Here is a 56534-nt window from a genome sequence, read left to right as displayed (position 1 = left end):
CGCCTGCGCTGATCCACAATGACAGCGACCTCATCAAGCGGGCGATCCGCGATATCTACAACAAGGATATCGAGGAAGTCATCGTCGAGGGCGAGCATGGCTATAAGGCCGCCAAGGACTTTATGCGCCTGCTGATGCCCAGCCATGCGCGCAAGGTGAAGGGCTATGCCGACGCGGTGTCGCTGTTCCAGCGCGCAGGCGTCGAGGATCAGCTGGCCGCCATGTACAACCCGGTGGTGCAGCTGAAATCGGGCGGCTATCTGGTCATCAACCCGACCGAAGCCTTGGTGTCGATCGACATCAACTCCGGCCGGTCGACTCGCGAACATGGCATCGAACAGACCGCGGTTGCGACCAATCTGGAAGCCGCGCGCGAGATTGCGCGCCAGTTGCGCCTGCGCGACATGGCGGGCCTTGTCGTCATCGACTTTATCGACATGGAGGTGAACTCCAACATCCGCAAGGTCGAGAAGGCGATGAAAGACGCGCTGAAGGACGATCGCGCGCGCATTCAGGTCGGCCGGATTTCGGGCTTTGGCCTGATGGAAATGAGCCGCCAGCGCCTGCGCACGGGCGTGCTGGAAGCATCGACCCGCCAGTGCCCGCATTGCGAAGGCACAGGTCTGGTCCGCACCGCATCGTCGGCTGGCCTGTCCGCGTTGCGGATGCTGGAAGAGGAAGCAGCGCGTGGGCGCGGCAACGTCATCACGCTGCGCGCCAGCCAGGAAGCGGCCTTCTACGTCCTGAACAACAAGCGCCGCGAACTGGACGAAATCGAGCAGCGCTATGGCGTCAGCATCGTCGTCCTGCCCGATGGCGAGGTTGAAGGCGCGCGCATGTCGGTCGAGCCGAGCGGCCCGCGTCCCGAACGCGTCGTGACCTATGCCCCGATGGATCAGGATGACGACGATCTCGACCTGATCGAGGAAGAAGAGGAAGAAGAAGAGGCGCTGGCCGAGGACGAGGAAGAGGTCGTTGCCGAGCGTGAGCCGCGTGGCGACCGCGCCGAGCAGGGCGACCGGGGCGAGGATCGCGATGGCAATCGCCGCCGCCGCCGTCGCCGTCGTCGTCGTGGTGGCCAGCGCGATGAAAATCGCGTCGAGGGTGAAGCCCGAGAAGAAGCCGAAGCTGGTGCCGATGCCACGGATGCCGAAGAAGGCACCGCCGAGGACAGCGACAGCGAGGCCGAAGCCACTGCAACCACCGCCGAAACCGAGGAAGAGGGCGCTGCCCGTCGTCGTGGCCGTCGTGGTCGTCGTGGCGGTCGTCGTCGTCGCGAAGGTGGTGAAAATGCCGCCGAAGCCGGTGCAGAAACCGTGGATGCTGAATCGGTTACCGATGATGCGCCCGTGGTCGAGGACGCCACTGTTGAGGAGGCTCCCACCGAGGAAGCCCCCAAGACCCGCCGTCGTCCCCGCGCCCGCAAGCCCAAGGCCGATAGCGCGCCGGTGACCGAAGCGCCGGTGACCGAAGCGATCGTCGAGGAAGCGCCGGTTGAGGTCGCAGTCGAAGCCCCTGCCGAGGTCGTGGCCGAGGCCGCACCCGCCAAGCCCCGCCGTGGTCGTCGCACCAAGGCGCAGATCGCGGCTGATGCTGCTGCGGCGGACGCCGTCGTCGAAGCGCCGGTGGCGGAAGAAGCGCCTGCCAAGCCCAAGCGCACCCGTCGCAAGAAGGCTGACGTCGCGGTGGAAGCAGAAGCGGCGCCTGCGGTCGAAGCACCGGTCGTGGTCGAGGAAGCCCCGGCTGCCGAGACAGTGGCAGCGGAAGGCGAATCCGAAGGCGTCAATGAAGATGGCTCGCCGCGTCGCGGCTGGTGGCAGCGCACCTTTGGCCAATAAGGCCGGAGCGTAAGCCCATGAAAAAACGCCGCTGCTTATCCGGTCATATCCGGTGCGCAGCGGCGTTTTTCGTTTGGCGCGCTGCTTCACCGGCGGTTCATGGCGTGCATGGCAGTGGCGGCGCGTGATGGTCCGAATGTTCCGATGGCTTGCCCTGCTGCTGGGTGCGTTCATGCTGATGGCGCGCCCGGCGCTGGCGCAGAGCATCTTGCGCGATGCCGAGACCGAAGCCTTCATGGCCGATATGTCCGCGCCGCTGGTCAAGGCGGCGGGTATGGACCCGCGCAATGTCCAGGTGCTGGTGATCAACGATCCCGAAATCAACGCCTTCGTCGCGGGCGGCCAATATGTGTGGGTGCATAGCGGGCTGATCGCGCAGGCCGACAATGTGAACCAGTTGCAGGGCGTGGTGGCGCATGAACTGGGGCATATTGAGGGTGGCCATATCGTCCGCTTTGGCGAGGGGATTCGCGAGGCGACGGGCGTGACGCTGCTCAGTCTTGTGCTGGGTGCCGCCGCGATCGCGGCGGGCGGCGCGGAAGCGGGCATGGGGATCATGGGGCTGGGCCAGCAGGCGGCCATGACCAAATTCCTGGCCTTTTCGCGTGGGCAGGAAAGCTCCGCCGATCTGGCCGGCGCGCGCTATCTGAGCGCGGCAGGCGTCAGCGGCCGGGGCAGCCTGGAATTTTTCAAGAAGCTGCAAAATCAGGAATATCGCCTCGCGATCCCGCAGGACAATAGTTATGGCCGCACCCATCCGCTGTCGGGCGAACGGATCAATGTGCTGCGCGAAGTCTATACCGTTGACCCCGCGTGGGAAAAGCCGGTCGACCGGGGGCTGGAGCAGCGGTTCGAGCGGATCAAGGCCAAGCTGGTCGGCTTCGTGTCCGAACCGACCCAAACCCTGATCAAATATCCCGAAAGCGACCAGTCGATCCCGGCCCATTATGCCAGAGCCTATGCCTGGCACAAAAGCGCCTATCCGCAGCGCGCCCTCTATGAGGCCGACGCGCTGCTGGCGGCGGCGCCGGACGACCCCTATTTTCTGGAACTGAAAGGCCAGATATTGCTGGAAAGCGGTCGCCCCAAGGACGCGGTCGCGCCGCTGCGCGAGGCGGTGCGGCTGACCAACCAGCCGCTGATTTCGGTACTGCTGGCCCATGCGTTGATCGCGACCGAGGATGAGGCGAATTTTGCCGAGGCCGAGCAGGTGCTGCGGCTGGCGGTGGCGCGCGACCGGGAAAATCCCTTCGCCTGGTATCAACTGGGCGTCGTCTATGAACGGCGCGGCGACACGCCCCGCGCGGCGCTGGCGACGGCGGAACGCTATGCCATGATCGGTGAGCATCCGATGGCGCTGCGCAGTGCGGATGCGGCGATGCAGGGGCTGAAACCGGGCACGGTTGACTATCTGCGGGCGCAGGATATCGCCATGGTATCGCGCGCCGCGATCGAGCAGCAGCGGAAGAAACGATAAGATGACGCAGCAAAACCGGCCGACATTCCGCACGGCCCTTTCCAACAGGATGATCCAGATGACCCTTGGCGCTTTCGCCTTTATCGCGGCGGCCGCCGGGACCGCATTGGCCGTGCAGGCTCCCGCTGGCGTGACTGCCACGGACAAGAGCGCGATCGAGAAAATCGTCCATGACTATATTCTTGAGCATCCTGAAATCATACCGCAGGCGATCGAGAAATTGCAGGCGAAGCGGATGTCTGGGACGATTTCCGACAATCGCGCCGCGCTGGAAAAGCCCTATGCCGGGGCGTGGGAAGGCGCGGTCAATGCCGATGTCACCGTGGTTGAATTTTTCGACTATGCCTGTGGCTATTGCCGCGCGTCGCTGCCTGATCTGGCCAAGCTGGTCGGGTCGGACGCAAAGGTGAAGGTCGTGTATCGCGAACTGCCGATCCTGTCGGAAGAAAGCAGCGACGCGGCCAAAGTATCGCTGCTGGCGGCCGAGCGCGGCCAATATATGGCCTATCACAAGGCGATGTATGGCGCGGGCAAGGTGACGCGCGATACGATCGTCGCGGCGGCGGCAAAGGCTGGGATCGCCAAGGCTGACGCGGAAGCCGCGATCACATCGAGCAAATATGACGCCGAAATCCAGTCCAACATCGCACTGGCCCAGAAATTGCAGGCCAGCGGGACGCCAACCTTCGTGATCGGCGACCAGGTGCTGAACGGCGCGGTTGGCTTCGACGCGCTAAAGGGCGGCGTGGCGGCGGCGCGGGCGAAGTAAATGCGTGATCCTCCTCTTGCAGGGGAGGTGGATGGCCGCAGGCCAGACGGAGGGGTGTCGAGCCATCGAGAAGGCGACACCCCTCCACCACCAGCTACGCTGGCGGTCCCCCTCCCCTTGCAGGGGAGGATTTCAGTTAGGTAATGTCCGGCGTCCTCCGCCATTGACTTCCCCCCCCCATTTGCCTATCGGACGCCCCCTGAACATGCGGCCGCTGCTTTGGCGGCCCTTTTTTGTCACGCCCGATTCTCTAGTTGTTTTTTGAGGAATGAACGATGAAGCGCACTTTTCAGCCGAGCAATCTGGTTCGGAAGCGCCGTCACGGTTATCGCGCCCGCATGGCGACCCCCGGCGGCCGCAACATCATCCGCGCCCGTCGTGCGCGCGGCCGCAAGAGCCTGAGCGCCTGATCGAAGGGCCGCCTTCGGCTGCGCCTGCCATCATGGGCAAGCGGGCCGATTTCCTGGCGGCCAATCGCGGCAAGCGCGCACCGATGCCGGGATTCGTCCTGCTGGTGCGTGAGCGCGACGATGGCGATCCGGCGATGCGCTTTGGCATCACGGTCACGAAAAAGATTGGCGGCGCCGTCATCCGTAACCGGATGAAGCGCCGCTTTCGCGTTCTCGCGCGCGAATTGCTGCCGTTGCATGGCTATGCCGGTGCCGATCATGTGCTGATCGGTCGCGACGGCGGCAAGGAACGCGATTTCGCCCTGCTGCGCACCGAACTGGAAAAGGCGCTGCGCAAGATTGCGCGCGCGCCCTTGTCCGGCGAGGCACCGCCGCGCAACGGGCCGCGTGCCGGCCATGGCCGGGGCAAGGGCAAAGTCGGCGCATGATCGCCCGCCTCCTGATCCTGATCGCGCGCTTTTGGCAGATCGGCCCTTCGCGCATCCTGCCCCCCTCCTGCCGCTATGCCCCCTCCTGCTCCGAATATGCGATCCAGGCGGTGCGCAAATATGGCGCGATCAAGGGTAGCTGGTTGGCGGGTAAGCGGCTAATGCGATGCCACCCATGGGGCGGTTCGGGCTATGACCCGGTCCCCTGACACAGATATAAGACGGCGGAGCCGAACAACGTGGACGACAAGAAGAATATCATTCTGGCGGTGCTGCTGACCGCGGCGATCCTGTTCGGCTGGCCCTATGTATCCACTTATTTCTTCCCGGCGGCCAACCCGCCCGCAACGAAGATAGAGGGTGGCAAGACCACGCCGGTCGCCAACCCCGCAGCGGACCCTGCCGCCGACAGCGTAACCGCGATTCGCGACCGCGCGCTGGTGCTGAAGGAAAGCCCGCGTATCCCGATCCGCACGCCCAAGCTGGACGGGTCGATCAACCTGAAGGGCGCGCGCATCGATGACATCGTGCTGCCCACCTATCGTGAGACGATCGCCAAGGATTCGCCAGCGGTGCGGCTCTACAGCCCCGCTGGCACGCAGGACGCCTATTTCGCCGGTTTCGGCTGGCAGGGCGAAGGGCTGAAAACGCCGAACAAGGACACGGTCTGGACCGCGCAGGGCAGCGAACTGACTCCGACAAGTCCGGTCACGCTGACATGGAATAATGGCGCAGGCCAGACGTTCGAGATTCGCCTGAGCGTCGATGAAAATTACATGATCTCCGCCGCGCAGAAAGTGTCGAACAGCGGCACCGGCGCTGTGGGCGTAAAGCCCTATGGCTATATCAGCCGCAGCAGCATCCCCAAGGACCCCGATACCTGGACCATCCATATCGGCCCGATGGGCGTGTTCAACAACGCGGCCAATTATGACGTGAATTATGCGGATCTGGATGAAGGTCCGTCCACCCGCGATTTCCAGTCCAAGGGCGGCTGGATCGGCTTTACCGACAAATATTGGCTGTCGGCGCTGGTGCCGGGCAAGGATGCCGATGTCGCGGCGCAGTTCCGCAAAGGCGCTGGCACGCAATATCAGGCCGATGTTGCGCTGGCGTCCACCATGTTGGCACCAGGCAAGGCCGTCACGCAGACGCAGCGCCTGTTCGTCGGGGCCAAGGAGGTCAAGACGCTCCAGGCCTATGAGCGTGACGGCGTCAAGCTGTTCGACCGCGCGATCGACTGGGGCTGGTTCTACTGGTTCGAGCAGCCGATCTTCGCCCTGCTGCACTGGTTGTTCGAGACGCTGGGTAATTTCGGTGTAGCGATCATCTGCCTGACCTTCGTGGTGCGCGGCCTGATGTTCCCGGTCGCCCAGCGCCAGTTCGCCAGCATGGCCGCGATGCGCGCTGTGCAGCCCAAGATGAAGGCGCTGCAGGAGAAATATAAGGACGACAAGCCCAAGCTCCAGCAGGAGATGATGGCGTTGTACAAGACGGAGAAGGTCAACCCGCTGGCCGGGTGCCTGCCGATCTTCATCCAAATTCCGATCTTCTTCGCCCTCTACAAGGTGCTGATGCTGACGATCGAAATGCGGCACCAGCCGTTCGTGCTGTGGATCAAGGATCTGTCAGCGCCCGACCCGCTGCATATCCTGAACCTGTTTGGCCTGCTGCCCTTCACGCCCCCATCCTTCCTGGCGATCGGCGTGCTGGCGGTGCTGCTGGGCATTTCGATGTGGTTGCAGTTCAAGCTGAACCCCGCGCAGATGGACCCGATGCAGCAGCAGATCTTTGCGATCATGCCGTGGATGATGATGTTCATCATGGCGCCGTTCGCGGCGGGCCTGCTGGTCTACTGGATCACCAACAACTGCCTGTCGATGGCGCAGCAATGGTGGTTGTACCGCAAACATCCCGTGCTGAACGCGGCGGTCGCGAAGTAGGCAGGGCCAAACCTAAGTCCCCGTTCGTGCTGAGTAGGGACTGAGCGAAGCCGAAGGACCGTATCGAAGCATCGCGCGGCCTTCCGGCCCTTCGATACGCCGCTTCGACTGCGCTCAGCGGCTACTCAGGGCGAACGGAGATATATATGACCGAACAAGACAATACCGACCTGACCGAAGAAGCGCGCAAGGTTTTTTCCGGGCCGATCACCTTCCTCAAATCCGCGCCGACGCTGGAATTTCTGCCCGACATGGCGGTGAATGAGGTCGCCTTTGCGGGCCGGTCCAATGTCGGCAAATCATCGCTGCTCAACGCGCTGACCAACCGCAACAATCTGGCGCGCACGTCGAACACGCCGGGGCGGACGCAGGAATTGAACTTCTTTGAGGTGGGCGAACCGCTGCGCTTCCGCCTGGTCGACATGCCCGGCTATGGCTATGCCAAGGCACCCAAGGATGTAGTGCGGAAGTGGAAGTTCCTGGTGAACGACTATCTGCGCGGGCGCGCGGCATTGAAGCGGGCGCTGGTGCTGATCGACAGCCGCCACGGCATCAAGGAGGTCGATACCGACATGCTCGACATGCTCGACGGCGCAGCGGTGAGCTATCGCATCATCCTGACCAAGGCGGACAAGATCAAGGCGAGCGAACTGGCGGCGGTCACCGAACAGACTGCGCTGGCCATCCGCAAGCGCCCCGCCGCCCACCCGGACATCATCGCCACGTCCGCCGAAAAGGGCATGGGCCTGCCCGAACTGCGCGCCGCCGTGCTGGAAGCGGTGACGATCGGCTGAAATTATGCCCTAAAATCCTCCCCCGGCGGGGGAGGAGCCATATTTTGCCTTGAGGAACCGACCATGGCCGACGACGAATATGTCTATGACGAAGCGACCGGCGAGTGGATCAGCGCCGCCGATGCCGCGCAGGCCGACAGTGAGCCGAACAGTGTCGAAGTGCGTGATTCGGTTGGCAACCTGCTGGCCGATGGCGATCAGGTGACGTTGATCAAGGATCTGACGGTCAAGGGCGCTGGCCAGACGCTGAAGCGGGGCACGCTGATCAAATCGATCCGGCTGACCGGGGACGCACAGGAAATCGACTGCAAATTTGACGGGATCAAGGGGCTGGTGCTGCGCGCCGAATTTGTGCGCAAGCGGTGAGCCGCAGGATCGCGCGATGGGTGCTGGCGCTGGCCTATCTGGTCGCTGGGGTCGCGCATTTGGGATCGCCCGGCGGCTTCATTGCGATCACGCCGGGCTGGGTGCCCTATCCTGCCACGATGATCTTGCTGACCGGCTTGGCCGAGATCGCGGGCGCGGCCGGGCTGATGGTGCCGCGGTTACGCAGGGCGGCGGGCATTGGTCTGGCGCTCTATGCGCTGTGCGTGTGGCCCGCCAATATCAACCATGCTTTCAATGATATAGCGATTGGCGGCGTGCATCTGGGCTGGGCCTATCATGGGCCGCGACTGGCGTTGCAGCCGGTGATCATCTGGTGGGCGCTGTGGGCGGCCCATGTCATCGACTGGCCCTTTGCCCGCCGCGATTAGCCAGCGATTGTCTTTCCGGTTCAACGCCCTACTGTGCGCCCTTTCCTACAGACGAGCGTGAGAGAGCATGATGACCCGGCATCTTCCCTGGATAGCAGTCGCTATCATCGGCGCGGTGGCGCTGGGCGTTGTCGCGGTGTCGCGCGGCGAGGCGGTCAATGCATTGTGGATCGTGGTGGCGGCGGTCAGCTGCTTTCTGGTCGCCTATCGCTATTATGCCCTGTTCATCGCTCGCCATGTGATGCGGCTAGACCCGTCGCGGCCGACCCCGGCGCTGCGCCGTGCCGATGGGCTGGACTATGTCGCGACCGACCGCACCGTGCTGTTCGGTCATCATTTCGCGGCGATCGCAGGCGCGGGGCCGCTGGTCGGCCCGGTGCTGGCGGCGCAGATGGGCTATCTGCCCGGCACATTATGGATCATCGTCGGCGTCGTGCTGGCGGGCGCGGTGCAGGATTTCATGATCCTGTTCATTTCCATGCGCCGCGACGGCAAGTCGCTGGGCGAACTGATCCGCATGGAAATGGGGCAATGGGCCGGGACGATCGCCCTGTTCGGTGCGTTCATGATCATGGTCATCATTCTGGCGGTGCTGGCGCTGATCGTGGTCAAGGCGCTGGCCGAGAGTCCGTGGGGCATGTTCACCGTTGCCGCGACCGTGCCGCTGGCGATGGTCATGGGGGCATACACCCGCTGGATCAGGCCGGGGCGGATTGGCGAAGTGTCACTGCTAGGGCTGGTCGGTTTGCTGGCCGCGATCGTCTATGGACAGGCGGTGGCCGCGTCGCCCTTCTGGGGACCGGTGTTTACCTTCACACCGCTGACGCTGTGCTGGATCTTGATCGGCTATGGCGCGGTGGCGTCGGTGCTGCCGGTATGGCTGTTGCTGGCACCGCGCGATTATCTGTCGACCTTCCTCAAGATCGGGGCGATTGCGGCGCTGGCGGTCGGCATCGTCATCATGGCCCCGCCGCTCAAAATGCCCGCGCTGACGCAGTTTGTGGATGGCGGCGGGCCGGTCTGGGCCGGTGGCCTGTTCCCCTTCCTGTTCATCACCATCGCCTGCGGCGCGGTGTCGGGTTTCCATGCGCTGATTTCCAGCGGCACCACGCCCAAGCTGATCGCCAGCGAAGCCCATGCCCCGGTGATCGGCTATGGCGCGATGCTGATGGAGGCGTTCGTGGCAATCATGGCGCTGGTCGGCGCGTCGATCCTGGACCCCGGCATCTATTTCACGATGAACAGCCCCGCCGCGCTGATCGGCACCGATGCGGCGAGTGCGTCAGCCGCCGTGACTGCCATGGGCTTTCCGATCTCGCCCGACCTCATCACCCAGACGGCGAAGGATGTCGGCGAACATAGCATCATCAGCCGCGCGGGTGGCGCGCCGACGCTGGCGGTGGCGATGGCGGAGATATTCAGCCATGTCGTCGGCGGCCCGGCGATGAAGGCCTTTTGGTATCATTTCGCGATTCTTTTCGAGGCGCTGTTCATCCTGACGGCGGTGGACGCAGGGACACGCGCCGGGCGCTTCATGTTGCAGGACCTGATCGGGCTGGCGGTGCCAAGCTTCAAGCAGAGCAAGGGCCATATGCCGGGTATCGTCGCCACGGCGCTGACGGTCGCGGCCTGGGGGTTCTTCCTGCATCAGGGGGTCACCGATCCGCTGGGCGGGGTGAATACGCTGTGGCCGGTGTTCGGTATTTCCAACCAGATGCTGGCGGCGATCGCGCTGATGCTGGGGACGGCGGTGCTGTTCCGCATGAAGCGCGACCGCTACGCCTGGGTGACGATGATACCGACCGCCTGGCTGCTGGTCTGCACTTTGTCGGCAGGATGGCTCAAGCTGTTCTCCGCCGATGCCAAGGTCGGTTTCCTGGCCCATGCCGCTAAATTCAGCGCAGCGGCAGACGCGGGCGAGGTGCTGGCCCCGGCCAAATCGATGGCGCAAATGGAGCGCATCATCTTCAATGACCGGGTCGATGCGGCGCTGGTCGCGCTGTTCCTGTCGGTCGTGCTGGCGCTGCTGGTCTTTACCATCCGCACCTGCATTGCCGCGCGGCGAATCGCAGCGCCGACAGCGCGCGAAATTCCGGCGCAACTGGTGCCGGCGGAATGAGCGGATTTCTGACCATGCTGCGGCAGACCGCGCGGCTGATGGTCGGGATGCCCGACTATGACGCCTATCTGCGCCATATGCTGACCCATCATCCCGACCAGCCCGCGATGGACCGGACACAGTTTTTTCGCGATCGGCAGGAAGCGCGCTATGGCGGCAAAAATGGCGGCAAATGCTGCTGATCCGCGTAATATTACCACTGTAAAATATCAATCTGGGACAGAAAGTTACAGGCCAAGTGCAAAACAGGATTGATCCGTGCGATCATCCTGCTAGGCGGCAGCGTCCTTTGTGCCCGACAGCTTGAGGGATATGCCCCCTGCCCCATCCCTTGCGGCAGGGGGCAGTTTGTTTCAGCGCCGGGCGTTGAAGCCCGCGACCATCCCCGCGGTGATCGACAGCGCGATTTCCGCCGCGCCGATCGCGCCGATGTCCAGCCCTGCCGGGCCGTCGATTCGGGCCAGATCATCCGCGCCGAAGCCCTGCCCCGCCAACCGCTCCAGCCGCGCGGCGTGGCTCTTGCGTGATCCGAGCGCAGCGACATAGCCGGTCGGCGCGCGCAGTGCCGCCTCCAGCGCCGGATCGTCAATCTTGATGTCGTGACTGAGCGTCACCACCGCAGTCGATTCGCCGGGGAAACGCGCGGCGATGGCTTCGTCAGGCCAGCGATCATCCAGTTCAACGCCGGGGAAGCGTTCCGCCGTCAGGAACCGCCCGCGCGGGTCGATCACCACCGGGGTCACGCCAATGGCCTGTGCCAGCGGGACGAGCGACTGGGCGATCTGGACCGCGCCGACGATGAGCAGGCGGCGTGGCGGATCATAGCGGTTGAGGAAATCGCCCTCGCCCGCCTGTTCGCGGGTGATCCCGCTGGCAAGGTCGGTCGCCAGCGTCAGCGCCCGACCCCGCGCGCTGGCGGCCTCGATCCGGTCGAACAGGTCGGGGGCAAAGCCACCATCCCCCACGGGTTGGACCAGGACGGCAATCTCCCCGCCGCAGGGCAGGCCGACTTCCCACGCATCGCCATCGGCGACACCATAGGTCGCGACATGGGCGGCGCGCCCGGCAATGACTTCGGCAGCGCGGTGCAGCACGTCGCTTTCAACGCAACCGCCCGAAATACTGCCTTCAAAGCGGCCGTCCTGATGCACGATCATATGACTGCCGCGCGGGCGTGGGGCGGACCCCCAGGTCGATACCACCGTCGCCAGCGCCAGCCTTGCACCCCGCCATTCGACTGCCTTGCGGATCACCGCGCCATTATCGTTCAAATCGGGACTCCTTTGGCGCACAGATAGGCACGGCTGACGCGCTACACCAGACGCCTGCCGGTCCAGACGACCCGCCCGACAATATCCACCAGCGCCGGGTCGATATCGGTCCAGTCGGGATAATGGAGATTGTCGCTGACGACGCTGAAGCGCCCGCGCAATGGGCCCATCGCGATCCGCTTGACCATCAAGACTCCGTCGAGCCGCAACACATAGACGCCGTCGCGCAACCGGGTGGCGTCATCGTCATGATCGACCATGATGTCGTCGCCATCGCTGAGCGTCGGGGCCATCGATTCGCCATCGACCCGGATGATCGACACGCGCTGCGGCCTTACCCCCAGGTGGCGGAGCCAATGGGCGTCAAAAGCCATCACGCCGGCGGCGCGCTCATCATCGTCCAGCGTGCCAACGCCCGCCGACGCGCCCAGCGCCAGGCGCGGCACCGCCACCACGGCAGGCATCCCCCGCGTGCGGGCGGGGATGGCCACCGGCGCAGCGCCGCCCCCCAGCATCTGTTCGGCCACGCCGAAATAGCGAGCCAGCACATGCCGGTCCGCCTCATCCAGTTTGCGCGGGGTGCCGCGTTTGATGAACTGCTGGATATAGGCGGGGTTGCGACCGATCAGGCGGGACAGATCGGCATAATTTTCTCCCCGTTCGGCAATCAGCCGATCCAGCGCGATCCGGGCGTTCTGCGATTCATCCATATCCAGTCCATAATGATAGGAATTTTCCTAGACAAGTAGGAAATTGGCTCAGAGATAGGAATATACCTATCGGCTTGCAGCGGGCGAGTCGGGCCAACAGGGGAGAAAGAAGCCGATGCTGTTGCATGCGATCGAACGATTCCTTCGCCAATATGACATGCCGCCAACCACCTTCGGTCGCGCCAGCACGCGCGATCCACGGCTGGTTTTCGACCTGCGCCAAGGGCGCGAGCCGGGGGACCGCGTGAGGAGACGAATAGAACATTTCATGAACACATATCGCAGGAGCATCAGCCAATGACAAGCGTGCATCATGGATTTCGGCCTGAGAATCTGGTCCGAAACAAACCGATAGGAAAAACCCAGCGCGACCCGTTGCCGCGTCTGCTGGGGCAACTGCTCAAGCGCGCTGGCGCACCGACGACGATCGAGCGCGCGGTGAGCCGCCCCTGGGCCAGCGCCCTGTTCGAGGGCCGTCGTCATGTCATCGCGCTGCGCCTGTCGGGCGCGACGGTCGCGACGCGACTCTGCGATTTTGTCGAAGGCATAGAGAGCGCGGAATGGCAGTTGCCTGGCCATTTCGTCGCCGACATCACGATCGACGACACGCGGGAGGAGGAGAATGAAATCCGGCTGGAGTTGTCCGCGCTGACGATCGAGGACTGGTAAGGGGTTAGCGCCCCCGGCCAGCCATGCTGCGCAATGCACCAAGCGCAGCGCGCAGGGCATCGTCGGCGTCCTGCGCCACCATGTCGCGCACCGGCACGGCGGGTGTGACCGGCATGTCGGCGATGACCCGCACGGCGCCTGTTTCCGCCGCCGGGGCGCGGCTGCGCAGGGCGAGGCCACGTTCCAGCCGCTGGGTCAGTTCAGTGATCGACAGACCCTGGGTCGGGATGGGATCAAGGAGCGGGGGCGTGACGGGCGCTGCGTCTTGCGGCGCTTCGTCCGCCACGTCTGGTTCGACCAGCGGCGCGGCGAGCCGCTGGAAGGTCGGCAGGGGCAATTCTTCCTCGGCAATCGGCAAGGGCGCGCTGGGCATGACCAGACCGACGGACGGGACGATGGCGTCCTGCTCCGGTTCGGGATGCATCACCAGCGGCCTGCGGATCGCGTCGGGGCGGGCAAAAATGTCGATACCGTTGAAGTCGCGGCTGGCAAAGATGGGCGCGCGGGCGGGCGCATCGGGGTGCGCATCGGCGCGGCGCAGCGACGGAATGGCGTCATCGACAGGGGCAACACGTCCCCGCGCCAGCGCGGTCAGTTTGGAAAAGGCGAAACCCATTTTTCTTGCTCCCTGGACGCGCAACCTGCGTCCTTCTTGTTCAGCTGGCCGGTCCTGCCGGCGCATCATCCCCATCAGTCCCACCGCCATCAATGCGGCAAAGCCCGCCAGCAGCAGTCGGGCTTTCAACCCCAGCGGCGGTGCGGCGGCGGGCAAACTTTCCGACAGGCCACTTGACGCCACGACCATTTCGATCAGCCCGACCGGAATCCACAGCACCAACAGCGCCGCGGTCATGCCGCCCAGCGCCATGATGGCGATCCCCCTTGTCTGTGCTGCCTTCATGGCCACTTTGCTTCTTCAAACCTCGCTCAGGCCGCCGCGCGCGTGCCGGTAGGACGCGCCAGCAGCCGCTGGTAAACAGGTTCGTAACGCAAAATGTTTGACGACCAGTTACGCTCGCGCTCGACAAAGACGCGGGCGAGCGCACGCCGTTCGTCCCAGATGCTACGATCGGCAAACAGGCCTGCCAGCGCGGCGGCCATGCCTGCCGGATCGTCTGGCGGGAACAACGTGCCCGTAACACCATCCTCGATCAGTTCGCGGTGGCCGCCCACGCTGGACGCGGCGACCAATTGCCCCTGCGCCATGGCTTCGAGCGGCTTTAGGGGCGTGACGAGATCGGTCAGCCGCATCGCCTTGCGCGGATAGGCCAATATGTCGATCTGGGCATAATAATGTTCGACCTGATCGTGCGGGACGCGCCCGACAAAGACGATATGGTCGGCAAAGGGGGAGGCAAGCGCCTGATCGCGCAGCGCCTGTTCGCGCGGGCCGCCACCCACCAGCAGCAACTTGGCTTTGGGCCGGGCGCGGACAAGTCGCGGCATCGCGGCGATCAGATCGTCCAGCCCTTCATAATCATAGAAGCTGCCGATGAAGCCGACGACGTCCGCCCCTTCAAGGCCGAGTTGTGCCGTCAGCGCGGGGTCACGCGGCACGGGTGTGCCGAACTGGTCCATATCAACGCCATTGGGCGACACGATGATCTTGGCCGGGTCGATGCCGCGCGTGGCAAGATCGCTGCGCAGCCCTTCGCAGATGACCGCGACCGCATCGGCATTGCGCACGGCATGGGTTTCGAGCTGGCGGGTCAGCCAGTAACGCGGGCTGCCCTCCGTCCCGGTGCCATTGCCGACCGCCGCATCTTCCCAGAAGGCGCGGATTTCATAGACTAAAGGGATGCCATGACGCTTGGCGACGCGCTGCGCGGCGATGGCGTTCAGCACCGGCGAATGGGCGTGGATGATGTCGGGCCGCCATTGCTGCACCAGCGCCTCGATCGCGTCGGCATGGGCGGCAATGTCGCGCCATTCGCGCAGCACCGGATTGCCGGTGGCGGGCGCGCCGGGGGTACGGTGGAAATGGAGGCCATCGATCACCTCCTCCAGCGGTCCCGAAGCGCTGTGGCGATGCCCGGTTATGCCGCGCACGTCCCAGCCCCTGGCCAGCTGCGCACGCAGGATGGCGCGGGTGCGGAAGGTGTAGCCGCTGTGCAGTGGCAGGCTGTGGTCCAGCACATGAAGAATATGGGTCATAGCCCATGGACTTAACCACAAAAGGTTTAACGGCCCGTCAACTGTGTCGCGTTAGGGAGGGTCGGGTAGCCAGTGGAACCACCAAGACGCAATGATCGACACCCTGTCCCTGCTGATCAGCCATGGCGTGATCCTGCTCGCCGCGTGGCGGCTGTTGCCGCGCGCCGATCTGGATCGTGATCCGCCAGTCGAGGAAAGCGCGCGCGATGCGTGATCTGTTCTTCCTCGCCTTTCTGGGCATATTCTTCCTGATGGGGCTTAGGCGGCCATTCCTGCTGGTCGCGGTCTATGCCTATATCGACATCGTATCGCCCCAGCGTCTGTCCTATTTCCTGCTCAATTCGATCCCGATTTCCGCCATCGCTTTTGCGGCGATGGTGGGCGCGTGGCTGGTCATTGACGACAAGAAGGATTGCCGCTTTTCCGCGCGGCAGGTGCTGCTGCTGATTCTGCTGATCTGGTGCGGCTATACCACCGCGACCGCCGATTTCCCCGCCGAGGCGCTGACCAAATGGAACTGGGTGTGGAAGGCGATCATCGCGGGCATCTTCCTGCCGCTCACGCTCCGCACGCGCCTGCGAATCGAGGCGATGACGGTTTTCATGATCCTGTGCGCCAGCACGATCATCATCAATGGCGGCATGAAAACGGCGCTGTCGGGCGGCGGCTATGGCGTGCTGAACCTGATGGTCGACAATAATAGCGGCCTATATGAAGGGTCTATCATCAGCTGCGTCGCGATTTCGCTGATCCCGCTGATCCTGTGGCTGTCCAGACATGGCACCATCTTTTCGCCGGACGACTGGCGGGTGAAGGCGTTTTGCTACTGCCTGTGCCTGGCCTGCCTGTTGATGCCGATCGGCACTGAAGCGCGCACGGGCCTTGTCTGCATCGTTATTCTGGCCGGGCTGATGCTGGTGCGCTCGCCCCGGCGTTTCGTCTATGGGCCGCTGATGTTGCTGACGGCGCTGGTTTCCATCCCCTTCCTGCCTGCCAGCTTCACCCAGCGGATGCAGACGATCGAAAATCATCAGGGCGACGAGAGCGCCTCCACCCGCGTGGCGGTGTGGATGTGGACGCTCGATTATGTGAAAACCCATCCGGGCGGTGGCGGCTTCGACAATTATCTCCAGAACAGCTTTACCTATTTCGCGCAGAGCGAAGTGGGCGATGGCGACGCCAAGCGGGTCGAGCGGCGGCTGGTGACCGACAAGGGCCGGGCCTATCACAGCGCCTATTTCGAGATGCTGGGTGAGCAGGGCTATTTCGGCTTTCTGCTCTGGGCGCTGATCCATGGCATCTGCTTCATCCGTACCGAAATGATCCGCCGCCTGTATCGCAAACGAGCGGGACCGGATGAGGCGTGGATCGCGCCCTTCGCGCTGGCGCTGCAACAGGGGCATATCATCTATATGATCGGATCACTGTTCGTGGGCATCGCCTATCAGCCCTTCATCTTCATGATGCTGGCGCTCCAGATCGGTTTGGACACTTATCTGAGCCGTAGGCGGAAGGCCGCGGCGCGGCTCGACCTGAACGCCGCGATGAACCGGTCGCGCGGGGCGCTGGCATGAGCGGCGAGCTGCGCGCGCTGGGGCTGGTCCATGGCCTGTTGCTGGGGCTGCTGCTGGCGTCGCCACTGATCGCGCCGGGGCTGCTGCCATGGGGCGTGGAGGCCTTATTCATCATCGGCGCGTTCCAGTTGCGGCTGGCCGACCGGCGTTGGGACATGCGCGATGGCTGGCGCAGCTGGATCAGCCATATCCGCATGGCGCCGTTGCGACTGATCCCCTGGGGCGCGGCGGCGACCGTCGCGCTGATCGCGGGCAATGGCGCGCGGGCGCAGGCGATCCTGATCGCCGCGTCGCTGTGCGAGTTACTGGTCTATCCGGTCTGCACCCATGTGCTGGCGCGACTGTCCCGGCGCGTGGTCGGCGCGGTGCTGGTATTGCTGATCCTGATCGGGTTGAGCGCTGTCGGCGAGACGATCCGCTACATGATCGGTTTCATGACCGGGATGAGCGCCTGCCTGTTCTGGTTGCGCGGTCCCGATGGCGAGGCCCATGCGCTGGGGCTGGCGCTGGCCGGGCTGGTAGCTGCGGCGATAGCACCGGTGCTTTGGCCTGTCGCCCTGCCCGTCGCCTTCCCTGCCGCCATCGTCTGCGCAACGCTCGCGCTGGCGCATGTCTCGATGCTGCGCCGCCGCCCCGTCCCGTGGCGGGCGGGCGGTGGCACACAGGTCAGGCCGTGACGGTTCCGACTTCTGCCACGGCCTTGCTGAAGTGCGGAACGAAGCGATGAAAGGTGGGTTTTTGGCCATGAGAAGGACAATATGGCCAGCCAACCCCTTATCCATGTAGATGACAGCATCCCCGGCATTTCGCGACGCGCGCTCAAGAGCGGCTGGGGCTATTACCAGCCCGATGGCGGACGCATCGCCGACCGGGACGAGATTGGGCGGCTGAACGCCATCGCCCTGCCGCCCGCCTATCGCGATTGCTGGTTCTGCCCGATGCCCCATGGCCATATATTGGCGACGGGGCATGACGAGCGGGGCCGCAAGCAATATCGCTATCACCCGGAATTTCGTGCTGACCGGGAGGCACAGAAATATGAAGGCTGTGCCGGTTTCGGTCGCGCCCTGCCCAAATTGCGCGCGCAACTGGAGGCGGACCTTTCACGGCGCGGGTTGCGCAAGGAACGGACGATCGCGGCTGTCGTGCGGCTGCTGGACGTCGGCCATTTGCGGGTCGGCAACGAACATTATGCCACGACCAACAAGAGTTTCGGCGCGACGACCCTGCGCCGCCGCCATATCGACCTGACCGGCAAGGCGCTGACGCTGCGCTATCGCGCCAAGTCGGGCAAGCAGCATCAGGTGACGCTGACCGACAAAAGGCTGCTGCGCTTCGTGCGGCAGGTGCAGGATTTGCCGGGTCAGCATCTGTTCCAATATCTGGACGAGGATGGCGAGGCGCGGCCGATCACGTCGAGCGACGTCAACGCCTATATCGCGCAGGCCATGGGCGGTCCCTTTACCGCCAAGCATTTCCGCACTTGGGGCGCATCGACCGTCGCGGTTGCCACATTGGCGGCCGGGCCGGTGTCAATGAAGGCCTTGCTGGAGCCGGTGGCGGCTGCGCTGGGCAACACGCCCGCGATCAGCCGCAAAAGCTATATCCACCCTGCCCTGCTCGACCTGTGCAAGGATGGGCAGGACGCATGGCGCGCGGGGCTTCGCCTGCCGCGTCAGACACGCTATCTGTCCCGCGAGGAACGCGGACTCATCGCATTTCTCGACACTTTAGCCTGATACAGACTAACGGGACCAGCATGGCCAATAAAACTGAACCTGCCGCCGCCGCACCGGTGCGCGCCCCCGATTTCGTCGAAATGTGGCGATCGACCAGCGATTGGTTCGCTGTTCACTATGTCCAGATCATCGTCGCCATTGGCGCGGGCGTTCTGATCTACCTCGTCCTGGCGGCGCTGCGCTCGTTCGGGAAAAGGTGGCGTGGCACCCGTGGCGACCCGCTGGGCTATGCCAATGTGCTGGGTCGGGCGGTGGCGCGGACATCGCATTTCTTCATGGTAATGGTCGCGGCCAAGCTGGTCGCGGGTTACGCCGATCCGCCTGCGGTACTGTTCAAGACGATCGCCTTCCTCTTCACCATCGCCGCCGTGTTGCAGGGCGCGATCTGGGCGCGGGAGATCATCTTGGGGCTGATCGAGCGAAAGACGCTGGCGGAGGATGGCCAGGGTGAGACGCTGGCCAACGCCATGGGCCTGATTCGCGTGCTGGTGACCTTTGCCCTGTTCGCGATCGCCACTATCGTTGTGCTGGACAATCTGGGCGTCAACGTCACCGGCTTGGTTGCGGGTCTCGGCATTGGCGGCATCGCCATTGGCCTGGCCGCCCAAGGGATATTTTCCGACCTGTTCGCCGCGCTTTCGATCATCTTCGACAAGCCGTTCCGGCGCGGCGAGACGATCACCTATGACACCACGACCGCGACGGTGGAAAAAATTGGCCTCAAATCAACACGATTACGCGCCGTCACTGGCGAAAAGAAAGTGATGTCCAACGCCAATTTGTTGCAGAAGGAAATTACCAGCTACTTGACGCTGGATCACCGCCGCATCAAATTTGCCGTCGGCGTCATTTATCAAACACCGCCACAGCTTGCCGACCAGATCCCCGCTATATTGCGTGAGACTGTCGAAGCGCATGACGGCGTGTTCATCCGATCCGGCTTTGTCAATTTCGGAGCGTCCAGTCTGGATTTTGAAGTCGAGTTCGACGTGTATCTACCAGACTGGGATTCGATTTATCAGGTGCGGCACAAGGTCGGGCTTGCCGTATTGCGGCGGTTTAACGAGGCCGGGATTGAATTTGCCTATCCGACCCAGACGACCTTCACGGCCGCCCCGGACGGACAGATGATCATGCCCTATGCGGAAATTCAGCCCGTGCGCCGGGTCTGACTCGGCCTATTCACCCATGCCCCACAGGCTGCCGGGCTGAAGCAAGCCGTCCTCCAGCGCCAGCCCGCCGTCGCGATCCCGCGCCAGCAACAGCGCACCGTCAAGGTCGGTCCAGTCCGCCCCCTGCGCCACCAGCGCGGCGGGCGCGATGCCAAGCGACGTGCCGAGCATACAACCGACCATGACGCGGAACCCCCGGTCTCGCGCCGCTTGGCGCAGCGCCAGCGCCTCGGTGAGGCCGCCGGCCTTGTCGAGCTTGATATTCACGGCGTCGAAATCGCCCAGCCGATCAAGGTCCGCGCTGGTGTGGCAGCTTTCGTCGGCGCAGAGCGGCAGCGGTGCACGGACCCCGGCCAGCGCCGCTTCCCGACCATGGATCACCGGCTGTTCGATCATCTCGACGCCAAGGTCGGCCAGCGCCTGCGCCTCTGCGGCTATATCCAGATCATGCCAGCTTTCATTGGCATCGACGATCAGCCGCGCGTTTGGCGCGCCAGCCCGCACGGCAGCGATGCGCGCGCGGTCGCCCTCGCCAGTCAGCTTGCATTTGAGCAGGGCAAAGCCGCGCCCCGCCGCCGTGCGGGCGGCAGCCTCCATGGTGGCGGGATCGCCCAGACTGATGGTAAAGGCGGTGGGTAGCGGGGTGGGTGCGTTGAGGCCAGCGAGCTGCCACACCGGTACGCCTGCCCGCTTCGCCTCCAGATCCCAGAGTGCGCAGTCGAGCGCATTGCGCGCCGCGCCGCGCGGCATCTGCGTCAATAGCGCCTGCCGGTCGAACGTTCCAGCATAGGCGCGGATTGCGGCTGCGCAGCCTTCTGCCGTTTCACCCTCATAATAGATGGCCGTCCCCTCGCCCCGGCCGACATAGGTGCCATCGCCCACAGTGCAGACGACCACATCCACATCCGTCTTGGCCCCGCGAGCGATGATGAACGCGCCTGCGACCGGCCAGCGTTCGACGGTCGCGGACAATAGGTGGATCATTGCTGGCTCCAATGGCGTGAAAAGACTGATTGCCTATGCGCGAAAGTCGCGGACGCCACCAGCCCCGCCCCATTGAGGCGCGGCGGGCAGCCTGCTAAGCGCCGCACATGGAGGAACAACCCACCCCGTCGCCGCGCGCCAGCGCCCGTCCCGCGCTTGGCAGCCTGGCGATGCTGTGGATGTTCGCCAAACGCTATCCGGGGCGGATCGCGGGCGCGCTGGCTGCGCTGATCGTGTCGTCCGCCGCGACGCTGGGCATCCCCAGCGGCTTCCGGCTGGTGATCGACCGGGGCTTTATGGGCGGGGGCGATATCAGCCGCTGGTTCGAATATCTGCTGCTGATCGTCATCATCCTGGCGATCGCCAGTGCGCTGCGCTTTTACTTCGTGTCCTGGCTGGGCGAGCGGGTCGTTGCCGATATTCGCAGCGCGACCCAGGCCAATTTGCTGCGGCAGGCGCCCCGCTTCTTCGAGGAGAACCGCCCGTCCGAGATCGCGTCGCGCATGACTGCCGATACCGCTGTGGTCGAGCAGGTGGTCGGATCGACCGTGTCGATCGCGCTGCGCAATCTGGTGACCGGGGTTGGTGGCCTCATCTATCTCTTTGCGCTGGCCCCCAAGCTGGCGGCGATGCTGCTGCTGGGTATCCCGATCATCCTGCTGGTGCTGGTCAGTCTGGGGCGCAAGGTGCGCAGCCTGTCGCGCGCGAGTCAGGACCGGCTGGCTGACGTCGGCAGCGTGACCAACGAAGTGCTGGCGGCGATGAAGATCGTCCAGGCGTTCGGGCAGGAGGCGCGGGAGGCGGCGCGGTTCGACGCCACGGTCGAAAGCGGGTTCGGCACCGCGCGGCGGCGCATCCGGTTGCGCGCGATCATGACGGCGGTGGTAATATCGCTGGTGTTCGGATCGATCACGGCGGTGATGTGGCAGGGTGCGCTGGACGTCGCGGCGGGGAAGCTGTCGGGGGGCAGCATTGCCGCGTTCGTGCTGACCGGCGGACTGGTCGCAGGCGCCTTCGGATCGCTCTCTGAAAGCTGGGGCGATCTGCTGCGCGGCGCGGGGGCGGCCAGTCGCCTGCATGAGTTGATGACAGCGACGCCGGACATATTGCCACCCGCCAGCCCGACCGTGCTTCCGCGTGCGGCACATGGCGCGCGGCTGACGTTCGAAGATGTGCATTTTCATTATCCCACCCGGCCCGATCAGGCCGCACTCAATGGCGTGTCGATCGACGTTGCGCCGGGCGAGACGGTGGCCGTGGTCGGGCCTTCGGGGGCTGGCAAATCGACGCTGATCCAGTTGGCGTTGCGATTCTACGATCCCGCATCGGGCGTGATCCGGCTGAACGGCGTGCCACTGCCACAGGCTGATCCGGCAGCGATCCGTGCGATGATGGCGATGGTGCCGCAGGATAGCGTGATCTTCGCCGCGTCGGCGCGCGACAATCTGCGCTATGGGCGGTGGGACGCGTCCGACGAGCAGATTTGGGATGCCGCCCGCGCCGCCAATGCGGAGGGCTTCCTGCGCGCGCTACCGCAAGGACTGGACAGTCCGATGGGGGAAGCGGGCACCCGCCTGTCGGGCGGGCAGCGGCAAAGGCTGTCGATCGCACGCGCGCTGCTGCGCGATGCGCCGATCCTGCTACTGGATGAAGCGACATCAGCGCTCGATGCCGAATCGGAGCGGCTGGTGCAGGATGCGCTTGGCCGGTTGATGGAGGGGCGCACGACCATCGTCATCGCCCATAGGCTGGCGACGGTGCGCGCCGCTGACCGGATCATCGTGCTGGACGAAGGTCGGATCGTCGAACAGGGCGATCATGCTTCGCTGGTCGCGCAGGGCGGTCTTTATGCGCGCCTTGCCAGTTTGCAGTTTCAGGATGCGCCGCTCGCCTGACCTTTGGCCGCCGCCGTTCAGACGAACGCCGGGCCGCTGCTCAGCTTGATGATATGATCGAGAATTGCGGGATGGAGCGGGCGTTCGAAGGCACAGCCTGCCTCATGCGCGCGCGACCACAGGACGCGGGCGCGACGCCCCTCGAAGCCCGGCAGCATGACCCATAATTCACTGCCGCTGGTCAGCTTCATGAAGCTCTGGAGACGAAAGCCGGTGACGGAGACGTCCGCGATGCGGCTGTTGAACCAGGTTTCACCGGGACGGCGCACACGGACGCTGATCTGCACATAGGCGCGCTCGGCGAGCCGTGCTTTTCGATCCAAGTCAGTCTGTCGTTCGGCGCTCATGGCTCACTATCGCCCGTCCTTCGCCACCATTATCGGCGATTGGCGTAAGCAAAGGGTTAAGAGTCTGTCTGGAATGCGCGAAAGGCGAGAACAAAAAAAGGGGCCACCCGAAGGTGACCCCTGAAAGATCGGCATTATCACCATCCCGATGCCGCCCTGCCCGCCTGGAAAAACGGGAAGTCCTGACACAAACTGGCAGGCGCGGACAATCAGCGTTTAGAAATTGCCATATTGTTCGTTGCCGACGAAGCCCAGCTTCGTCACGCCCGCACGCTTGATCTCCGCCAGCACCTCATCAACGGTGACATAACGGGTCTGCGCGTTCGGCTGGAACTGAAGTTCCGGCTCGACCGGCAGGCGCAGCGACTGCTGCAGATATTGACGCAGGGTCAGCAGGTCGATCGCCGAACCGTTCCAGGTGATGATCCCGGCCGGGTCGATGGCAACCTTGTTCTTCACCGGATCGATCGGGCTATCCGTCGGCGGTGCGCTCTGCGGCAGGTCGATCTTGACCGCGTGGGTCTGGATCGGAATCGTGATGATGAACATGATGAGGAGAACAAGCATGACGTCGATCAACGGCGTCGTGTTCATTTCCATCATCGGTTCGCCTTCATCGGAACCCATGCTCATGGCCATAGCGAAATCTCCTTAATCAGCCGGTCAGAGGCGCTGCGTCGTCGTGCCGGGTTCCGGCTCGGAGATGAAGCCCACCTTGGGGAAACCGGCGCGCTGCATCGTGTAGATCGTACCACCGATGCACCGGTAGGGGGTGTTGATGTCACCGCGGATATGCACTTCTGGCATGTCTTCGGGCGTCATATTTTCGACGCCGCCTGCCTTCTTGATATCCGATTCCAGCTTCGCCACGGCCCGGTTGAGCAGATCGCTGGAATCGACCTTGGTCATGTTCCAGAAAACAGCGCAGCTGCCATCCGACCCGGTAGTGACCGAGAGAGAGACATTTTCGGGCTTCGTCGTGGTCGGCTCGAACGCCACCTTGGGAAGTTGCAGTTCGACCGTCTGGACGACGACCGGGACCGCGATGAGAAAGATGATGAGCAACACCAGCATGACGTCGACGAGCGGCGTCGTGTTGATGTCGGACAACGGTTTGTCGTCACCGCCGCCGGGGCCAACACTCATTGCCATTGATAATATCCTAACATTGGTGTCGATGGCGCCTCACCATCGCGACGAGGCCCATGGTCGGCGGGGAACGGGATGGTCGCAGCGGCCATCCCGTTCCCGCGCCGGCATCTCAAGACAATCAGGCCTTGGTCGGCGCAGCAACCGGCTTGGCAGCAGGTGCGGCGGGAGCCGGAGCAACGCTGGGCTTAACCGCGCCGTTCGACACCAGATAGGCCAGCAGATCGACCGTGAAGCCGTTAAGCTGTTCGGCGATCGACTTGTTGCGGCGCTGCAGGAAGTTGTAGGCCAGCACCGCGGGAACGGCCACGGCCAGACCCAGGGCGGTCATGATGAGCGCTTCACCGACCGGCCCTGCGACCGCGTCGATCGACGCCTGACCGGCTGCACCGATCTTGATCAGCGCGCGATAGATGCCGATAACCGTACCGAACAGACCGATGAACGGCGAGGTCGAACCCACGGTTGCGAGGAAGGCGAGACCGCCGCCCAGCGACGAGTTGATCGCGGCTTCCGAACGACCGAGCGAACCGTGCAGCCAGTCATGCGCTTCGACCGGATCAGTCAGCTTGGTATGTTCTTCCTGCGCCTTGATGCCGTCATCGACGATCTGCTTGTAGGCGGAGTTCTTTTCCAGCTTGGCCGAGCCTTCCTTGATGTTGGCTGCGCGCCAGAAGGTCGCACGGACCTTCTTACCCTGGTTGATCACCTTCTGCTGTTCGATCAGCTTGGTGAAGAGAATGTAGAAAGTGCCGACCGACATGCCGCACAGGATGAGGAACACGGTCCAGGCGATCGTGCCGCCCTGTTCCAGAGCTTCCATAAGGCCATAGGGGTTTTCCGGCTTCGGCGCCGCAGCTGCGAGATACATCAACATGTTCAAGACTTCCCTCTCAATGAGATCAAGCTAGAGCAAGACGGCGCCGGGCGCGCACCTTGCCCGTTTGGATTATTCCGGCAGACGCCAGGTGATACGGCCATTGTACGTATCGGGCATTTCCGCACCGTCGGAACCCTTGGCCGGCTTGAAACGCGCACGGCGCGGCAGCAGGCGGCAGGTCGCCTCATCGAGGTCAGAGTGACCGGTCGAGGAGGTGATGGTGCAGTCGGTCACCCGACCGTCAGGCCCGATTTGCAGGCGGAAACCCGCCGTACCAGAGCGTTCTTCGCGCTGGGCGCGGCTCGGATAATCCGCATCGCTGAGCCAGCTGCCAGGCGAACTGCGCGGGGTAGCGCGGCTTGCAGCGACAGCGGGCGGCGGCGGTGGCGGTGGCGGTGGAGCGGCGACCGGAACCGGATTGAACACCGGAGGGGGTGTCCGAACAACGGTCATGGTCGGCGCTGGCGCCGGGGTCTGCACGATCGGCGGCGGGGCAACTACCGGCGGCGGCTCGACCGGCTGGTCTGGCGGCGGCGGTGGCGGCTCCTCATCCGGTGGCGGCGGCTCTTCCTTCACGTCGATCACGTTCAGCTGTTCTGCCGCCTTTTTGACATATTTCATGCCAAGACCGGTGACGAAGGCATAGCCAAGAACAGCGTGAATCAGGGCGACGATGATGATCGAGACAGTCCGACTCGATCCTTGCGAGTGGTCAGCATAGGCCATTCGGCAACGACACTCCTTAACTCATCTTACCAGTGGTTTATACAAATCAGCCAAAAACGACCCAAGCCGACCGGGCTACCCCGGCCACCTTCGGCCCCTGTCCGTCCAATTGCTACCGTGCAAACTCCTATCGCGGCACATCGTGGCACGCAAACGCTTTATCGATATGTTCATTTGCGGTTACCATTTCATAGCGGAATGACTTGCCTGTGACATCCTTGCCACGAGCCAAAAACATAGGACGAAGCTGATGATGAAATCCACCACCCTGTTGTGCCGGCTCGCGCTGCCATGCCTCATTTCAGCCGCAAATCTCCCGGTTTTCCCTGCTTTAGCGCAACAATCGCCGGTGACAGCGCAATCGAGAGTTGCGGCGACCGCCCTGTCCTATGCCGACATTGTAGACCTGGCGGACAATGCGCCGCTGGTGGCCCATGTGCGAATCCGCAACATCATCACATTGAAGCCCGAACAGGCCGGAGACGTTCCTGCAGGCTATAAACGGCTGTTTATCGAGGGCGATGTGACGGGTTTGATTCGCGGTGAGGCGGGAATCACCCCCCTTGTCAGCTGGCTCTATGATGCCCCGATCGATGCGCGGGGCAAATTGCCCAAGCTAAAGAAAGCACAGGTCATCCTGTTCGCGCGGCCCGGCAGTCGGCCCGGCCAGATTCAGCTGGTTGCCCGTGACGCGCAGGTTCCGGCTACCCCCGCTCAAATCGACCGGGTCAAAGGCATATTGTCGGCACTGGTCGCGAGCGATGCCCCGCCGCGCATCCTGGGGCTGGGCGATGCCTTCCATGTCGCGGGCACGGTGGCGGGCGAGGGCGAGACGCAAATTTTCCTGCGCACCGAGAATGGCGATCCGGTGTCGCTCTCGATTCTCCGGCGGCCAAGTGAACCTCCCCGCTGGGCAGTGGCACTGGGCGAGATTGTCGACGAAGCCGCGCGCCCACCGGTTCCCGGCAGCCTGCTCTGGTATCGCCTTGCCTGCGCGTTGCCCCCTGCCCTGCCCGCCCGCGCGGTGCGCACCCTGTCCGTGCAGGATGCCGAAGCGGCGCGCGCCGACTACAGGCTAGTGATTGATGCGCTGGGGCCGTGCGGGCGGACGCGGACGCCCACCTGATACAGCTTTTGCTTGGACGGGCGCGCACCTGTCGCTATCAGCGCGGGCTTCATCACCTGCGCCGATTAGAGAGAGAGACGTCCCCATGACCAATCTGCACCGCCATGCCCCGCTGCGCGTCGCGCTCGTCGGCCTCGGCACGGTGGGCGGGGGCGTCATCCGGCTGCTCAACACCAATGGCGACCTGATCGCCCGGCGCGCGGGCTGCCCGATCCAGATCGTCGCCATTTCCGCGCGCGACCGGAACAAGGATCGCGGCGTCGACCTGTCCCCCTATGAATGGGTGGACGATATGAACAGCCTGGCCACGCGCGACGACATCGACGTCGTCGTCGAACTGATCGGCGGGTCGGACGGTCCGGCGCTGACGCTGGCGCGCCACTGCCTGACCGCAGGCAAGCCCTTCGTCACCGCGAACAAGGCGATGCTCGCCCATCATGGGCTGGACCTGGCCCGCCTTGCCGAAAAGGGCGGCATTGCGCTGAAATATGAAGCTGCGGTCGCAGGCGGCATCCCGGTGATCAAGGGGATGCGCGAAGGCGCCGCCGCGAACGAGATTTCGCGCGTCTACGGTATCCTCAACGGCACCTGCAACTACATCCTGACGACGATGGAGAAGGAAGGCCGGGGCTTTGGCGAGGTGCTGAAGGAAGCGCAGGAACTGGGCTATGCCGAAGCCGACCCCAGTTTCGACATTGACGGGGTTGATGCCGCGCACAAGCTGACCATCCTGGCCAGCCTGGCCTTCGGCACCGAACTGGATTTCGCCGCGGTCGCGACCACCGGCATCCGTCACGTCATTGCCGCTGACATTGCCGAAGCCGCCGCGCTGGGCTTCCGCATCCGGCTGGTTGGCATGGCGCAGAATGGCGCAGACGGGCTGTTCCAGCGGGTGCACCCGATGCTGGTGCCGCTCGATCATCCGCTGGCCCATGTCGATGGATCATTGAACGCCGTCGTGGTCGAAGGGAATTTCGTCGGCCGCCTCTTCTTTCAAGGACGCGGCGCAGGCGACGGCCCTACGGCGTCGGCGGTGGTTGCCGACCTGATCGACGTCGCGCGCGACGAATATGGCGACGCCTTTGCCATGCCGGTCGCCGCGCTGACCCCGCAAAATACTGCCGATGCAGGCGCACGGGTGGGCCGCACCTATTTGCGCTTCATGGTGCAGGACCGCCCCGGCGTGCTGGCCGAAATCGCCGCCGCCACTCGCGACGCGGGCGTATCGATCGAAAGCATGATCCAGCGCGGCGCGCATCAGGAGGATGGCGTGCTGGTCGCCATCGTCACCCATGCGGGCGAGGAACGCTGCATCCGCGACACGCTGGAGCGGCTTGCCGGATCGGAAAGCCTGCTCGGTACGCCGATGGTGATGCATATCCTGGATTGAGCGGTCCTAATGCTGCCCGGCGCCCTTGAAACGGTCCGGGAGCGGCGGCGGCGCGGAGAGGTCGACATCGGGATCGATGATCGCGGTCACGCTTTTGCGCACAACGTCCGCCACCTTGAACAGCGACAGACCACCGACACATCCCATCCCCTGCCCGCCGGTCACGCCGCAACTTCCCTGCCGTACCGCCGCTGCCGATGCACGCGGTGCATCCCCCCTCACGACACCGCCCTGTGTAGATTCGCGCGGCAGGGGCAGGCGTTCGCGCCCATTGCGTTCGGCACGATTCCCACACACGACAATCGCATTGCCGCTGCGGTCGCACGGTTTCACCACCTGAGTCCTGGCGCGATAGGCAGCCATCAACGCTTCGTCCGCCGCGTGCGCATCTAACGGCAAGAGGAGAATAAGGAGGCTGGCCAGGGATTTCATTGCACCCAATCCACCATGGAAACATGGCTGCATAATGGCCACTCCCCTTCCCTGCTCGACAAGTACGGGGCAACAGCCTATCCGCTCAGCCCATAAGAAAAGGCAGAGGAATGAAGATGGTGCAGGCAAGTTCGACGCTGGATCGCGTGTTGGTGCTGGAAATGGTCCGCGTTACCGAAGCGGCGGCCATTGCCGCGTCGAAGCTGATCGGCCGGGGCGATGAAAAGGCCGCTGACGCTGCCGCCGTCGAGGCCATGCGCCTTGCCTTTAACGACCTCTATATGGACGGGACCGTCGTCATCGGCGAAGGCGAACGCGACGAGGCGCCGATGCTCTATATTGGCGAGAAGGTCGGCAATGCGATCGGCTCCGGCCCCAAAATCGACATCGCGCTCGACCCGCTGGAAGGCACCACCATCACCGCCAAGGCCGGGCCGAACGCACTGGCCGTGCTGGCCATTTCCGAAGAAGGCGGACTACTCAACGCACCCGACGTCTATATGGACAAGCTGGCGGTGGGACCGGGCTATCCCGATGGGATCATCGATCTGGCCCGCTCGGCGAAGGAGAATGTCGAGGCGGTGGCCGCCGCCAAGGGCGTGGAACCCGCCGACATTATCGTGTGTGTGCTGGACCGCCCGCGTCATGAGAAATTGATCGCGGAACTGCGGGCGATTGGTTGCGGCATCATGCTGATCCCCGATGGCGACGTGGCCGGCGTGATCGCCACCACCGATCCTGAAACCACGATCGACATCTATATGGGGTCTGGCGGCGCGCCTGAGGGCGTGCTGGCCTGCGCCGCGCTGCGCTGCGTTGGCGGGCAGTTCAAAGGGCGCCTGCTGTTCCGCAATGAGGATGAGAAGCAGCGCGCGCGCAAATGGGGCATCACCGATCTCGACAAGATTTATGACCTGAAGGAACTGGCCAAGGGCGACTGCATCTTCGCCGCCACCGGCGTTACTGACGGGTCATTGCTCGACGGGGTCAAGCGGCTGCCCGGCGGCAAGCTGACAACTGAAAGCGTGGTGATGCGCGCCAGCACCGGCACGGTGCGCTGGGTCAAGGGCGAGCATCGGTTGAACCACAAACCGCTTTAAGCGACAGTGAGCCGGACATAGTGAAAGGGAGCCGACCGGCTCCCTTTTTTGTGGGTTGGGGCCGATGGAGACAAGCTACCCCGTTCGTTTCGAGCGAAGTCGAGAAACGTCGCGTACAGGTTTCTCGACTTCGCTCGAAACGAACGGAGACTGGGGTTTTTAACCGTAAGGCTTCACACTCTAGCGCCCGGCGCGGTGGTTGAGGTCGTGGCCCAGCGCCAGGATGCCGACGCCGATCAGCGTATAGACGCTTTCCTGCCAGCCATGGTCCATGGTCAGCGCGCCTGCCATCACCCCAAGCCCCAGCGATCCGATCGCGGCGGGCATCATGAAGCGGTGGACCATCGCACCATGGCCAAGCGCGATTGCGCCGAGCAATATGGCCAGCACCAGTCCGGCTTCATGAAAGATCGGACTTTCAAAAATGCCGCCCGCCGTCGCCAGCAGGCCCAGCACCACGGCGGTCACGAAGCAATGCGCCAGGCACAGGCCCGACAGCGCGATCGCGAAACGATCGAGACGGCCGGACAAGAGGAAGTGGCGAAGGGACTGCGACATGCTGGCCGTTACATAGGCCAGTCGATCATAAGTTACAACATATCATCGGATGTTTTTATGGACGGGCGCGAACCTGCCCTCCATCGCGCCTAAGCCGCCAGACGCAGGCAGTTACGGCCGCTATGCTTGGCGCGATAGAGCGCCTTGTCCGCTGCTTCGAGCATCGCCGATCGCGTCGATTCGCCGTCCAGTTTGACCAGACCCGCGCTGAAGGTGACGGAGATAGCCTCGCCGTCCGCCTCCCCGACCGGGATCGGATCGACCATACGGGCGCGCAGCCGTTCACAGATCATGCTGGCACGATCAATGTCGCTGTCAGTCAGCAGGATCGCAAATTCCTCGCCACCCAGACGACCGATACTGTCAATGGTCCGCAGCCCCGGCCGCAGCCGTTCGACAAAGGCGCTCAGCACCCGATCCCCTGCGCCATGGCCGTAACAGTCGTTCACCGCCTTGAAATGGTCAATGTCGATCAGCAACAGGCAGGACCGCGCGCCCTGACGCGCGCGTAATATTTCCGCTTCCAGCTTGTCGAGGAAGGCGCGGCGACTGTCTGCGCCGGTCAGCGAATCGCGCGCGGCGACCTGTTGCAGCGCCTGCTGGCGCGCCTTGTGCCGGGACATGTCGCGAATCATGCTGACGACGCCGACGGGCACGCCGCGTTCGTCCACCACGGCGCGGCTGACCATTTCGCACCATTGCAGTTCGCCGTCGGACACGAGGGAGCGAAATTCCACGGTTTGACTCACGCCTGGATGCGCCAGAACGCGGCGGTGGGTGGCGATGACGATCGCGCGGTCCTGCGGATCGACCAGATTGGCGGCGGACTGGCCGATCAGCAGTTCGGGCGCACAGCCAATCTGTTCGGCGGCCGAGGGGGAAGCATAATGGATGATGCCGTCCACGCCGATGTTGAGGACCACGTCGCCGCTATGTTCGGCAATGGCGCGATAGCGCGCCTCGCTATCCTGCAACATCAGGAACAGGCGGCGGCGACCGTTGAGTTCCGCCGCGACCAACATGCTCATCAGGAAGCTGAGGGCGAGGTAGAATTGAAAATATTGGACCCGCATACCCGTCGACCCAGGCAGCATGGTCATCGGGCCGACACCGTGCATGGTCGCCACCCCGCCGATCACCGCCAGGATGATGATGGACGCTGCCGCCCCCATTTGCCCGGTGCGGAAAGCGATCAGGACCAGCGGCAGGAACGACACGAACAATAGCGGGAAACGCGCCCAGAAGAAGATATGGACCATGGAAAGCGCAAACAGCGCCAGCAATGCGACGGTCTCGACCTTCGCCCGCACCGGCGTATCGCGCCACCAGCGGCCACATTCGCCCTGCAAGAACAGGATCAGGATCGGCGCAAACGTAAGCCCACCCAGCACATGGCCGCTATACCATTGCAGCCAGGATGCGCCGAACGGCACCGGCGTCAGGAAAGAGGCGACGATCGCCGCCATGGCAGCGGCGATGACATTGGCGACGCCGCACAGGGCAATGATGAATATGATAAGCGGGCGGATCGCGCCGATAATCCGGCGATCCGGCACGAAGCGACGGCAGATGATCGCAACGATCAGCGATTCGACGATATTGATCGCCGCCATCGGGATGGCGGCGAGCGGTCCCATGCCGAACAGGGCGGTGGCCATGGCGCTGGCGATGGCGCAGGCGATGATGGCGCGCGGCCAGTAGCGGGTGCGCGAGGTCAGCAGTTCGGCCATCAGGAAAGCGTTGGCGCCCCAGATGAAGGCTAGCCCGCCTTCAAAGCGGGAGAGCAGCAGCGCCAGCGTCGCCACGACGAAGTAGACGCTGCCGGTGATGACCGGCGCGAATATCGATGAGGAGTGACGAAGGGCGGACCGTTGCATGTTGGCAAGGAGGCTAGCGCCGCATCCTTAATATTTGCTCACCATTTGCCCGTAATGGCGGGAAAGGCCGCTGTAATAGCGTCGCAAAAACCCCGGCGCTTTCGCGCCGGGGTCGAGTATTTCAAAGCTGGGCCGAGGCGTCAGGCCGAGGCATCCGAAAGCAGCGGGTCGGTCGGCGCGGAGATGGACGGATTGCGATCCTTGATCGTAGCCCGCGCCGCGCGCACGCCCGCACCATAATCAGGGTGAACCTGATCAAACAGCTTGCACTGACGTTCCTCGATAAAGTCGGGGATGTCGCCCATGGCCGCGGCGATATTGGCGAACAACCGTTCCTTCTCGCCCGCGTCGAACAGTTCGAACAGGGCGCGTGGCTGGCTGAAATCGTCATTGCCCTCCCTGTGGTTCCACCGGTCTGCATCGCCCGAAATCCGCAGCGGCGGCTCCAGATATTTATTGTCCTCGACCGGCCCGCCAAAGCTGTTCGGCTCATAATAGGCCGCCGGATTGGGATTATTGGGGGTGAAGCGCATCGCCCCGTCCTTGTGATAATGATGGACCGGACATTTGGGGGCGTTGACCGGCAGCGCCTCATAATGGGTGCCGATGCGGTGGCGGTGCGCGTCGGCATAGGCGAAGATGCGCGCCTGGAGCATCTTGTCGGGCGAGAAACCGATGCCCGGCACGATGTTGGAGGGCGACATCGCCAGCTGCTCAATCTCCGCGAAATAATTGTCGGCGTTGCGGTTCAGTTCCATCACGCCGATGTCGATCGGCGGATAGTCGGCATGGGGCCACACTTTGGTGAGGTCGAACGGATTGTAGGGCGTGTTGTCCGCGTCCAGTTCGGGCATGATCTGAACCTGCACCTTCCATTTGGGGAAGTCGCCCTGCTCTATCGCCTCGAACAGATCCTCCTGCGTCGATTCGCGGGTGCGGCCCACGACCTGCGCCGCTTCCTCATTGGTCCAATGCTTGTGGCCCTGCATCGTCTTGAAGTGGAACTTGACCCAGAACCGCTCATTGGCGTCATTGATCAGGCTGAAAGTATGGCTGCCATAGCCGTTGATGTGGCGCACGTCGGTGGGCAGGCCGCGGTCCGACATCAGGATCGTTACCTGATGCAGCGATTCCGGGCTGAGCGACCAGAAGTCCCACATAGCCGTGGGCGAGCGCAAATTGGTGCGCGGGTGGCGCTTTTGCGTATGGATGAAATCGGGGAATTTCAGCGGGTCGCGGACGAAAAAGACCGGCGTATTGTTGCCGACCAGATCCCAATTGCCTTCAGGCGTGTAGAATTTCATCGCAAAGCCGCGCACGTCGCGTTCGGCATCCGCCGCACCCGCTTCGCCAGCCACGGTCGAAAAGCGCAGAATCATCGGCGTCTGCGCGCCCGGTTGCAGCACCTTCGCCTTGGTATAGGCGCTGATGTCGCCGGTGATGGTCAGCGTTCCGTGCGCGCCCCAGCCCTTGGCGTGGACGACGCGCTCAGGGATGCGTTCGCGATTCTGGTGGGCCAGCTTTTCGAGCAGCTGATAATCCTGGAGCAGCAGCGGGCCGCGCGGGCCAGCGCTCAGGCTGTTCTGATTGTCGGCGATCGGCGCGCCGCCGCTGGTCGTCATGATGGGCTTGTCGGCCATGATCTTGCTCCTCGTCTAGCGAATGGAGAAAGGATAAGCCGCCTTCAAGTTCCGGTGAAATTAATTAAAATGTGCTGACTGATCGAATTTTACGGTAAATCCGATAAGGCCGACATCAGGCCTTTTCCAGCGTGCATTGCAGCGGATGCTGGTTTTGCCGGGCGAAATCCATCACCTGATTGACCTTGGTCTCCGCCACTTCATAGCTGAAAATACCGCACACGCCGACGCCGCGCTGGTGAACATGCAGCATCACGCGAGTCGCCTGCTCCATATCCATGCGGAAAAATTGCTGGAGGACATGCACGACGAATTCCATCGGCGTGTAATCGTCATTGAGCATCAGCACTTTGTAGAGCGACGGCTTTTTCGTGCGGGTGCGGGTGCGCGTGGCAATGCCGACGCTGGGACCGGTGCCATCGCCCGGATCGTCGCGATCCTCCCCCGTCATCGTCACGGGGATCATCGATGCTGTCAAAATACTGGTCATGATGGGCGAGAATATGGCGATTTGTCGCTGCATGGCAAGGGGTCCGCGGGGACATGCGCCTGTGGTAACCATCTATTTTGCAGACAGCAAAAGGGCGCGCCCTCCGATATGGAGGGCGCGCCCCTGATGCGGCAAGTCCGATCGCTTAGGCGGCGAGCGACTTCACCTTGTCGGTGACCAGGGTCACGCGGGCGGTCAGCGGGCTGGCGACGTCACCGGCCAGCTTCATCATCGCTTCGCTGCTCTTGGCGGCTTCCTTGGTGAAATCATCGAAGCTGCTCGAAAACAGCTGGCTCTGCAGCTGGAAGAATTCGGTCGGCGTCTTGATGGTCGAGAAGGTCTTGAACGAGGCAGTCGCCTTCTCAAAGCTCTTGCGGCTGTAATCGACGGCTTCCTGGCCCAGCGTTTCCATGCCCTTGGCCGCGATCTTGCCGGATTCGACCAGCGCTTCGACATTGCCCTTGGCCAGGTCGCTCAGCTCTTCGATCGCCTTGGTCGACTTTTCGACGCTGGCCTTCGCCTTTTCGTTGAGGTCGGCATAGACGGTTTCCATCTTGGCCTTGGCGTCTTCAGCGAACTTCTTGCCGGTTTCGATTACGTCGTTCATCGTCTTAGTTCCTTCTATGGCGGACAGCGTATTGATTGCGAACGGTTCGGCCTGCTTGGGCAGGCTCTTGGTCATTTCGGGTTCGGCCGGGGCTTGCTGCGGCGCGGCGGCTACAGGCGCGTCGACCACTGGTTCAGCTTCCACGACCGGCTCAGCAACCGGCTCCGGGAGCGGCGGCGCATCGACGGCGGTGGTCGCCGCCACGATCGCGGACGGATTGGCGTCGATTGCCTTGACGCTCGATGCCGTCGCCTTGCGTGCGGTCGGCTTCTTGGGTGTCGGGGCGATCGCCGCCTCGGCAGCCTTGAGCGCTTCGCTGGCCGACAAGGTCGTCGATGCGCTTTTGGCGCGCGGGGCGCTGCGTCCGGTCTTGGGTGTTACGGCCATGGACTTTTCTCCATTTGTTGCAGTGCACAATAATCATTTCGCAAAGTGATTGCAAGACTTATTGTGCACTGCAACAAAACCGTCATTCCGTCTGACGGCGGAGGGTCGCAAGGGCTGGAAAATGCGGGCTTAACGGCCCTTTACGTAGCGGCCCGGTGCGTCCTCTATCGCCTTGAGCCGGCCTTTGCCTGGCTGGCGTGCGCCCTTGGCCGGGACGGTGTGCGGATCGAGTCGCTCGATCCAGGCGCGCCAGTCGGGCCACCAGCTGCCCTTGGTTTCCTGCGCTGCGGCAAGGAAAGCATCGAGCGTCGGCTGGCAGTCGTCGCAAGCCCAATATTGATATTTCTGCGCCGCCGGAGGATTGATGACCCCGGCGATATGGCCGGACCCGGCGAGCAGGAAGCGGATCGGTCCCGATAATTGCTCGGTGAGTTTCCACACGCTTTCCAGCGGGGCGATATGGTCCTCCTTGCCCGCCTGCACATAGGCAGGGGTCATGATTTTTTTGAGGTCAATCGGCGTACCGTCGATCGTGATGGCGCCGGGGACAACCAGCAGATTGTCGCGATAAAGCTGGGTCAGATAATCTTTGTGCCAGCGCGCGGGCAGGTTGGTGGTGTCGCCATTCCAGTACAGCAGGTCGAACGGGGGATAATCCTGTCCCAGCAGATAGTTGTTAACGACATAGGACCAGATCAGGTCGCGGCCGCGCAACAGGTTGAAGGTGAGCGCCATGTAGCGGCCATCGAGAAATCCCTTGGACGACAGCTGATCGACCAGCTTCATCTGCTCATCGTCGATGAACAGGGTCAGGTCGCCCGCCTGGCTGAAATCGACCTGGGCGGTGAAGAAGGTCGCGCTCGCCACCTTGTCCCCCTCCCCACGCGCAGCCAGCAGCGCCAGCGTCGCCGCCAGCGTGGTGCCCGCGACGCAATAGCCGATCGTGTGGACGCTGGGCACCTTGAGCAGATCGCGCACCGTGTCGATCGCGTCGACCTGCCCGCGCAGGATATAATCGTCCCAGATCAAATCCTTCATCGACTCGTCGGCGGACTTCCACGACACCAGAAACACGCTGATCCCCTGATCCACCGCCCATTTGACGAAGCTTTTTTGCGGGGACAGGTCGAGGATGTAGAAGCGGTTGATCCATGGCGGGAAGATGATGAGCGGGGTCGCCAGCACGTCCGGCGTGGACGGCGCATAATGGATCAGCTGATAGAGCGGGGTTTCGTGGATCACCTTGCCCGGCGTCGCGGCGATATTGACGCCCAGCTCGAACTGGGTGCCGTCGGTGTGGGTCAGCTGGCCCTTTTCCAGATCGGCCAGCATATGCTGCAAACCCTTGACCAGATTTTCGCCGCCGCTCTGGATCGTCTTTTCAACGACCGTCGGGTTGGTCAGCGGGAAATTGGAGGGCGAGAGCGCATCGAGCATTCCGCTGGTCGCAAAGCGCAGCTTGGCCTTCTGCTTGGGGTCCACGCCATCGACCGCATCGGCCAGTTGCAGCATATAGTCCGAGACGAGCAGATAGCTTTGCCGGATCAGGTCGTAAAAGGGGTGCTGGGTCCAGGCCGGATCGGCAAAGCGGCGGTCCTTGGCCGCTGCCGGGCTGTTTGCAGGGGCCGGTTCGGGCTTGTCGCGGAACATGCCGCCCGAATCGAGGAAACGCTGCCACATCGCCAGCCCTTCGTCGGCAAAACTCGTCTGGATACGCGCCACTGCTTCGGGCGAGAAAGGCAGGGTCTGGCCCGCCGCCCCTGCCGCCTGCTCCAGCATCATTTGCTGGGCCTGGCCTATCGCATGGGTCCATTGCTGCATCTGTTCCAGCGTGGGCAGATGCGGCTCGATGATGTCGGCTTTATCCATGGCCACCCTGCTCCTCCTGGCATCGTTTCTATGCGCCGCTTTCTCTGGCGCGTCGCCATCGGGCCGGTTATAGCCAGATTGTGACGCGGCAACGGCGCGACACGCACTATTCCTTACCTAGAGCTTTCAGGAAAGCCTTATAATGTCCGAAGAATTCTATCGCATGAAGCGCCTGCCCCCCTATGTCATCGCGGAAGTCAACGCGATGCGGGCCGCCGCGCGTGCGGCGGGAGAGGATATTATCGATCTGGGCATGGGCAATCCCGACCTGCCGCCGCCGCCGCATGTCATCGACAAGCTGATCGAGGTGGCGCGCAAGCCCGACGCCCATGGCTATTCCCAGTCGAAGGGGATTCCGGGCCTTCGCAAGGCGCAGGCCAATTATTATGGCCGCCGTTTCGGCGTGGATGTCGACCCGGAAACCGAGGTCGTCGTGACCATGGGGTCCAAGGAAGGCCTTGCCAGCCTGGCCACCGCGATCACGGCGCCGGGCGATGTCGTGCTGGCCCCCAACCCCAGTTACCCGATCCATATGTTCGGTTTCATATTGGCGGGCGCTACCATCCGGTCGGTGCCGACGACGCCCGACGACAATTATTTCCGCTCGCTCGACCGCGCCATGGCCTTCACCGTGCCGCGCCCGTCAATCCTGGTGGTCAATTATCCGTCCAACCCGACCGCCGAGACGGTCGATCTGGCCTTTTACGAGCGGCTGGTCGCCTGGGCGAAGGAGAATAAGGTCTGGGTCCTGAGCGACCTTGCCTATTCCGAGCTGTACTATGACGGCAACCCGACGCCTTCCATTTTGCAGGTGCCGGGCGCGAAGGATATTGCGATCGAGTTCACGTCGCTCAGCAAGACATACTCGATGGCGGGCTGGCGGATCGGATTTGCGGTCGGCAACAAGCAACTGATCGCGGCGATGAGCCGGGTGAAATCCTATCTGGATTATGGCGCGTTCACGCCGATTCAGGCAGCCGCCTGCGCCGCGCTCAACGGGCCGCAGGATATCGTGCAGAAGAACCGCGAACTCTATCACAAGCGCCGCGACGTGCTGGTCGAAAGCTTCGGTCGCGCCGGATGGGACATTCCCGCCCCGCCCGCGTCCATGTTCGCCTGGGCACCACTGCCGCCTGCGCTGAAAGAGATGGGCAGCCTGGAATTTTCCAAGCAATTGCTGACCCATGCCAAGGTCGCGGTCGCGCCGGGCGTAGGCTATGGCGAGGATGGCGAAGGCTATGTCCGCATCGCCATGGTGGAGAATGAACAGCGGCTGCGGCAGGCAGCGCGCAACATCAAATCCTATCTCAAGTCGATGGGCGTCAATACGCCGGCCAAGGGCGCGGCCTGACGGTCGCGCCAGCGCCATGATCGCGCTGCCCCAAGTCTCGCTGGTCGCGCAGACCATCCAGCTGGCGCTGGCCCCGGTGTTCCTGCTGGCGGGGATCGGCGCGTTCTTGAATGTCTGCGTCAGCCGTCTTGCGCGGATCATCGACCGGGCGCGGACGGTGGAGGCGGCGATCCTGACCACGCGGGGGCGTGAGCATGACCGGCTGGTCCATGAAATCCGCGTCCTCGACCAGCGGATGAGCGTGGTCAACATCGCCATCTTCCTGTCGGTCGCATCGGCCTGCGCCGTGTGTCTGGTCGTCATCCTGCTGTTTGCGGGCAATTTGTTCGGCGCACATCTGGGGACGCCGATCGCGATATTGTTCAGTCTGGCGATGCTGTTGCAGGCGGGCGGCTTTGCGACCTTCATTCAGGAAATCCGGCTGGGATCGAAGATCATCCACGTCCGCAACGAAGTCCTTTATCACAAGGTCGAGACGGAGGATGATGCGAAGTGACCCGCTTCACCGTTAACGACCGGCCTGTGCAATATAGGATGGACCCGGACACGCCTTTGCTATGGGCATTGCGCGATGCGTCCAACCTGACCGGCACCAAATATGGCTGCGGCACCGGCGACTGCGGTGCCTGCACCGTCGATATAGACGGGGAAGCGGTGCGATCCTGCCAGGTGACGATCGGCAAGACGGAGGGGCGTTTCGTTACCACGATCGAGGCGCTGTCGCCCGATCGCGGCCATCCGGTGCAACAGGCGTTCGCCGCCGACAATGTGTCCCAATGCGGCTATTGCATCCCCGGCATGATCATGGCCGCGTCGGTGCTGCTGCGCCGGACCAATGATCCAAGCGATGCGGAGATTGACGCGGCGATCACCAATATCTGCCGCTGCGGCATCTACCCCCGGCTGCGCGGCGCGATCCGCCGGGCGGGGCGGATCATGCGGGGCGAGGATACAGGTGTCGGCGAACAGGGGGCCGCCGCCCCGCCGCCTGGCATTACGCCGGAGGAGGCTGCCCGCACCGTCCCGGCGCTGGGCAGGCCTGCGCCTCAGCCGCCCAAGTCATAGGCGCGGATCGTCAGCCCTTGCCGCCGACCAGCGGCGTCATCGCCTGCGCGAGGGTCGCGCCCGAATAGGGCTTCTTGACCAGGGTGACCCCGGCAAAGCGATCCGGCAGTTCCAGCCCGTCGCCATAGCCGGTCGCAAACAGAAAGGGGATGCCGCGTTCGACCAACAGGTCCGCCACCGGCATACTGGTTTCGGCACCCAGATTGAAATCCAGCACGGCCAGATCAATGGGCTGCTGCTCGATCGCCTCCCGCGCCCGCGCGACGCTGGCGGCAGTGGTTACGTCCGCGCCCAGATCGCGCAACGCATCCTCTCCATCCATGGCGATGATCATATTATCCTCGACGAGGAGGACGTGGCGACCCTTGAGCAGTTCGGGCGTCGCGGCGATCACGGGCAGCGGGCGATCCGTGCCGACGACATCGGGCAGCACAGACACGACATGGACGGAGGGGATGCAGAAATGCGCCTCTATCCCGGCCAGACGATAGTGGATTTCGGCATGGCCATCCAGGTCATAAGGGATGGAGCGTTCGATCACGGTCGACCCAAAGCCGCGCCGCGTGGGTGCGACCACGGCCGGGCCGCCGCTTTCGGTCCAGTCGATCAGCAGGCTGCCATCCTGATCCACATGCCAGTCGATCGCGACCGTGCCATTGTCCGACAGAGCGCCATATTTGGCGGCATTGGTCAGCATTTCGTGGATCACCAGCGCCATGACGGTGAAGCATCCCGGCGTCAGCAGCACATTGGGACCGGTCAGCGTCACCCGGTCGCGCCGCTCGCCCAGATAAGCGCCCGCCTCCACCTCGATCAGGTCATAAAGGCGCGCGGGACTCCAGCGATCAGCGGTGATCTGATCATGGGCGCGGGCCAGCGCATGGATGCGGCTTTCCAGCGTGCCGATGAAATCCTCGACCGACACGGCGCTGCTGCGCGTCTGGGACAAGAGGCCACGGATCAACGCCAATATGTTGCGCACCCGGTGGTTGAGTTCCGCGATCAGCAATTCCTGCTTCTCATGCGCGCGCTGCCGTTCCGCGTCCGCCGAATCGGACAGGCGTAGCACCACCTCCAGCAGGGCGGTGCGCAACGCTTCGGCGACGCGCAACTGGGCGGGTGCGAACGGCAGCGCCGTCCCCTTCACCAGTTCCGACCATTCCTCGAAACTTTTGCGCGGGGTGAGGCGCGGGCCGTTGGGACCATATTCGATATGTTTGTCCTGTTGTCCCGCCCAGCGCACCGCGCGCAACTGCTCCGCACGGAACAGCACGACATAGTCGCGCGGTCGGCGCGACAGGGGAATGGCAAGCAGCCCGGCGGCGCGGTCGGCATAGGCGGCAGCTTCGGGCAGGACCCGGCTCAGCGTGTCGGTGGTATAGACCTGGCTCGCCGCAACCCGGTTGAGCATCGAGACGATCGCGGCAAAGGCGGCCTTGTCCGGGGTTAGCCCTGAAAAGCTGATCTGTCCGTCAATATAGACGCCCACACCATCGGCAGGAATCGTGTCGAAGATGATGTCGCCCAGCCAGCGGGCGTTGGACAGCAGGTCATGATCCTGCGCCACTGCCGACATCAGCCGGTCGGCCACCTGCCGCGCCTTGCCCTCATAGGCGGCGGTTTCGGCGCGCTCACGGCTTTCCAGCATCATCGAGAAGATCTGACCGAACAGTTCGGCCGCGCTGCGCTGGGCGAAAGTCGGCAGGCGCGGGACATAATGATGGCAGGCGAACAGCCCCCACAACCGCCCTTCGACAATGATCGAGATGGAAAGCGACGCCCCCACCCCCATATTGCGGAGATATTCGATATGGATGGGCGAGACGGCGCGGGTCAGGCATAGTGACATATCCAGCGGCGCGCCGGTCGGATCGAGTGCGGGGACGACGGGCACCGGCACAGCCTGCACATCGGCAATGACGCGGAAGATGTTGCGCAGATAGAGCGCGCGCGCCTGCACCGGAATGTCGGATGCTGGGTAATGCAGGCCAAAGAAGCTGTCGATGCCGGGCCGCAGCGCTTCGGCGACCACTTCGCCATCGCCGCCATCGGCGAAGCGATAGACCATCACCCGATCAAAGCCGGTCAGCGCCCGCACCTGCCGCGCGCCATCGCGCAGGAAGGCGGTCATGCCATCGGCCTGCCCCAGCCGCGCGACCATCGAACGGACCGCGCTGCTGGCCTCCATCTCGTCCGCGCTGGCCGGCTCGGCTTCGATCACCACCAGCTGGCCGGAAAAATGGACGGCGACGTCAAACGGCCTGCCGCCCGGCATCAGGGTGAGCGAGAAGATGCGCTCGACCGAATCGGGACCACGTAACAAAGTGATGCGATTGCGCAGCGTGTGGATGGCTTCGCCATCCAACAGGGCGCTGACGGGCTTGCCCAGCATGTCGTCGGGGGACAGGCCGATGAACGCGGCGCTGTTGGCCGACACGCGCGATACCAGCCAGTCGGCGGTCAGCGCGATCAGGAAGCCAAAGGGCTGGACAGTACCCAGCACATGGATCGGTTCCCGATCGCAATTGGTGAGGTTGACGGCGAAATCCGCGCCGCTGCCGCCGTCAGCCATGGGCGGCGACCGGTTCAGGCTGGGCTGCTGCGGCAAATAGGGCGAAGGCAGCCTGCGCGCCCTGCACGGCGTCGTCCAGCCAGCCTTCGCCCCCGTCAGCGGCGGCCTGATCAAGCGCCTGCTGAAACGCGACCCAGCCGCCCTTGCCATGGACCGCCGACAGATAGGCGCGGGGCAGGCCGGGCGCGATCTGCCGCGCGAGCATCGCCCCGCCCAGCCGCGATCCTTCCAGCGCATAGAGCAGCCCCCAGCGGTAACCGTCCCGATCGGGATCAGCCAGAAACAGAGGCGCGGGCATCGACATGCCCATCGCCGCCAGATCCGCCGCGATCAGCGGCAGGCGCGGCGAAGCCGGACGCGCGACCGATTCGAGCGCGCCCAGCGCACGGGCATGGGCCGTCAGGAAGGCAGCATAATGGCTTTGCGAATCAAGTCGGTAGCCCGAAAACAGCGTGTCGACACGGTGATGGCTGTCGCTCGTCGCTTCGCGCAGAGCCTGGCGGACGCCGCTGACATTGGGAGATTTCTTCACTCGGCAGTCCTATAGAGAGGGCAGGCACCCTGCACTGATCTGGATCAGCTTTTGACCCGGTTCCGGCCATTTTTGACGGACAGAACGATACGAACACGGAACAACGCGCAAAGCCAAAATTGGGTTCATTACGCCCGGCGATTCTTTCGATAAGCTGACGGACAGGTTCAGAATTGCGACATCGCGCGCCATCTAGAAGGGCGGCATGAGGGGGCAGAAGGTTCCCGCAAACAGAAAGTCACGATGATGTTCAGGAAGATGATGCTGACGGGACTGATGGCTGCAACGCTGTTGAGCGGTGTCGCGCCGGCCTATGCCCAGAGCAATGACAATGGCCGTGGGAATCGCGGCGATCGTGCAGAACGAGGTGGGGCAGAACGTGGCGGAGCAGACCGCCAATCCTATCAGTGGCGCGGTAACGGACAGCGGCCGATGGGCGGTGACGGGCAGCAGGCGCAACGCTGGCAACAGCGGCAGGACCGCGCGGTAGCGCAAGCACCGGCGCAGCAGGCTCCGGTCCAGCAACCGCGTGCGGATCGTCCGTGGCGCAACTCCGGCAATCCTGCGGTCGTGCCAGCACCGGCGCGACAGGACGCACGACAGGACAGGCGGGATGATCGCCGCAATGACCGGCAGGACTGGCGCAATGATCGCCGCGACGGTCGGCAGGATTATCGTCAGGACAGGCGTGACGACCGGCGCGATGATCGGCGCTGGAACGATAATCGCGGTTCGGTCGGCAACTGGAACAATGGCCGCCGCTATGACGACCGGACCCGGTGGAGCAACCAGCAGCGCTGGAATAATGGCTGGCGGCAGGACCGGCGCTATGACTGGAACAGCTATCGCAACCGTTATGGCAACCAGTATCGCATGGGCCGCTACAACGCGCCGCGCGGCTGGAACTATGGCTATCGCCGCTTCTCCGTGGGCATCGTGCTGAGCAGCCTGCTCTATTCCAACAGCTATTGGCTGAACGACCCTTACGCCTATCGCCTGCCGCCCGCTTACGGCACGCTGCGCTGGGTGCGCTATTATGACGACGCCATGCTGGTGGACATTCGCGACGGCTATGTCGTCGACGTGATCCATGATTTCTTCTGGTAACACGCCTCCCTGAAGTGGCCTTCAGGAATACTGGCCCCGGTGCGGAGACGCGCCGGGGTCTTTTCATGCTACCTGCCGCTGTGGCAGGAGGGCCGTATGACAGACAGTGACGATGATGGCGGCATCGCTTCGCCCACCCGCGCGGCGATCGGCGCGCAGGTGCAGGCGCGGCTGGAGCGCAACCCGATGGTCAGCCGGATCGACGCGCCCGACCTTGCGATCTACGGGCGGCAGGATTTCCTCAGCCCGGAAGAATGCGCCGATCTGCGCGCGATCATCGATGCGGGCGCGCAGCCTTCGACGCTCTTTTCGGGCAGCGCGAACGCCGATTATCGCACCAGCCACAGTTGCAATCTCGATCCGTTCGATCCGCTGATCAAGGCCATCAGCGACCGCATCTGCGCGCTGACGGGCCTGCCAGCCGACCATGGCGAAACATTGCAGGGCCAGCGCTATACCAACGGCCAGGAATATCGGCTGCATTGCGATTATTTCCCGGTCACAGCCGACTATTGGCCCGCCATGCGCGTCACTGGCGGGCAGCGCAGCTGGACCACGATGATCTATCTCTCCCCGGTCGAGGCCGGGGGCGAAACCCATTTCCCCCAATGCGAATTCATGGTGCCGCCGGTCGAGGGCATGATCCTGATCTGGAACAATATGACCGCCGACGGCGCGCCCAACCGGTTTAGCCTGCACGCCGCACGGCCAGTCGAACAGGGCACCAAATATGTCGTCACCAAATGGTTTCGCGAGCGACCCTGGCAACCCAGAGTATGATGGATTTCGGTTAATCCCCAACGTCCGTTCGTTTCGAGCCCTTCGACTGCCCGCCTGCGGCAGGCGCTCAGGATAAACTACGTCGAGAAACCTGCGCGCGACGTTTCTCGACTTCGCTCGAAACGAACGGATCGGGGTGCGAGCATCCGGCTCCAGGACGGCCTACCCGTTACACTTTGCGACATAAATGACTGAAAACTGACAGCTTCATTTTCGGGCCGTTCAGGCGGGCTGCTCCATATCTCCTTGTGTTGGCGACAGGGAACCCCATCCAGCCGGACAGGGTTCAGCCGCCAGAGGAATAGGAGATATGCTATGCGTAAACTGATCATTCTGGGCCTGTTGGCCGCGACGGTAGCGCCCAGTGTCGCGTCCGCTCAATCCTATGGCGAAGCGCGCCGCAGCGAACGCAACCTGCGTGAAGAGCAGCGCGATCTGCGCCAGGCCCAGCGCTATGGCGACCGCCGCGACGTGCGCGAAGAACGGCGCGACGTGCGTGATGCCCGCCAGGAAGCGCGCGAGGACTGGCGCGACTATCGCCGCACCCATCGCAACGTCTATCGCGGCGGCAACTGGCGCGCGCCGTTCCGCTACAATCGGTGGAATGTCGGCGTCCAGCTTCGCCCGGCCTATTATAATTCACGCTATTATATCGCCGACCCCTATCGCTATCGCCTGCCCCGTCCGGGCGTGAACCAGCGCTGGGTACGTCATTATAACGATGTGCTGCTGGTCAATGTCCGCAACGGGCGCGTGATTCAGGTGCATCGCGGCTTCTTCTGGTAAGCCCAACGCCGATCCTCCCCTTTAAGGGGAGGTGTCGGGCCGCAGGCCAGACGGAGGGGTGTCGCCGTCTCGATAGGGCGACACCCCTCCACCACCAGCTACGCTGGCGGTCCCCCTCCCCTTGCAGGGGAGGATTTTAGGGGCCGCTTTTATTGGCCCCCCCAACTTGGCCGCGCCGCCCGTTGCCGGGCAAGCGCGGCCGATGGCACGCAGGACGCACCATCAGTCCGAAAGGGGGGTGGACCGTTGCGCGAAACGCGCGTCCGCCCGAAAAGTTCCGCTTTTCTGCGGAAAATCGGGCGATTCAGGCGGCCAATGCCTGCGCAATGAGCTTGCGGCTGTTATCAATGCCATAGAGGGCGATGAAGCTGCCCATGCGCGGTCCCTGGTCCGCGCCCAGCAGCGTCTGGTAGAGCGCCTTGAACCAGTCGCGCAGCTCGGCAAAGCCGAACGCCTCATCCTTGCCGATGGCATAGACGATATTCTGAATATCCTCCGCCGTGGCGTCAGCAGGCAACGCGGCTAGCTCCGCGTCGAGCCTGCGCAAGGCTGCGGCCTCATTGGCGTCGGGCGCACGCAGCTTCAATGTCGGTGCGATGACATCGCGGTTATAAGCTATCGCATGGTCCATAAGGGCATCAAGGTCCGGGCCAAAACCATCCCCTGATTCAGTCCAGCTAGGCGCGCCGTTTTGCCGTCCGACATAAACAGCCAAGTAATTCCAAAGCTCATCCTTCGTGGCCAACGGCCCTAAAACGCCAGCAAGATTGAGCAGTAGCTGAAATGTGACTGGCAATTTGCCCTCTGGCACAGCCCCATCATGAACATGATGGACCGGATTGCCCAGTTGCTGTTCGATCGCCTGATTGGGATAATTGACTCGGAACTGCCAATATTCGTCCACCGCGCGCGGGATGACGCCCATATGCAGTTGCTTGGCCTTTTTGGGTTCGCGATAGGCGTAGAAGGCCAGGCTTTCCTGCGGACCATAGGTCAGCCATTGTTCAAGGCTGAGGCCATTGCCCTTGGACTTGGAGATTTTCTCGCCCTTTTCGTCGAGGAACATCTCGTAATTAAAGCCTTCTGGCGGACGGGCGCCCAGCGCGCGGCAGATTTTCGACGACTGGGTCACCGAATCGATCAGATCCTTGCCCGCCATCTCATAATCGACGCCCAGCGCGACCCAGCGCATCGCCCAGTCTACCTTCCATTGCAGCTTGGCTCCGCCGGACAGGATCGATTGCTCGATCATCTCGCCCTCATCCTCGAAGCGGATCAGGCCTGCCTCGGCATCGATCACCTCAACCGGCACCTGCAACACGATGCCGCTCTTGGGGCTGATCGGCAGGACGGGCGAATAGGTCGCCTGCCGTTCCTTGCGCAGGGTCGGCAGCATGATGTCGAGGATCGCCTGATTGCACCGCAGAACCTGCCGCAGCGCATCGTCGAACGCCCCCGCCTGATAGCGTTCGGTCGCCGACACGAACTCGTAATCGAAGCCGAAGCGGTCGAGAAATTCGCGCAGCATCGCATTATTGTGATGGGCGAAGCTTTCAAACTTTCCGAACGGATCAGGCACCTGCGTCAGCGGCTTGCCCAGATGCTCCGTCAGCATCGCCTGGTTGGGGACATTGTCGGGCACCTTGCGCAGCCCGTCCATATCGTCGCTGAACGCCACCAGCCGCGTGGGAATATCCGACAGCGCATGATAGGCGTTGCGCACCATCGTCGTGCGCAGCACTTCGTTGAATGTGCCGATATGCGGCAGGCCTGAGGGGCCATAGCCGGTTTCAAACAGGATATGGCCTTTGTCCGGCGCGCCATTGGGATAGCGCTTGAGCAGCTTGCGCGCTTCTTCATAGGGCCAGGCCTTGGCCGCCAATGCGGCGGTACGGAGAATATCTGTCGCGGTCATGATTACGCCCCCTAGCCCCGCGCAGGCCGAAAAGAAACGTCCTTCGGTAGCAAATCTGCGTTAAGAATCGTTCGCACATTAGGGTTTCATTAACCCTGACCGTCGATAATCAGGCTTCTGGAGGCACCATGCACAGCTTGCGCACCCGCGAACGCATCGTGGTCGAGATTGCCATTGTCGTCACGACCGTATTGGACAGCCTGGAAGGCATGATCGTCGATTTGAGCGAGGGCGGCGCGCAGGTGGTCGGCTGCACCCTGCCGGCCGGGTCGTCGTGCCAGATCGACCTGGACGGGCATATCACTTTCGGCACTGTGCGCTGGTCCGAAGAGGATCGCATGGGCATCCGCTTTCCCTATGAGCTGAACGAAGGCCCGCTTTACGACCAGCTGGAACTGGCCCGCGCGGCGCTGCGCACGCCTGTAGCATTCCAACCACGCGTGCGCGCGATGGCCGCAAGCAGCGGCGGTGGCGGTTTTGGCCGCCGGACAAGCTGAAACAGGTTTTCCTTTTGTTCCCGCTCGCTTAAACGGGGCGGGTGATTGATCCTGCATCCCTGCCCGCCCTCCACGCCAGCCATGGCGGCATCTGGTTGCGCGAAGGTGGGCGGACGCAAGGGCTGGCCAAGGGACAGGCGATCGGCCGGGCGGCGGAAACCCCGGTATTGCTGCTCAATGCGCCGCTGACTGGGCAGCGGCTGGGCTATCCCGATCTCAACGGCCTCGACCTGCTCGAACTCTGGGCCTTTCTGCATCCCGCCCGCTTCCTGGTCCCCACGCCCAAGGGTCTGGCGCAGGCGCTTGGCCTGCCGGTGCCGAGCGCGGAGGCGGACATTCCCGCCCTGCTCCAGAGCGCGACGCAGGCGTTGCTCGACCGGATCGAATCGCCGGACTGGCGCGAGCGGGAAGGCGGCTGGACTTCGGCGCAGACGCTGCATCGGCTGCGCTGGCCCTGGTCGCCGCTGGTCGCGCCGCGCATCGCCAAGCCAAAGGAAGCCGAGCGCTGGCTCTTTTCCAAGCTTCCCGAATGGGAGGAGGCGCAGCCCCGCCCTGCCCCGCGCACCGTCGTGCTGGACGAAGGGCAGGTGCTGGCCCGGCTCGATACGCTGACCGGCGCAGGGGCGGAGGCCCGGCCTGGCCAGCGGGCCTATGCCACCGCCGCGATCAGCGCCTTTCGCCCGCGCGCGCACCGCGACCAGCCCAATATGCTGCTGGCGGAAGCGGGCACCGGCATTGGCAAGACATTGGGCTATCTCGCTCCCGCCTCGCTCTGGGCAGCGCAGGCGCAGGGGACGGTGTGGGTGTCCACCTATACCAAGGCCCTGCAACGCCAGCTCGACCGCGAATCGCTACGCCTGTTTCCCGATGCGATGGTGGCGGCCAAGCGGGTGGTGGTACGCAAAGGGCGGGAAAATTATCTCTGCCTGCTCAATCTGGAAGATGCGTTGCAGGGCGGGTTCACGGGCCGCGCGGCGATTTTGGCGCAGCTGGTCGCGCGCTGGGCCGCGTTCAGCAAGGATGGCGACATGGTCGGCGGCGACCTGCCCGGCTGGCTGCCGACCCTGTTCCGCCGCAACGGCTCCACCGCGCTGACCGACCGGCGTGGCGAATGCATCTATGCCGGCTGCCCGCATTATCGCAAATGCTTCATCGAGCGATCGGCTCGTGCTTCCGCCGACGCGGACATCGTCATCGCCAATCATGCGCTGGTGATGATCAACGCCGCGCGCGGGCGTGAAACCGGGCAGCGGCCGCAGCGCATCGTCTTTGACGAAGGGCATCATCTGTTCGATGCGGCGGATTCGACCTTCTCCGTCGCCCTGTCGGGGCAGGAGGCGATCGAGTTGCGCCGCTGGATCATGGGACCGGAGGGCGGATCGCGCGGGCGGCGGCGCGGCCTGTCGGCGCGCCTGTCAGACCTGGCCAGCTATGACGTCGAAGGGGGAGAGGCGATCCGCGCCGCCGCCGATGCGGCACTCGCTTTGCCCGCCGATGAATGGTTGAAGCGGGTCGTGACGGGCGAGCCGTTCGGGCCGCTCGAAGCCTTGTTCACCGCCGTGCGCGGCACCGTCTTTGCCCGCGCCGCCGACACGGGCGAGGCGGATGCGGGCTATGGGCTGGAAACCGAACTGGCCGCCCCCGATGGCCCGCTGGTCGAGGCGGCACAGGAGGCCGCGCTCGCGCTCGACGCGCTGCTGCGCCCGCTGACGCATTTGTCGCGGAGGCTGGAGGCGGTGATCGAGGATGCGCCCGACTGGCTGGATGGCGCGGCGCGGGCGCGGATCGAGGGGGCGGTGGCGTCGCTCGGCTGGCGACGCGACCTGATCAGCGCCTGGCTGGCTTTGCTGGCGCGGATCGGCGGCCCCGCTGACCCGGACTATGTGGACTGGATGACGGTCGATCGGGTCGAAGGGCGCGAATATGATATCGGCATTCATCGCCACTGGCTCGACCCCAGCCGCCCGCTGGCCGAAACCGTGCTGAAACCCGCGCAGGGGGTGATCGTCACATCCGCGACGCTGAAAGGCGGGGGCGACTGGGGCAATGCGGAAAGCCGCAGCGGCGCGACCCACCTGCCCCATGGTGCCGCGCAGTTTGAGGCCAGCAGCCCGTTCGACTATGCCGCGCGGGCCGAAGTGCTGATCGTCACCGACATCAAGCGCGGCGATCTGGCGGCACTGTCGGGCGCCTATGGGCGATTGATCGAAGCGGCGGGCGGCGGCACGCTGGGGCTGTTCACCGCGATCCGGCGGCTGCGCGCGGTCCATGCCCGCATCGCCGACCGACTGGCGCGCGCCGGGCTGCCGCTCTACGCGCAGCATGTCGATCCGATCGACACCGGCACGTTGGTAGATATTTTCCGCGACGATCCGCGCGCATCGCTGCTGGGGACGGACGCGCTGCGCGACGGGGTGGACGTGCCGGGCCATTCGCTGCGGCTGGTGGTGATGGAGGGGGTGCCATGGTCCAAGCCGACCGTGCTGCACGCGGCGCGACGGCTGGCAAATGGCGGCAATGCCTATGACGACCGGCTGATCCGCGCCCGGCTGGCGCAGGCCTTCGGTCGGCTGATCCGCCGCGCGGAGGACAAGGGCAGTTTCGTCATCCTGTCTGCCGCTATGCCCAGCCGCTTGCTGAGCGCCTTTCCGCCCGGCACGCCGATCCGCCGGGTGACGCTGGACGAGGCGATCATTGCCGTCAGTGTCGGTTCGCGGCGCGAAACTCTTGGCGAAACGACGCCCTTAGGGCATCAGGGTCACGAATCCGGCCACAGCCATCTGGAGAGAGAATGAAGCGGCTGACCCTGTTGCGCCACGCCAAGTCCGACTGGGACGATCCGGTGGCCCGCGACTTCGACCGGCCCCTGAACCATCGGGGCGAGAAGGCGGCCCTGTTGATGGGGCAATTTGCTGCCCGGCGGCAGATGCAGTTCGACACGCTGGTCGCCTCCCCCGCCGTGCGGGTGGTGCAGACGCTGGAGACGTTTTTTGCAGGCTTTGGCGAGACGCTCGACGCGCGCTGGGACCGGCGCATCTATCTCGCCTCCTCCCCCACCTTGTTCGATGTCATCCGCGACCTGCCCGACAGCGCCGAAAATGCGCTGCTAACCGGGCATAATCCGGGGCTGGAAGAACTGATCCTGGACCTGGTCCCCGACGACGGGGCCAACCCGCTGCGCGAGGATGTGGAGGTGAAATTCCCGACCGCAAGTATTGCGGTGCTGGACCTTGCCATCGACCGGTGGGATCAGGCGCGGGAGAATATCGCCACGCTGGTCAGCTTCACGCGCCCGCGTGACCTGGACCCGGCGCTGGGTCCGGGGACGCGCTGACCCGGTCTATTCACCGATCGCGCGGGCCAGCGTCGAACGGATCGCCTGCAACTGGCTCAACACATCGTCAGCCGGTTGGGCAGGCGTGTCAGGCAGTGTTGTCCCATTGCCATCGACCAGCATCTTTTGCGCGCCCTTGACGGTAAAGCCTTCGACATTGAGCAGGTCGTGGATACGGCGGGCCAGCGCCACGTCGGCCGGGCGGTAATAGCGGCGATTGCCGGAGCGCTGGAGCGGACGCAGCTGCGGGAAACGAGTTTCCCAATAGCGCAATATATGCTGGGGCAGACCCAGTTCACCCGCCAGCTCGCTGATGGTCAGCAATGCACCCTCTGCCTTTTTCATGACAGCAATGTTGCACCCTAAGACCCGCCAAGGTCAACCATGGTAAACTATGGATTAACGTGGAAAACACCCATCTTCGCCCCGTCGCGGCCCGGCGACCGCGCGCGCGCCTGCTTGATGGTGACCCCTACGGGCACCTGGCAGCCATGGTAAGGTACTTATTTTACGCCAGTCTTTGCCAAGCGTGAGATTTTTGTACCATCATAAATACCATCTGTCTATTGGGATCAGATGGTGCGCAAAGAGATTGCTCGACCGATCGGCCCACCTTCTTGAATATTGACCGACTTACAACGTTGGGGCCTCGGGTTGGGCGGTAAGCGGTCAAAATCCCCCACATTCTCATGATTTGTCGATCTGGTAAGTAGTGCGCCTTGCATTTGCGAGGTTGCGATGAGTGGTGATTTCGAAACGGGTTTCGAAACTGAAAGGGGTGAGAGGGCAGGCAAGGCCGAGCGTCTTGATGTCATTCCCTTGTCGAATGGCAACCGTGGATGGACTCCGGCGGCGAAGGCGCGGATCATTGAGGAGAGCTTCAAGCAGGGAGCGAATGTGTCTGAGGTGGCGCGGCGTCATGGCATGCTCCCGCAACAGCTTTATAACTGGCGAGGGCGTTTCCGAGAGCGGGCCGAGGGGATGGCCTTTGTTCCCGCGGTGATCGAAGGCCCGGCTGCACCTCCCGTACCGCCGCCATCTTCCGGGCCACCAGCGCCCGCAGTGTCATCGTTGCCCGCGAGCCTGAGGAGTGGCGGTGAGATCGTAATCGAGACCCGCGGGCTGTCGATCCGCATCCCGTCCGACGTGGATGCCGACCATATCGAGCGGGTGCTCCTGGCCGCGCAGGTGACCACATGATCATCCCGCCCGGGCCGTTGAAGGTGCTGGTTGCAACGCAGCCCGTGGACTTCAGGAAGGGCATGGTAGGCCTCGCCTCACTGGTGCAGCAGGAACTGCGGCTCGACCCATTCTCAGGCATGCTTTTTGTCTTCCGGGCACGCCGGGCAGACAGGAGGCCTGCGGCTGAATGTTCCGACGCGCTCGCCTGCACGAGCGCGTCGGACATGATGCCTTAGAAGCATCATGTTAGTTCAGTTAAATCTGGAACTTAAACTAAATTCACATGAGAGCTCGTCCCGAAATACATTTCCCGCCGATCGCTCCAAGCATCCGTTCGAGCGGCCTCAAAAGCACCCTTGGCATTTTCAAATGCCGAAAGAGCCTCGCTGAACTGCGACGCCGCCTGCTGAATGTCTGACAAAGGATAATGGATGGCACCAGATCCGCTTGGAGGTGTGAGCCGCGCGGCATTGTGAATTGATACGATATCGTAGCTTAGGGCCACGTCGCTGAAGGCTGCAACCGTGCCATCTGTTCTCGTATATGTTCCAGTGTTGACGGTGATGTTCTCACCCCATTCCCAGCTCTGGTTGACGGCTTCGCCAGACAGATCGATCGACGCAACACCCGCTTCCTGAAGGGATATGATTTCCTTCTTGTCGACGCGGCCGTTGCCATTTTTATCCCGCCAGACCTTGAACTGGGAGAACTGGTCGTCGGCCGATGAGAATATGCCATCGCTATTGCTGTCAAACGCCTGAAGCCCATCCAGATCGGACTTGGCACCCTCCTTGTCGCTGGCGAAGCTGAGCTCGCCAGCGTTCGTAACGGTACCATTGCCGTCCCGGTCGATGAACAGGAAGCCATCGTCCTTGCCGATCCAGCCGGTTTGATCCTTTCGACCATCGCGATCCCAGTCGAAGCTAACTTTCGTCCGCTTGTTGTCGATGATGGTCACGCCATTCCCATTGAGGTCAAGGACGATGGGGGCAGCGAGGTTAACCGATGCGTCCTTGAACGTGATCGTCTCGACCCCGGAAAGGGTGTCGACCCCGTCGTTGCCGTCAGTCAACGGCTGGTTATCCGTGACGGTCACCGTGCCATTGATGGTCGCGACCGTATAATCCGCCTGATTGCCAGCAAAGACGACCGTATCTGTTCCTGCTCCGCCATCCAGTTGGTCGTTCCCACCCGCCGACGCTTCGGTTGCGAAGATCCTCACATTATCGAGCGAAACGCCATAATAGCTGGGCCCTGCAGTGGTCCGGAATTGCAACTGGTTGGCCCCAGCAGCTGCCGTCACATAGCGGGAAACGGTTTTCATTTGCACGCCGGCGTCAGAAATGATCGCAACAACCGTCCCATTCCAGAGAGCTTCAATCGTCGCATTTCCAGCCGCTGACGGTCTTGCGACATCGAATTGCAACAGGAACTGCTCACCAGCAGCGAGATTGCCGAACGACTGGCGGATATCCATTTGAGCAGCGGTCCCTGCACCCACCATCATATCCAACCAATAGGTTCCCTCGCTGGTCGGAATGCTTTGGGTGCCACTGAAATTCGCTTCATAGGGCTGACTGTTGATTTTGACCCAACCAGCCATGTCAGCTGTCTCGACACCCCAGTCGCGCCGGATATTGTTCGCCGTGTCGCCTAGATCCTCAAAACCTCCATTCACCACCAGGTTCGAGCCGACCGCCTTCCGGCCATCACCGTAGAGGACGTCATTGCCATCGCCGCCTTGCAGAACGTCCGCACCGTCACCACCTGAAAGCCAGTCATTCCCGGCCATGCCGGACATCGCATCGGCTTCTCCGGTGCCAATGATGGAATCGTTTGCAGCAGTACCTGTCAGGGTCTGGGCAGCCACATCGAGGATCGCAACCCGAACTTCATCGACCCTTGAAGCGCCCGCAAGATCCGTCGTTCGAATGCGAACCAGATGCTCCGCTTCAGTTTCGAAATCGGGGCGAGCGCCAGCCCGAATGCGTAGCTTGTTCCCTTGGACAATTTCGAACAGGAAATCATTCAGAACGTCGCTGTTGCCATCGACGATCGCATAGCTCAGCGTATCCTCCAAATCTGGGTCGCGTCCGGCGAGATAACCTACCAGGGTGCCTGCGGGCGCATCCTCTCGAACGCTAAATTGTGCGACGTCCTGTTTCATCGAAACGAGTTGCACCAGCTGATTGTTATTCAAGCCGCCGGTGAAAGCACCAAAGCCAAATTTAACAGTCGAGTCACCGGAGAAGAGGTTCGCCACAGCATCGTAGGTTTTGCGGGCAACGAACGCGCCATCGAAAGAATAGCTCAGGGTATGAGTTGAGGCATCCCACTGGAAGCTGACGTCATGCCATGCCCCATTCTCGATGTTGGAATGGAGATGGAAAGCGTCGAACTGAGAGGATGTTGCACTGATATTGCCGTTCAGGACGAACTGGCTGAAATCGGATGTCGGTTCGATCCCAGGATTGGTCCATGTGTCGAATCGAACCCCGAAGGATGTCGCGGTCAGAACCCCGGAAGTGCCCAGGGCCGCACCGCCCGCATTCTGAAAACCGAAAGCGACACCGTCGGCGCCCCCGTCACCTGCACCAAAGTAAATTTTAGTCGTCCATGTGGCGTCGCTTGAAAGATCAACGTCACCCCAGATCGCACCGTTTTGACTGTTCGCAGGAGGGGTAAGTTGATAGGTATCGGACGTCCATCGCACCGCTGATCCAACACGGGATGCAGGTTGGGCGATATCGACAAGCAGATCCAAACCGGCGGGTGCGTCGTTTGTCATCGCCTTCGTCGCGATCATCGAGCGATTCCAGATCGTGCCGTCGGAGAAACGGATTTCATTTATCCCGAAATCCAGGACCGGGTTATTCGACGCATCGGTCATGAACTGCGACGATACCCTGACGATGTCGCCGGTGTCCTTCAGGATGACATGCAGCATGCCGCCCTGTTTCTCTAGGGCCACATCATTGGGTAGTATGTCGGTGAGCAGGAGAGCGTCGCTTCTTACATAACCAGATCCCAGGTTAGCGAGAATATCCAAACCGTCACCTCTTGAATACTCGACAACACCCGATCCCGTACCCTGGATCGCGATGGTATCGTCCCCGAGGCCAGCATGGACGTGGTAGAAACCACCCGACAATGACAGGGCGTCATTGGCTGACGTTCCCATGAGGATCGTATGGTCGAGTATCTGGCTACGGTTCCAGCTAGTGCCGTCGGAGAAGAGGATAGAGCCGATTCCGAACGTCTGTCCGGTTCCGGAAAATTGCTGCAGCGCCTTGAACGAAGCCCCAGTGGAAAGGATCGTTAGCGACAATTCGTTGCCGGACTTGCGCAAAACCACGCCATCCGCCGCAACATCAGTAAGACGCAACGTATCGGTGCGGGTGTATCCGCTACCCGTGTTATCCAATATATCGTTGCCGTCGCCCGACCGGAAGACAATCGAACCGCCGCCATTACCCGTCAGGGTGATGCGATCATCCCCAACGCCCGCATCCACCACCCCATAACCGGACGGGGGAGTCAGCGTATCATTGCTTGGCGTCCCCACATAGGGAACGCTGTTGCCGAGGGCCGTCAGGGTCGCGGCCAACGCGGCCGTGCTGTTATCAGCAAAGCGTAGTTGATCGACACGTTCACCGGCATATCCGGAGAACCATCCTTCCACCGTAATAGATCCTGATTGTCCGTTGAGGGCAATCCTCAAGTCCGTACCTGTATTCCCGGCATGGGCGAAGTTAAGGTCGGCGAGACTGATCCCGGCGCCAAATTCGATGGTGTTGAAACCATCCCACCAGCCACCGCCTCGGATGATGTCGTAACCATCGGCCAGATTCCACACGTAGGTGTCGTCCCCTGAGCCTTCCAGAATGAGATCGTTGCCTGGGCCGCCAATCAACCGGTCAGCACCGTCTCGGCCATCGAGCGTATCCTCCCCGGAGCCGCCAGCAACCGTATCATTGGCGTTCGAACCCCACAACGTATCATTGCCTGACGTGGCGAGTTGTGCGTAAGCCGCTGTCTGGAATTGGCTGCGGTTCAGAACCGAGCCGTCGGCGAAGTGCAACTGGTCAACGCGTTCCGTTCCCGGTCCGCTCAGTTGTCCTTCAATCACGATGC

The 56534-nt window shown here is 63.2% G+C and carries 55 protein-coding genes (1 of these 55 running past the window's edge); 33 read left to right on the top strand and 22 right to left on the bottom strand.

Annotation, left to right across the window (positions count from 1 at the left end):
• The 12 genes from ACODSR_RS16970 to ACODSR_RS16915 all read left to right on the top strand — a co-directional run.
• Positions 1-1838, top strand: partial view of an Rne/Rng family ribonuclease gene (locus ACODSR_RS16970; protein WP_489077809.1) — the 3' portion only. It extends 898 nt beyond the left edge of the window; only the last 1838 of its 2736 coding nucleotides appear in the window; its start codon lies off the left edge, out of view; it ends in the stop codon at positions 1836-1838.
• A gap of 127 nt (positions 1839-1965) precedes the next feature.
• On the top strand, positions 1966-3315 hold the full coding sequence (locus ACODSR_RS16965) for a M48 family metalloprotease (RefSeq protein ID WP_489077808.1): 1350 nt from the start codon (positions 1966-1968) through the stop codon (positions 3313-3315).
• 1 nt (position 3316) lies between these two features.
• Positions 3317-4084 (top strand): DsbA family protein, encoded by a 768-nt coding sequence (locus ACODSR_RS16960; RefSeq protein WP_489077807.1) that lies wholly within the window; start codon positions 3317-3319, stop codon positions 4082-4084.
• A 275-nt stretch (positions 4085-4359) separates the two neighbouring features.
• Positions 4360-4494 (top strand): 50S ribosomal protein L34, encoded by a 135-nt coding sequence (rpmH, locus tag ACODSR_RS16955; RefSeq protein ID WP_006959075.1) that lies wholly within the window; start codon positions 4360-4362, stop codon positions 4492-4494.
• Positions 4495-4526: 32 nt separating this feature from the next.
• A complete protein-coding gene (rnpA, locus tag ACODSR_RS16950) occupies positions 4527-4922 on the top strand; it encodes a ribonuclease P protein component (RefSeq protein WP_489077806.1) in 396 nt (131 codons plus the stop codon).
• Positions 4919-5131: a membrane protein insertion efficiency factor YidD gene (gene yidD / locus ACODSR_RS16945; RefSeq protein WP_119744815.1), complete on the top strand. Its 213-nt coding sequence runs from the start codon at positions 4919-4921 to the stop codon at positions 5129-5131. Before rnpA ends, yidD begins: the two co-directional genes overlap by 4 nt.
• Before the next feature lie 30 nt (positions 5132-5161).
• Entirely contained in the window at positions 5162-6865 is a 1704-nt protein-coding gene (yidC, locus tag ACODSR_RS16940; protein WP_489077805.1) for a membrane protein insertase YidC, read from the top strand.
• A gap of 146 nt (positions 6866-7011) precedes the next feature.
• Positions 7012-7659: a ribosome biogenesis GTP-binding protein YihA/YsxC gene (yihA, locus tag ACODSR_RS16935; RefSeq protein ID WP_489077804.1), complete on the top strand. Its 648-nt coding sequence runs from the start codon at positions 7012-7014 to the stop codon at positions 7657-7659.
• A 63-nt stretch (positions 7660-7722) separates the two neighbouring features.
• Positions 7723-8025, top strand: a complete 303-nt coding sequence (locus ACODSR_RS16930) for an alkylphosphonate utilization protein (RefSeq protein ID WP_489077803.1) — start codon at positions 7723-7725, stop codon at positions 8023-8025.
• On the top strand, positions 8022-8414 hold the full coding sequence (locus ACODSR_RS16925) for a DoxX family protein (RefSeq protein WP_489077802.1): 393 nt from the start codon (positions 8022-8024) through the stop codon (positions 8412-8414). The genes ACODSR_RS16930 and ACODSR_RS16925 overlap by 4 nt, the downstream gene beginning before the upstream one ends.
• A 70-nt stretch (positions 8415-8484) precedes the next feature.
• Positions 8485-10533: a carbon starvation CstA family protein gene (locus ACODSR_RS16920; RefSeq protein WP_489077801.1), complete on the top strand. Its 2049-nt coding sequence runs from the start codon at positions 8485-8487 to the stop codon at positions 10531-10533.
• Positions 10530-10715 (top strand): YbdD/YjiX family protein, encoded by a 186-nt coding sequence (locus ACODSR_RS16915; protein ID WP_217675397.1) that lies wholly within the window; start codon positions 10530-10532, stop codon positions 10713-10715. Before ACODSR_RS16920 ends, ACODSR_RS16915 begins: the two co-directional genes overlap by 4 nt.
• Before the next feature lie 171 nt (positions 10716-10886).
• On the opposite strand, the gene ACODSR_RS16910 is transcribed toward ACODSR_RS16915, so the two are convergent.
• Both ACODSR_RS16910 and ACODSR_RS16905 read right to left on the bottom strand, forming a co-directional pair.
• A complete protein-coding gene (locus tag ACODSR_RS16910; protein ID WP_489077800.1) occupies positions 10887-11804 on the bottom strand; it encodes an XdhC family protein in 918 nt (305 codons plus the stop codon).
• 41 nt (positions 11805-11845) lie between these two features.
• On the bottom strand, positions 11846-12514 hold the full coding sequence (locus ACODSR_RS16905; RefSeq protein ID WP_489077799.1) for a S24 family peptidase: 669 nt from the start codon (positions 12512-12514) through the stop codon (positions 11846-11848).
• Positions 12515-12811: 297 nt separating this feature from the next.
• On the opposite strand from ACODSR_RS16905, the gene ACODSR_RS16900 reads away from it, so the two are divergent.
• On the top strand, positions 12812-13183 hold the full coding sequence (locus tag ACODSR_RS16900; RefSeq protein WP_489077798.1) for a hypothetical protein: 372 nt from the start codon (positions 12812-12814) through the stop codon (positions 13181-13183).
• Positions 13184-13187: 4 nt separating this feature from the next.
• On the opposite strand, the gene ACODSR_RS16895 is transcribed toward ACODSR_RS16900, so the two are convergent.
• Positions 13188-14051 (bottom strand): hypothetical protein, encoded by an 864-nt coding sequence (locus ACODSR_RS16895; protein ID WP_489077836.1) that lies wholly within the window; start codon positions 14049-14051, stop codon positions 13188-13190.
• Between the two features lie 59 nt (positions 14052-14110).
• Positions 14111-15337: a TIGR04063 family PEP-CTERM/XrtA system glycosyltransferase gene (locus ACODSR_RS16890; RefSeq protein ID WP_489077797.1), complete on the bottom strand. Its 1227-nt coding sequence runs from the start codon at positions 15335-15337 to the stop codon at positions 14111-14113.
• 91 nt (positions 15338-15428) lie between these two features.
• On the opposite strand from ACODSR_RS16890, the gene ACODSR_RS16885 reads away from it, so the two are divergent.
• The 5 genes from ACODSR_RS16885 to ACODSR_RS16865 all read left to right on the top strand — a co-directional run bounded on the left by ACODSR_RS16885 (position 15429) and on the right by ACODSR_RS16865 (position 19822).
• Positions 15429-15551, top strand: a complete 123-nt coding sequence (locus ACODSR_RS16885) for a hypothetical protein (protein ID WP_275402208.1) — start codon at positions 15429-15431, stop codon at positions 15549-15551.
• Complete coding sequence (locus ACODSR_RS16880; protein WP_489077796.1) at positions 15544-16911, top strand: putative O-glycosylation ligase, exosortase A system-associated; 1368 nt, start codon at positions 15544-15546, stop codon at positions 16909-16911. The genes ACODSR_RS16885 and ACODSR_RS16880 overlap by 8 nt, the downstream gene beginning before the upstream one ends.
• The gene (locus ACODSR_RS16875) at positions 16908-17588 is read left to right on the top strand and encodes a hypothetical protein (protein ID WP_489077795.1); all 681 of its coding nucleotides are present in this window, start codon (positions 16908-16910) and stop codon (positions 17586-17588) included. Before ACODSR_RS16880 ends, ACODSR_RS16875 begins: the two co-directional genes overlap by 4 nt.
• An 81-nt stretch (positions 17589-17669) precedes the next feature.
• Complete coding sequence (locus tag ACODSR_RS16870) at positions 17670-18650, top strand: DNA topoisomerase IB (protein ID WP_489077794.1); 981 nt, start codon at positions 17670-17672, stop codon at positions 18648-18650.
• Between the two features lie 20 nt (positions 18651-18670).
• Positions 18671-19822 carry a mechanosensitive ion channel family protein gene (locus tag ACODSR_RS16865; protein ID WP_489077793.1) on the top strand — a complete coding sequence of 384 codons (1152 nt, stop codon included), beginning with the start codon at positions 18671-18673 and terminating at the stop codon, positions 19820-19822.
• 6 nt (positions 19823-19828) lie between these two features.
• On the opposite strand, the gene dgcA is transcribed toward ACODSR_RS16865, so the two are convergent.
• On the bottom strand, positions 19829-20806 hold the full coding sequence (gene dgcA, locus ACODSR_RS16860; protein WP_489077792.1) for an N-acetyl-D-Glu racemase DgcA: 978 nt from the start codon (positions 20804-20806) through the stop codon (positions 19829-19831).
• Between the two features lie 107 nt (positions 20807-20913).
• Between dgcA and ACODSR_RS16855 the strand changes: the two genes are divergently transcribed.
• Positions 20914-22701: an ABC transporter transmembrane domain-containing protein gene (locus tag ACODSR_RS16855; RefSeq protein WP_489077791.1), complete on the top strand. Its 1788-nt coding sequence runs from the start codon at positions 20914-20916 to the stop codon at positions 22699-22701.
• A gap of 17 nt (positions 22702-22718) precedes the next feature.
• Here ACODSR_RS16855 and ACODSR_RS16850 read toward each other — a convergent pair whose 3' ends face one another.
• From ACODSR_RS16850 to ACODSR_RS16830, 5 genes are all read right to left on the bottom strand, one after another.
• Entirely contained in the window at positions 22719-23048 is a 330-nt protein-coding gene (locus ACODSR_RS16850; protein ID WP_294133066.1) for a PilZ domain-containing protein, read from the bottom strand.
• 216 nt (positions 23049-23264) lie between these two features.
• On the bottom strand, positions 23265-23687 hold the full coding sequence (locus ACODSR_RS16845; protein ID WP_489077790.1) for an ExbD/TolR family protein: 423 nt from the start codon (positions 23685-23687) through the stop codon (positions 23265-23267).
• Between the two features lie 24 nt (positions 23688-23711).
• Positions 23712-24200 carry an ExbD/TolR family protein gene (locus tag ACODSR_RS16840; protein ID WP_489077789.1) on the bottom strand — a complete coding sequence of 163 codons (489 nt, stop codon included), beginning with the start codon at positions 24198-24200 and terminating at the stop codon, positions 23712-23714.
• A 118-nt stretch (positions 24201-24318) separates the two neighbouring features.
• A complete protein-coding gene (locus ACODSR_RS16835) occupies positions 24319-25074 on the bottom strand; it encodes a MotA/TolQ/ExbB proton channel family protein (protein ID WP_182913875.1) in 756 nt (251 codons plus the stop codon).
• 72 nt (positions 25075-25146) lie between these two features.
• Positions 25147-25803 carry an energy transducer TonB gene (locus ACODSR_RS16830; RefSeq protein ID WP_489077788.1) on the bottom strand — a complete coding sequence of 219 codons (657 nt, stop codon included), beginning with the start codon at positions 25801-25803 and terminating at the stop codon, positions 25147-25149.
• A 253-nt stretch (positions 25804-26056) separates the two neighbouring features.
• Here ACODSR_RS16830 and ACODSR_RS16825 point away from each other — a divergent pair, with 253 nt between their 5' ends.
• On the top strand, positions 26057-26929 hold the full coding sequence (locus tag ACODSR_RS16825) for a hypothetical protein (protein WP_489077835.1): 873 nt from the start codon (positions 26057-26059) through the stop codon (positions 26927-26929).
• Positions 26930-27014: 85 nt separating this feature from the next.
• Entirely contained in the window at positions 27015-28319 is a 1305-nt protein-coding gene (locus ACODSR_RS16820) for a homoserine dehydrogenase (protein WP_489077787.1), read from the top strand.
• Positions 28320-28325: 6 nt separating this feature from the next.
• Here ACODSR_RS16820 and ACODSR_RS16815 read toward each other — a convergent pair whose 3' ends face one another.
• On the bottom strand, positions 28326-28751 hold the full coding sequence (locus ACODSR_RS16815; protein ID WP_489077786.1) for a hypothetical protein: 426 nt from the start codon (positions 28749-28751) through the stop codon (positions 28326-28328).
• A 116-nt stretch (positions 28752-28867) separates the two neighbouring features.
• Here ACODSR_RS16815 and glpX point away from each other — a divergent pair, with 116 nt between their 5' ends.
• On the top strand, positions 28868-29851 hold the full coding sequence (gene glpX, locus ACODSR_RS16810; RefSeq protein ID WP_489077834.1) for a class II fructose-bisphosphatase: 984 nt from the start codon (positions 28868-28870) through the stop codon (positions 29849-29851).
• Between the two features lie 180 nt (positions 29852-30031).
• Here glpX and ACODSR_RS16805 read toward each other — a convergent pair whose 3' ends face one another.
• The 6 genes from ACODSR_RS16805 to ACODSR_RS16780 all read right to left on the bottom strand — a co-directional run bounded on the left by ACODSR_RS16805 (position 30032) and on the right by ACODSR_RS16780 (position 37279).
• On the bottom strand, positions 30032-30409 hold the full coding sequence (locus ACODSR_RS16805) for a MerC domain-containing protein (RefSeq protein ID WP_006959143.1): 378 nt from the start codon (positions 30407-30409) through the stop codon (positions 30032-30034).
• 89 nt (positions 30410-30498) lie between these two features.
• A complete protein-coding gene (locus ACODSR_RS16800; RefSeq protein ID WP_489077785.1) occupies positions 30499-32286 on the bottom strand; it encodes a sensor domain-containing diguanylate cyclase in 1788 nt (595 codons plus the stop codon).
• Between the two features lie 140 nt (positions 32287-32426).
• Positions 32427-33926: a catalase gene (locus ACODSR_RS16795; RefSeq protein ID WP_489077784.1), complete on the bottom strand. Its 1500-nt coding sequence runs from the start codon at positions 33924-33926 to the stop codon at positions 32427-32429.
• A gap of 115 nt (positions 33927-34041) precedes the next feature.
• Positions 34042-34449, bottom strand: coding sequence for an ATP-dependent Clp protease adapter ClpS (gene clpS, locus ACODSR_RS16790; RefSeq protein ID WP_489077783.1), 408 nt, complete (start codon positions 34447-34449; stop codon positions 34042-34044).
• 112 nt (positions 34450-34561) lie between these two features.
• The gene (locus ACODSR_RS16785; RefSeq protein ID WP_489077782.1) at positions 34562-35410 is read right to left on the bottom strand and encodes a phasin family protein; all 849 of its coding nucleotides are present in this window, start codon (positions 35408-35410) and stop codon (positions 34562-34564) included.
• Between the two features lie 129 nt (positions 35411-35539).
• On the bottom strand, positions 35540-37279 hold the full coding sequence (locus ACODSR_RS16780; protein ID WP_489077781.1) for a PHA/PHB synthase family protein: 1740 nt from the start codon (positions 37277-37279) through the stop codon (positions 35540-35542).
• A 142-nt stretch (positions 37280-37421) separates the two neighbouring features.
• Here ACODSR_RS16780 and ACODSR_RS16775 point away from each other — a divergent pair, with 142 nt between their 5' ends.
• From ACODSR_RS16775 to ACODSR_RS16765, 3 genes are read left to right on the top strand one after another with little or no spacing between them, the layout of a single operon-like run.
• Positions 37422-38630, top strand: a complete 1209-nt coding sequence (locus ACODSR_RS16775) for an LL-diaminopimelate aminotransferase (protein ID WP_489077780.1) — start codon at positions 37422-37424, stop codon at positions 38628-38630.
• Positions 38631-38646: 16 nt separating this feature from the next.
• The gene (locus ACODSR_RS16770) at positions 38647-39126 is read left to right on the top strand and encodes a DUF2721 domain-containing protein (RefSeq protein ID WP_489077779.1); all 480 of its coding nucleotides are present in this window, start codon (positions 38647-38649) and stop codon (positions 39124-39126) included.
• Positions 39123-39695, top strand: coding sequence for a (2Fe-2S)-binding protein (locus tag ACODSR_RS16765; protein ID WP_489077778.1), 573 nt, complete (start codon positions 39123-39125; stop codon positions 39693-39695). Before ACODSR_RS16770 ends, ACODSR_RS16765 begins: the two co-directional genes overlap by 4 nt.
• 10 nt (positions 39696-39705) lie before the next feature.
• On the opposite strand, the gene ACODSR_RS16760 is transcribed toward ACODSR_RS16765, so the two are convergent.
• Both ACODSR_RS16760 and ACODSR_RS16755 read right to left on the bottom strand, forming a co-directional pair.
• A complete protein-coding gene (locus ACODSR_RS16760; RefSeq protein WP_489077777.1) occupies positions 39706-42267 on the bottom strand; it encodes an HWE histidine kinase domain-containing protein in 2562 nt (853 codons plus the stop codon).
• Positions 42260-42799: a biliverdin-producing heme oxygenase gene (locus tag ACODSR_RS16755; RefSeq protein ID WP_489077776.1), complete on the bottom strand. Its 540-nt coding sequence runs from the start codon at positions 42797-42799 to the stop codon at positions 42260-42262. The genes ACODSR_RS16760 and ACODSR_RS16755 overlap by 8 nt, the downstream gene beginning before the upstream one ends.
• Positions 42800-43042: 243 nt before the next feature.
• On the opposite strand from ACODSR_RS16755, the gene ACODSR_RS16750 reads away from it, so the two are divergent.
• From ACODSR_RS16750 to ACODSR_RS16740, 3 genes are all read left to right on the top strand, one after another.
• A complete protein-coding gene (locus ACODSR_RS16750; RefSeq protein WP_489077775.1) occupies positions 43043-43906 on the top strand; it encodes an RcnB family protein in 864 nt (287 codons plus the stop codon).
• A gap of 96 nt (positions 43907-44002) precedes the next feature.
• Positions 44003-44686, top strand: coding sequence for a prolyl hydroxylase family protein (locus ACODSR_RS16745; protein WP_489077774.1), 684 nt, complete (start codon positions 44003-44005; stop codon positions 44684-44686).
• Positions 44687-45001: 315 nt separating this feature from the next.
• On the top strand, positions 45002-45472 hold the full coding sequence (locus ACODSR_RS16740) for an RcnB family protein (RefSeq protein ID WP_489077773.1): 471 nt from the start codon (positions 45002-45004) through the stop codon (positions 45470-45472).
• Positions 45473-45776: 304 nt separating this feature from the next.
• On the opposite strand, the gene ACODSR_RS16735 is transcribed toward ACODSR_RS16740, so the two are convergent.
• Positions 45777-47387, bottom strand: coding sequence for a lysine--tRNA ligase (locus ACODSR_RS16735; protein ID WP_489077772.1), 1611 nt, complete (start codon positions 47385-47387; stop codon positions 45777-45779).
• Positions 47388-47515: 128 nt separating this feature from the next.
• On the opposite strand from ACODSR_RS16735, the gene ACODSR_RS16730 reads away from it, so the two are divergent.
• From ACODSR_RS16730 to ACODSR_RS16720, 3 genes are read left to right on the top strand one after another with little or no spacing between them, the layout of a single operon-like run.
• The gene (locus ACODSR_RS16730; protein WP_294133138.1) at positions 47516-47884 is read left to right on the top strand and encodes a PilZ domain-containing protein; all 369 of its coding nucleotides are present in this window, start codon (positions 47516-47518) and stop codon (positions 47882-47884) included.
• A gap of 41 nt (positions 47885-47925) precedes the next feature.
• Positions 47926-50679 (top strand): ATP-dependent DNA helicase, encoded by a 2754-nt coding sequence (locus tag ACODSR_RS16725; RefSeq protein ID WP_489077771.1) that lies wholly within the window; start codon positions 47926-47928, stop codon positions 50677-50679.
• Positions 50676-51218 (top strand): SixA phosphatase family protein, encoded by a 543-nt coding sequence (locus ACODSR_RS16720; protein WP_489077770.1) that lies wholly within the window; start codon positions 50676-50678, stop codon positions 51216-51218. The genes ACODSR_RS16725 and ACODSR_RS16720 overlap by 4 nt, the downstream gene beginning before the upstream one ends.
• Positions 51219-51224: 6 nt before the next feature.
• Here ACODSR_RS16720 and ACODSR_RS16715 read toward each other — a convergent pair whose 3' ends face one another.
• Positions 51225-51563 (bottom strand): MerR family transcriptional regulator, encoded by a 339-nt coding sequence (locus ACODSR_RS16715; RefSeq protein ID WP_489077769.1) that lies wholly within the window; start codon positions 51561-51563, stop codon positions 51225-51227.
• 393 nt (positions 51564-51956) lie between these two features.
• Between ACODSR_RS16715 and tnpA the strand changes: the two genes are divergently transcribed.
• Positions 51957-52418, top strand: coding sequence for an IS66-like element accessory protein TnpA (gene tnpA / locus ACODSR_RS16710; protein WP_489077768.1), 462 nt, complete (start codon positions 51957-51959; stop codon positions 52416-52418).
• The gene (gene tnpB / locus ACODSR_RS16705; protein ID WP_489077767.1) at positions 52415-52636 is read left to right on the top strand and encodes an IS66 family insertion sequence element accessory protein TnpB; all 222 of its coding nucleotides are present in this window, start codon (positions 52415-52417) and stop codon (positions 52634-52636) included. Before tnpA ends, tnpB begins: the two co-directional genes overlap by 4 nt.
• A gap of 32 nt (positions 52637-52668) precedes the next feature.
• On the opposite strand, the gene ACODSR_RS16700 is transcribed toward tnpB, so the two are convergent.
• The gene (locus tag ACODSR_RS16700; protein ID WP_489077766.1) at positions 52669-56481 is read right to left on the bottom strand and encodes a lectin-like domain-containing protein; all 3813 of its coding nucleotides are present in this window, start codon (positions 56479-56481) and stop codon (positions 52669-52671) included.
• Between the last annotated feature and the right edge of the window lie 53 nt (positions 56482-56534).

Source organism: Sphingobium sp. FG125, assembly GCF_057809795.1.
The sequence above is the reverse complement of the archived record's forward strand: the minus strand, read 5'-3'. Positions and strand labels throughout refer to the sequence as shown.

Bases quoted from the DNA above. Each gene is read 5' to 3' on its own strand.
- ACODSR_RS16965 (WP_489077808.1), top strand. From the start codon at position 1,966: ATGGTCCGAATGTTCCGATGGCTTGCCCTGCTGCTGGGTGCGTTCATG.
- ACODSR_RS16960 (WP_489077807.1), top strand. From the start codon at position 3,317: ATGACGCAGCAAAACCGGCCGACATTCCGCACGGCCCTTTCCAACAGG.
- rpmH (WP_006959075.1), top strand. From the start codon at position 4,360: ATGAAGCGCACTTTTCAGCCGAGCAATCTGGTTCGGAAGCGCCGTCAC.
- rnpA (WP_489077806.1), top strand. From the start codon at position 4,527: ATGGGCAAGCGGGCCGATTTCCTGGCGGCCAATCGCGGCAAGCGCGCA.
- yidD (WP_119744815.1), top strand. From the start codon at position 4,919: ATGATCGCCCGCCTCCTGATCCTGATCGCGCGCTTTTGGCAGATCGGC.
- yihA (WP_489077804.1), top strand. From the start codon at position 7,012: ATGACCGAACAAGACAATACCGACCTGACCGAAGAAGCGCGCAAGGTT.
- ACODSR_RS16930 (WP_489077803.1), top strand. From the start codon at position 7,723: ATGGCCGACGACGAATATGTCTATGACGAAGCGACCGGCGAGTGGATC.
- ACODSR_RS16920 (WP_489077801.1), top strand. From the start codon at position 8,485: ATGACCCGGCATCTTCCCTGGATAGCAGTCGCTATCATCGGCGCGGTG.
- ACODSR_RS16915 (WP_217675397.1), top strand. From the start codon at position 10,530: ATGAGCGGATTTCTGACCATGCTGCGGCAGACCGCGCGGCTGATGGTC.
- ACODSR_RS16905 (WP_489077799.1), bottom strand. From the start codon at position 12,514: ATGGATGAATCGCAGAACGCCCGGATCGCGCTGGATCGGCTGATTGCC.
- ACODSR_RS16900 (WP_489077798.1), top strand. From the start codon at position 12,812: ATGACAAGCGTGCATCATGGATTTCGGCCTGAGAATCTGGTCCGAAAC.
- ACODSR_RS16895 (WP_489077836.1), bottom strand. From the start codon at position 14,051: ATGGCGCTGGGCGGCATGACCGCGGCGCTGTTGGTGCTGTGGATTCCG.
- ACODSR_RS16890 (WP_489077797.1), bottom strand. From the start codon at position 15,337: ATGACCCATATTCTTCATGTGCTGGACCACAGCCTGCCACTGCACAGC.
- ACODSR_RS16885 (WP_275402208.1), top strand. From the start codon at position 15,429: ATGATCGACACCCTGTCCCTGCTGATCAGCCATGGCGTGATCCTGCTC.
- ACODSR_RS16880 (WP_489077796.1), top strand. From the start codon at position 15,544: ATGCGTGATCTGTTCTTCCTCGCCTTTCTGGGCATATTCTTCCTGATG.
- ACODSR_RS16875 (WP_489077795.1), top strand. From the start codon at position 16,908: ATGAGCGGCGAGCTGCGCGCGCTGGGGCTGGTCCATGGCCTGTTGCTG.
- ACODSR_RS16870 (WP_489077794.1), top strand. From the start codon at position 17,670: ATGGCCAGCCAACCCCTTATCCATGTAGATGACAGCATCCCCGGCATT.
- ACODSR_RS16865 (WP_489077793.1), top strand. From the start codon at position 18,671: ATGGCCAATAAAACTGAACCTGCCGCCGCCGCACCGGTGCGCGCCCCC.
- dgcA (WP_489077792.1), bottom strand. From the start codon at position 20,806: ATGATCCACCTATTGTCCGCGACCGTCGAACGCTGGCCGGTCGCAGGC.
- ACODSR_RS16855 (WP_489077791.1), top strand. From the start codon at position 20,914: ATGGAGGAACAACCCACCCCGTCGCCGCGCGCCAGCGCCCGTCCCGCG.
- ACODSR_RS16850 (WP_294133066.1), bottom strand. From the start codon at position 23,048: ATGAGCGCCGAACGACAGACTGACTTGGATCGAAAAGCACGGCTCGCC.
- ACODSR_RS16845 (WP_489077790.1), bottom strand. From the start codon at position 23,687: ATGGCCATGAGCATGGGTTCCGATGAAGGCGAACCGATGATGGAAATG.
- ACODSR_RS16840 (WP_489077789.1), bottom strand. From the start codon at position 24,200: ATGGCAATGAGTGTTGGCCCCGGCGGCGGTGACGACAAACCGTTGTCC.
- ACODSR_RS16835 (WP_182913875.1), bottom strand. From the start codon at position 25,074: ATGTTGATGTATCTCGCAGCTGCGGCGCCGAAGCCGGAAAACCCCTAT.
- ACODSR_RS16830 (WP_489077788.1), bottom strand. From the start codon at position 25,803: ATGGCCTATGCTGACCACTCGCAAGGATCGAGTCGGACTGTCTCGATC.
- ACODSR_RS16825 (WP_489077835.1), top strand. From the start codon at position 26,057: ATGAAATCCACCACCCTGTTGTGCCGGCTCGCGCTGCCATGCCTCATT.
- ACODSR_RS16820 (WP_489077787.1), top strand. From the start codon at position 27,015: ATGACCAATCTGCACCGCCATGCCCCGCTGCGCGTCGCGCTCGTCGGC.
- ACODSR_RS16815 (WP_489077786.1), bottom strand. From the start codon at position 28,751: ATGAAATCCCTGGCCAGCCTCCTTATTCTCCTCTTGCCGTTAGATGCG.
- glpX (WP_489077834.1), top strand. From the start codon at position 28,868: ATGGTGCAGGCAAGTTCGACGCTGGATCGCGTGTTGGTGCTGGAAATG.
- ACODSR_RS16805 (WP_006959143.1), bottom strand. From the start codon at position 30,409: ATGTCGCAGTCCCTTCGCCACTTCCTCTTGTCCGGCCGTCTCGATCGT.
- ACODSR_RS16800 (WP_489077785.1), bottom strand. From the start codon at position 32,286: ATGCAACGGTCCGCCCTTCGTCACTCCTCATCGATATTCGCGCCGGTC.
- ACODSR_RS16795 (WP_489077784.1), bottom strand. From the start codon at position 33,926: ATGGCCGACAAGCCCATCATGACGACCAGCGGCGGCGCGCCGATCGCC.
- clpS (WP_489077783.1), bottom strand. From the start codon at position 34,449: ATGCAGCGACAAATCGCCATATTCTCGCCCATCATGACCAGTATTTTG.
- ACODSR_RS16785 (WP_489077782.1), bottom strand. From the start codon at position 35,410: ATGGCCGTAACACCCAAGACCGGACGCAGCGCCCCGCGCGCCAAAAGC.
- ACODSR_RS16780 (WP_489077781.1), bottom strand. From the start codon at position 37,279: ATGGATAAAGCCGACATCATCGAGCCGCATCTGCCCACGCTGGAACAG.
- ACODSR_RS16775 (WP_489077780.1), top strand. From the start codon at position 37,422: ATGTCCGAAGAATTCTATCGCATGAAGCGCCTGCCCCCCTATGTCATC.
- ACODSR_RS16770 (WP_489077779.1), top strand. From the start codon at position 38,647: ATGATCGCGCTGCCCCAAGTCTCGCTGGTCGCGCAGACCATCCAGCTG.
- ACODSR_RS16760 (WP_489077777.1), bottom strand. From the start codon at position 42,267: ATGGCTGACGGCGGCAGCGGCGCGGATTTCGCCGTCAACCTCACCAAT.
- ACODSR_RS16750 (WP_489077775.1), top strand. From the start codon at position 43,043: ATGATGTTCAGGAAGATGATGCTGACGGGACTGATGGCTGCAACGCTG.
- ACODSR_RS16745 (WP_489077774.1), top strand. From the start codon at position 44,003: ATGACAGACAGTGACGATGATGGCGGCATCGCTTCGCCCACCCGCGCG.
- ACODSR_RS16740 (WP_489077773.1), top strand. From the start codon at position 45,002: ATGCGTAAACTGATCATTCTGGGCCTGTTGGCCGCGACGGTAGCGCCC.
- ACODSR_RS16735 (WP_489077772.1), bottom strand. From the start codon at position 47,387: ATGACCGCGACAGATATTCTCCGTACCGCCGCATTGGCGGCCAAGGCC.
- ACODSR_RS16730 (WP_294133138.1), top strand. From the start codon at position 47,516: ATGCACAGCTTGCGCACCCGCGAACGCATCGTGGTCGAGATTGCCATT.
- ACODSR_RS16720 (WP_489077770.1), top strand. From the start codon at position 50,676: ATGAAGCGGCTGACCCTGTTGCGCCACGCCAAGTCCGACTGGGACGAT.
- ACODSR_RS16715 (WP_489077769.1), bottom strand. From the start codon at position 51,563: ATGAAAAAGGCAGAGGGTGCATTGCTGACCATCAGCGAGCTGGCGGGT.
- tnpA (WP_489077768.1), top strand. From the start codon at position 51,957: ATGAGTGGTGATTTCGAAACGGGTTTCGAAACTGAAAGGGGTGAGAGG.
- tnpB (WP_489077767.1), top strand. From the start codon at position 52,415: ATGATCATCCCGCCCGGGCCGTTGAAGGTGCTGGTTGCAACGCAGCCC.